This window comes from Rhodoglobus sp. GW821-FHT12B09, assembly GCF_058809925.1.
On record NZ_JBXATB010000002.1, the window covers coordinates 280754 to 338298 of the forward strand.

Below are 57545 nucleotides of genomic sequence, written 5' to 3' on the forward strand. Positions count from 1 at the left end.
GGTAGTCGGCGTCGAGCAGCCGGTCGAACTGCTGCTCGAGGCCGAGGCCGTCGCGGTAGAACTCCAGCGACCTGTCCATGTCGCGCACGGTGATGCCCGCGTGGAAGAAGCCGGTGACCTGCGCCATGGCGGGCTCCATTCGTCGTCGAAGGGATTGGAATCGTTTCCAACAATATCGTCGACCACGCGCGGCCGTCAAGCGCGCGCGGCTAGAGAACGCGCGCGAACGCCTCGCCGATGCCCTCCGCCCGGCCCCGCGCGAGAGCCGCGAAACGGGCGGCGATGAGCGCGTAGCCCTCGGCGGCGGGGTGCAGGCCGTCCCAGAGCAGCCCCTCGTCCCCCGGCCCGAACAGCCGCAGGCCGTCACCCAGGTACAGGTCGGGGTCGCGCCGGTTCGCCACCGCGGCGGCGACCAGCTCCCTGGTGCGGGAGAGAGTCAGCGTGCCGTCCCCCGGCGCCGTCTCGCGCGGCGTGCCGTAGTACTTGCCGTCGGCGCGCTTGACGGTGGGCCCGGGGATCGTCTCGATGGCGGGCGAGGCGATCGACGTGATGACCACGATCGGTGCCCCGGGATGCCCCTCCCGCACGAGATCGAGGAATCCGTGCAGCGCCGGCGTGAACGCGCGGTCCCGCATCGAGTCCCGGTTGATGACGTTCACCCCGAGCTTCAGCGTGACGATGTCCGCCGGGACGGCGGCGATCGTGCGCGCCACGAAGGGGTCGAGCTGCGCGTTGCCGGCGATCGCGAGGTTCGTGAGCTCGAGGCCGAGCTCGGCGGCCGCGAGCTGCGGCCAGGTCTCCAGGGGCGTCGGCGCCTCGAGACTGTGGCTGATCGAGCTGCCGTGGTGCACCCAGCGCCTGAGTGGCGACGGCGGCGCCGCCAGCAGGTCCGCGTCGGCCTCCACCTCGTGGATCACCACGGCGGCGCTGTGCGGGAACCACACGACGACCTCGCGCGGGCCGGCGGCGGCGCCCAGATCGAGGTCCACCGAGACCGCCGGGCCCGGTTCATCCCGTCGCGACCTGTCGGCGAGGGTGAGGATGCGCGGCCCCTCCGTGACCACCGCGGTATCGACAGGCCGCCCGCCGACCGCCGCCACGAAGGCCGCTACGAAGAGCGGCTCCTCCCCCGGCGACGGGGCCATCCGCGTCACGGTCGCGGTGATCCGCAGCCGGGAGGCCGAGGTCAGGGCGACGAGCCGCACCCCGAGGGTGTGCGCCGCCCACAGGTCGATCCACTCGTCGGCCTGCTGCGCGCGCGTCCACGCGGGCAGCCGCAGAGGGGCGATGCCGCCCGGCACGGACTCGACCTCGGTGGTGCCCCGCAGCAGCGGCGCGACCCGGTCGAGCGGGATCGCGATCATTCCGCGGGAGGGAGGGAGGTCTCCCGCACCTCGTACGAGGTCGGGAGGGTCACGGAGCGGGGCTCGGCGCCCTTGATCATCTCGAGAGCGAGCCCCGCGGCCTGCCGGCCCATCTCCTCGGCATCGCGGGTGACGACGCTGATCCGCGGCCGCATCACGCGCAGCCACGGGAGGTCGTCGCAGACGACGAGCGAGAGGTCGGACCCCAGGCGCATCCCGAGCTCGGAGAGCGCCTCGAGCACACCGATCGTGGTCACCACGCCGCCGGCGATGATCGCGGTCGGGCGCTCGCCCTTCGGCAGCGCGAGCAGCCGCTCGGTGGTCTCGCGGGCGAAGGTCGACGAGAACGCGCCGGACGCCAGGAGGTTCTCGTCGACGGGGACCCCCGCCGCGTCGAGGGCCTCGGTGTAGCCGCGCATGCGCTCTCGGGTGGGCCGGATCGCGGAGCTTCCGGTGATCATCGCGATACGCCGGTGGCCCAGGCGGATGAGGTCGTCCGTCGCCGCGCGCACCCCCACCGCGTGGTCGAGGAGGATGCTCGCGACCTTCATCTTCCGCGGGTCGCGGTCGATGAGCACGATCGGCCGGTTGAACGACGACACCGCCTTGCTCGTGCGCGTCGAGGCCTCGCTGATGGACGACACGAGCAGGGCATCCACCCGGCGTTGTCGCAGCAGGGAGAGCCTGTCGACCTCGCGAACCGGGTCGCCGCTCGAGTTGGTCACCAGCAGGGTGTACCCGGCATCGTTGAGCGCCTCCTCGACGCCGTGGATGATCTCCCCGAAGAAAGGGTTGGCGAAGTCGCGCACCACGAAGCCGACAGTGCGGGTGAACCCGCTGCGCAGGCTCTGCGCGCCGGGGTCCGGCGAGTAGCCGAGCTCGGCCGCCGCGCTCAGGACTTTGGCCTTCATCCCCGGACTCACATCCGGGTGCGAGCTGAGAGCGCGCGAGACCGACGAGACCGCGACCCCGGCGAGGTTCGCGACGTCGTGGATCGTTACCGATCGCGTTTCTTCCGTTGCCATAGCCCTGACTTCTCCTCGGCCGTTCGAACCCGAACGTGGTTCACCCTCAAGAATGGCCTAATCGAGGTGCCATACCTCGGTGAAACTCAGCTGGTCGCCGCGATCGCTCGCCTGATTCACGATGAGGTCCTTGAACCACTCGGACCATTTGCCGTTGTACTCCGACTCCGCGACCTTGGCGAAGGCCGTAGCCGCGTCGGGGTGGGCCTCGACGTAGCCGATGATCTGAGTGCCCCGGCGGAACAGGCTGTAGTTCTTCAGGCCGGAGGCCTCGATGACGCTCACCAGCTCCGGCCAGATCTCGTCGTGGCGCCGCTTGTACTCCTCCGCGGCACCCTCGTAGAGATCGAAAGTAAAGCAGACCCGCTCCATTGCGCACCCTCTCATCCCGGCCCTCGGCCACGTCATTGCAGAACAGTATGCTCCACGGCCCGCTATTTTCGGAATCAATTCCAGTTGGCCGGTGCATATAGCGTTGAAACCCTCGGAGCTTGCTAACGATTGCCGTGATGCTCTTGACAATGCAAACGCCCAGGCGCTTATATTCTTGAATACTGGAAAGGGTTCCAGAATCAGTTCAGAGAGGAACGATTCATGCGCGCTATACGGAATAGTGGGGGACTCGGTGTGCTCGTCGCCGCGGTCGCCATCACCGTGCTGGGATTGACTGGCTGTACTACGGGAAGCACTGGCGGGACCGACGGAGGCGAAGCAGCAGGCGATGGCGCCGGCCTCAAGATCGGGTACATCTCGCTCGGCGACTCCGTGCCGTTCGTCAAGCTGGTGTCGGACAACATCAAGAAGGAGGCTGAGGCGTCTGGCGCCCAGTTCCTCTTCTGCGACTCGCAGCTCGACGCCGCCAAGGCTCTGGCCTGCGCCCAGAACTTCAAGACGCAGGGAGTCGACGGCATCATCAACTTCCAGGTCGACGAGAAGGCGGCGGAGTCCATCTGCGCGGCCGGACCGGACGTGCCGGTGGTGGCAGTCGACATCCACCAGCGCCCCTGCGAGAAGGTGTTCGTCGGCGCCGACAACAAGACCGCCGGCCAGATCGCCGGCGAGGCACTCGGCAACTACTTCAAGGACAAGTTCAACTGCGAGTACGACGCGTTCGTCTCGATGGAGCAGCCCGCAGCAGGCCAGGTGAACCTCGACCGCACGGGCGGGGCCATCGAGGGCTTCGAGTCGGTCTGCGGCGCCATCCCGGCTGACAAGAAGCGCAGTGTGGACGGCGGCGGCACCATTGACGGCGGCCTCACCTCGTTCGGCGACACGCTCACCGCCCTCACCGGTGCATCCCGCATCGCCGTGGTCAGCCTCAACGACGACATGCTGCTCGGCTCGTTCGCCGCGGCTGACGCGCAGGGGCGCACCGAGCAGGTGTTCGGCGTGGCACAGGGCGCTGACCCCAGCGCCTTCGACGACATCCAGAACAACCCGAACTGGATCGGCGACACGGCGTACTTCCCGGAGCGCTACGGCGAGCTGGCAGTGCCGTCCATCATCGCCCTGATCAAGGGCGAGTCCGTACCGGAGAACGTCTTCACGAAGCACGTGTTCATCAACGCGGACAACTTCGCCGAGTACTACGGATAACTCCGGATGTCGCAGCTGACCCTGGCATTGCGCGACATCAGCAAGTCGTTCGGCGGTGTCGAGGTTCTCCACCAGGTGAACCTCGACGCCGTCGGCGGCGAAGTCCTCGCCCTCCTGGGCGAGAACGGCGCCGGTAAATCGACTCTGGTGAAAATACTCGCGGGAGACTACATCCCCGACGGCGGCGACGTCGTCGTGGACGGGGTGCCCGCACCCGGCCTCAACCCCCGCACCGCCCGCAAACTCGGTATCCGGATGATCCACCAGGAGTTCCAGGATGCCGGCGCGCTGACGGTCGCGGAGAACATCAGCCTCGGCCGCTGGCCCACAGCGGGCGGGATGATCTCGTGGCGGCGCCTCCGGCGCCGCGCGGACGACGTCCTCGGGCAGATGGGGGTCGACATCGATCCCGGCGCCCTGGTGAGCTCCCTCAGGGTCGGAGAGCGCCAGGTCGTCGAGATCGCGAGGGCGCTCGCCGACGACGCGAAGCTCCTCATCCTCGACGAGCCGACAGCCGCGCTGTCGCAGCAGGAGGTCGACCGGCTCTTCGAGTGGGTCCGCCGACTGCGCGAGCGCGGCGTCTGCATCGTCTACATCACCCACCGCCTCGACGAGGTGTTCGAGCTCGCCGACCGCGTGCAGGTACTGCGCAACGGCGATGTCGCCCTCACCGCGGCCACCTCCGAGGTCACCCGCCGCCAGCTCGTCGAGGCCATGGTGGGCCGCGACATCGGCGAGGTGTCGCGACCGGTCGGCGCGGGCGCGGGCTCCGACGGCGAGCCCATGATCACCATCGAGGACCTGCACGTGGACGACCAGGTGGACGGCCTATCGCTGACCGTGCGCAAGGGCGAGGTGGTCTGCCTCTACGGCAAGCTCGGCAGCGGTACGACGCAGGTCGCCGAGGTCTGCTTCGGCATCAGGAAGCCCACGGGCGGAACCCTCGACATCGCGGGCACCACGGGCTTCCCCTCTGCACCGACGGCGGCCATCCGGCGCGGGGTGGGGTACCTCCCGCCCGACCGCAAGCGCGAGGGCGCCTTCATGAGCCGGTCGGTGGTCGAGAACCTGGCCGCCGCGTCGTGGGGCAGGCTCGCGATCGGCAAGCTGATCGTCACCGCCGGCATGGAGCGGTCGGCCTACGCGCGCTGGTCGTCGAAGCTCGGCATCAAGTCGGCGGATCCGGCCAACCAGCAGATCTCGCAGCTCTCCGGCGGCAACCAGCAGAAGGTGATGCTCGCGCGCTGGCTCGAGCGCACCTCGAACCCGCTCGTGCTCGTCGAGCCCACTCGCGGCGTCGACGTGGGAGCGCGCCAGGAGATCTACGCGGCGATCCGCGACCTCGCCGCCGAGGGGCAGGCAGTGCTCGTGGTCACGTCCGACTACGAGGAGGCCGTGCAGCTCTCCGACCGGGTAGTCGTGATGCAGCGCGGCCAGCAAGTAGCAGAATTCGACGGTAGCAACGTCACCGCCCAGAACTTGACAATTGCAGCAGGAGGCTGACGTGACAGTTCCACTCAACACCGCAATCGAGCCGGTCCAGGACCGCAAGCCGACACGGAGCCGGCGCCGGATCCCCGACACCGCCGTGCTCGCGGCAGTGCTGCTCGCGCTGGCGATCTTCTTCGCCACGCAGTCGCCGTTCTACCTGACGCCGAACAACCTGCTCAACATCCTGGTGAGCGCGTCGGTGATCGGCATCATCGCGGCGCCCGGCACCCTGCTGCTCGTCGCCGGCCAGTTCGACCTGTCCGTCGGCTCCGGCGCAGCGTTCATCGGCGTCGTGATGGCCTGGGCGACCGCGCAGTGGGGCGTGCCGACCGGCGTGCTGCTCGCGATCGTGGCCGGCCTGCTGATCGGCATCGTCAACGGTTTCGCCGTGACCGTGCTCGGCATCAACGCCCTCATCACCACCCTCGCCATGCTCGCGATCCTGCGCGGCCTGGGGCAGGTGCTCGCGGGCGGCCAGACGCTGCTGCTGCCCGGGTTCAACGACCTCGGCAACGCGAGGCCGTTCCTCAACATCCCCGTGCCCGTGCTGGTGTTCGCGGCCGTGGTCATCGTCACCGCGCTGGTGATGAAGTTCACGGTGTTCGGCCGCTCGATGTACGCGATCGGCGCCAACCCGGTGGCGGCGCGGCTCGCCGGCATCCGCACGCAGACGGCGATCTTCGGCGGGTTCCTGCTCTCGGGCGCGGCCGTGGTGATCGGCGGGCTCATCCTCGTCTCCCAGCTCGGCGCCGCCTCCCCCAACGCTGCGTCCGGCCTGGAGCTCTCGGTGGTCACCGCCGTGATCCTCGGCGGCGCGAGCCTCGCGGGCGGGCGCGGCACGATCGTCGGGACCCTGCTCGGCGTGCTGATCCTCGGCACGCTCAACAACGGCCTGACCCTCATGAACATCAACTCGTTCTGGCAGGACGTCGCGCGCGGCGTGCTGCTGCTGGCGGCTGTCGGATTCGACCAGCTGCGCCTGCGCCTCACCGGCGACAAGTAGGAAGGACCCCACCATGAGCATCCGAGTCGGAGTTATCGGCGCGGGCAGCTGGACCGTCGCATCCCACCTGCCCAACCTGGCCAAGCACGCGGACGTCGAGTTCGTCGGCGTCTCGCGCAAGGGGCCCGAGCTGCTGAAGAAGATCCAGGACGAGTACGGCTTCGCCGTGGCATCCGAGGACTACCGCGACGTGCTCGCCGAGGGAGTCGACGCCGTGGTCGTCGCGAGCCCCTCCGGCCTGCACTTCGAGCACGCCCTCGCCGCGCTCGAATCGGGCGCCCATGTCATGTGCGAGAAGCCCGTCACGATCGACCCGGAGAGCGCCTGGAGGCTCGCCCGGCGGGCCGACGAGCTCGGAAAGGCGTTCGTGGTGTCGTTCGGCTGGAACTACAAGCCGATGGTGCAGAAGGCCAAGGCGATGATGGATGCCGGCGGCATCGGCACCCTCGAGCACATGACCGTGCACATGTCGTCGGCGACGCGCGAACTGCTCTCCAACACCGGCTCGTACCCGGGGGCAGCCCCCGAGGCCGTGCCCGAGCAGCGGACCTGGACCGACCCGCGCCTCTCCGGCGGCGGCTACGGCCAGGCCCAGCTCACCCACGCGCTCGGGCTCGCTTTCTGGCTCACCGGCGCACGGGCATCCGGCGGGTTCGCCACGATGGCGTCGCCCCTGGGTGCCCCCGTCGAACTCCACGACGCGATCGTCTTCAACTACGACGGCGGCGGGGTCGGCGTGCTCTCGGGCGGGTCCGCGCACCTGGGAGTCAACGGCAACAAGCACGCGCTCGAGGTGCGCGCGATCGGCAGCGAGGGGCAGCTCCTCGTTGATGTCGAGCGCGAGGCCGTGTGGCTGTTCCGCGACGGGTCGGAGACCAAGGTCGAGCTGGCCGACGGCGACGGCGCCTACGACTGCATCGGGCCGATCGACACCGTGCTCCAGGCCGCCCGAGGCGAGGCGTACGTCAACCAGTCCCCCGCCGAGCTCGGCGCCCGCGTGGTCGAGGCGCTGGACATCGCCTACCGCAGCGCGGCTTCCGGGCAGTTCGAGCGCCGCGCAGGATAGGACTATGACCGCGCGACAGCTCCGCTCGCACCTCTACGTTCCCGCCGACCGGCCCGAGATGCTCGCGAGGGCCGAGGGTCGCGGAGCAGACGCGATCATCATCGACCTCGAGGACGCCGTGGCGCCCTCCAGGAAGGACGCGGCCCTCGAGGGGGCCGTCGCCTTCACGGCAACCGAGCCGGGAGCGGGCGAGCGCTGGGTACGGGTCAACGGCGGCGCCCGTGGGCTCGACGAGATCGCGGCGCTCGTGCCGCACGGCATCGACGGCGTCTGGCTGCCCAAGGCCGAGCCCGGGGAGTGGTTCGACGCGGCAGTCGCGGCCTGTCGTGCGGGAGGCGCCCGGGTCGGCGTCCTCGTCGAGAGCGCGCGCGGTCTGGTCGGGATGCCGCAGCTCTCGCCCGTGCCCGCCGACTCCCTCGCCCAGCTCGGCGAGGTCGACCTCCGCGCCGACCTGCGCATCCGGGACTCCTCCGAAGAGGCGATGGTGCCCTATCGGGCACGGATCGTGATGGAGACCGCGATCCGCGGGCTCGCGCCCGCCGTGGGACCGGTGGACGCCGACTACTCGGACCTCGCGGCGTTCCGCGCCTCGACGGTGCTGCTGCGCGACCGCGGGTTCGGCTCCCGGGCGTGCATCCACCCCGCCCAGGTCGCGGTGGTCAACGAGGTGTTCACGCCGGGCGAGGCGGAGCTCGACGAGGCCCGTCGCGTTCTGGCCGCACTCGAGGAGAGCACCGCGGCGGGACACGGCGCCTTCACTGTCGACGGGACAATGGGCGACGCCGCCACGGTGCGGTGGGCCCGGCTGCTGCTGGAGACGCACGGATGACCGCCGCACCGCCCTACGCCGAAGACCTCCTGCCCGGCATCGCGCTCGACCCGGCCCCCGACATCACCGTCGACGAGGGGATCGCCGCGCAGTACCTTGCGATCAGCGGCGACCAGTTGAGGCCGGCCCTCAGCGCCCCCCTGTCGCGCGGGCTCACCGGCCGGGCCGAGCGACTCGCCAACCCCTGCCTGGTGATCGCGCTCTCGATCGGGCAGTCGACAGTCGCCACCGGCCGGGTCATCGCGAACCTGCGGTACGACAACCTGACTCTCGACCGCCAGGTGCACGTGGGCGAGACCCTGCGCACCGTGGTCACCCCGCTCGTGGCCGCCTGGACCAGCTCCGGCACCGCCCGGGCGAAAGTCCTGCTCGACATGCGCGTGACCACATCCGACGACGAGCCGGTGGCGCGCTACCAGCGCCTCGCCCTGCTGCCCGTCGGCGATCCCGGCCGGATGACCGCCGGCACCCTCCCGGCGACGGCTGCGCCACGGCCGCTGGGCGACTACTGGCAGTACGTGCCGCGCGAGTGGGCGAATCCGGCAGGCCACGCCTCCCGGGCGCTCGCGGTCGGCGAGCCGTGGGCCGACCCGCTCGCCGACACCGCGTCGTCGGCGCGCGAGCTCGTGCGGCTCACCCAGAACCGCGCCGCGGCGCACCGGGACGCCAGGGCCGGCAGTGGCGGGGCGCGGCTCGTGTTCGGCGGCCACACCGTCGCTCTCGCCCAGGCCTCGCTGTCGCGGCTGACCCCCGACCTGCTCACAGTGCTCGCCTGGCGCAGCTGCGACCACCTGGCACCGGTCTACGAGGACGACCTGCTGACGTTCGAGACCACGGTGGTCGCTGTGGAGGCCGACGAGCGGTTCCGCATCGCCGACGCCACGGTGCGCGCCACGGCGCACCGGCCAGGGGCCGACCCGGTGGTCGTGCTCGAGTGGCGCCCCGTCCTGCTGCTGACCGGGGGCGCCCTGTGACGAATCCCGTGACCCTGCTCGCCGGCATCCGGGTCGTCTCGCTGGAGCAGTACATCGGCGCGCCGTACTGCACGTCGATCCTCGCCGACGCGGGTGCCGAGGTCATCAAGATCGAGCTTCCGGGTGTCGGCGACCCCCGTCGCTCGTACGACCCGCGGCGCACCGACGCCAACGGCACCCTGAGCGGCGGGTTCGCGTCCTACAACAGGGGCAAGAAGTCGGTGGAGCTCGACCTCACCACCCCGGAGGGGCGCACGCGCCTCGACGAGCTGCTCGGCGGCGCGGACGTGCTGGTGTCCAACCTGCGGCCCGGGTCGCTCGCGAAGTACGGGCTGGGGCGGGAGGAGGCATCCGCGCGCTTCCCCGCTCTCGTGGTCTGCGAGATCTCCGGCTTCGGCCAGACCGGGCCGTACGCGGCGTGGCCCGCATTCGACTCGGTCATCCAGGCCATGAGCGGCCTCAGCAGCCTTCTGGGCGCCACGGCCGACTCGCCCCCCGGCCTCGCCCCGATGGCGACCATGGACATCCTGGGCGGCGTCTACGCGGCAGTGGGCATCCTGGCAGCGCTCGTCGCCCGCCAGAGCACCGGCCGCGGCACGCACGTCGACGCCTCGATGTACGACATCGGCGCCGCATTCCTGGAGCGGCCGCTCACGCTGCACGAGTTCACCGGCGAGGTGCCGACCCGCGGGGCGGACCGGTTCAGCCCGGTCGGCAGCTTCCGCGCCGGGGACGGCGGCTGGGTCTCGATGGTCATCCCCACCGACGAGATGTGGCGCAGGTGCTGTGCGGCGATCGGGCGGGAGGACCTCGTCGCCTCCCCCGAGCTCGACTCGGTGCTCAAGCGCGCCGAGCGGATGCACGATCTCGTGATCCCGGCGCTCGAGGCCTGGGCGGCCCCCCTCAGCAGGTCGGAGGCCGCGCGGCTGCTGCGCGAGGCCGGGCAGCCCGCGGGCGTGGTGCAGACCATCGCGGACGTGCGGCAGGACCCGCACCTCGAGGAGCGCGGGCTCTTCCAGCCCGTCGACGACCCGCGCGCGCTCCACGAGGACGGCACCCGGTTCCGCCTCCCCCGCCTCCCGCTGCTCTTCGACGGCGTGGGCGCCGTGCCCGGGCCCATCCCGGCGCTGGGCGAGAACACCGCAGACGACTTCGAACGACAGGACAAGCCATGACCGCGCGCCGCGTCGGGATCATCCACCCGTACTGGGACTTCTGGGAGTCCGCCGTCGAGGGCGACTTCGCCGCCGACCGGCGCACCCTCGGCGAGGTCGGGGCCGCGACCATCGAGGCGGGCGGGGCCAGCATCGCCTGGCAGGCGACTGTGCAGCCGGGCGACGACATCGCCGCCCTCGTGGCCTCGCTCGACCGGGAGGTCGACGCGCTCGTGGTGGTCTCGACCATGGCGGCCTCCCCGGGCGCGGTGCTGGAGCTGCTCGCCGCTCTCGATAGGACGCCGCTCGTGATCTGGGCCGCCCATCTGGGGCTCGCGGTCGACGAGAACCTGAGCCACACCGGTATCACCCTGCGCGGCGGCACCGTCGGCAGCCCCATGATCGGCGCCGCCCTGACACGGCAGGGCCGCCCCTTCGACCTGGTCGCCGGCGAGATCACGGATTCCGCGGCGATCGGCGACGCCGTGCGCCGAGCCTGCGCCGCCGGGGCGGTGCGCCGCGCCCGGCTGGGCGTCGTCGGGTCCACGATCCCCGGCTACGAGTGGGCCCGCGTGCCCGACGAGCGCCTCGCGCGCATCGGCATCGAGGTCGTGGCGAGCACTCCCGACGAGCTCGCCGGGCGCATCCGCGCGGTGACGCCGGAGGAGGTGGGTGCTGCCCGGGCCCGCCTCGAGGGATTCAGCGTCGACGCCGACGTGGAGCCCGCCGCCCTCGACACCGCGCTGCGCTACTCGGTGGCCCTCGACTCGCTCGTCGACGACGGCAGGCTCTCCGCCGGCACGCTCAACTGCCATGTCGCGCAACTGCGGCTCGACCCGCAGCTCGGCTCGGCCCCGTGCTTCGCCCTGGGCCGCTCGACCTCGTCGGGCGTGCCCTGGACCTGCACGGGCGACGTCGCCACCTCCCTCGCGATGCTGCTCGTGGCCTCACTCGGGGCTCCGACGCTCTACCACGAGATCGAGGCGCTCGACGAGGTCTCCCACGAGGCGATCCTCGCCAACTCGGGCGAGCACGACGCGCGCTTCACCGCCTCGACCGAGCGGCGCATCATCAACAACCCGTGGTTCCCGCGCGAGCGTGCCACGGCATCAGCGCTGTTCTCCCTCGCCGCCGGCCCCGCGAGCCTCGTCGGAGTCGCCTCCGGGCCGGACGGCGCGCTCACCGTCGTGGTGGCGGAGGGACGGTTCACGGAGCGCACAGCCCCCGACTCCGGCACGGTCAACGCGGCGTTCGAGTTCGGGTCGGGGCCGATCGCGGAGGCGTGGCAGCGCTGGGGCTCCGCGGGCGTCGGACACCACTCCTGCGCCACCGACCGCCACGTCGCCGACGATCTCCGGGCGGTCTGCAACCACCTCGGGATCGGGTTCGCGCAGGTCTAGGCGGCACTCCCGGCGGCGCCCTGGATCGCGTCGATGTACTCCTTGATCGCGGGCATCGCGACGAGCTTCTCCCGGTAGAACGTGTTGATGAGGTTGACGACCTGGCCCTGCGCGGCCTCGACCTCGGCGGTGCGCTGCTCCCCCGTGGACTGCCCCTCCAGGGTCTGGCGCAGCTGGATGAGCGCCTTCACGATCGCGGACTCCTCCACGCCGTCGAGCGCGTCGACCACCTCCAGGATGAGCGCGTCGGCCTGGGCCTGCACGGCCTCGATCGGGATCGCCGACCCCGGCTCGGTCGCGTTCTCGAGCGTGACGATGAGCGACCACACCTGGTACAGGATCGTGGTCGGCTCGTCGAACAGCTCCCGCACGAACGCGGCGTCCAGGTGCCGCCCGCTCAGCCGGAACACGTTGTACATCCGCTTGGCGGCCTTGCCGTAGTTCAGGTGGTCGGTGAGGTACTTGCGCACCTCGTCCTCGAGCCGGTCGACATACTCGTCGAGCGCGTCATCCGACACGTACTTGGCGACCTTGGCGAACACCGGCACCGCGCCCGCGTCGAGGTAGACCTCCTGGAAGAACGCGTCGAGGTAGCCGTCCAGCGAGACGATGTCGCCGCCCGGCGCCTCCCACGTCACGTCGATGACATTGCTCGCGTTCGACAGCTGCCTGCGCCCCTCGTCGGTGACCACCCAGTCGAGCTTGCACCAGCCGGGATCGAGTGCCACCTCGTCCCAGCGGAGGACGATCGGCCCGTCGGCGGCCTCGGCGCGGATCTCCCCCGCCTCGATGTCGGCGATCTTCCACGTGATGGGGCTGCCCTTGCGCCGCTCCACGCCGCCCTGCGAGCAGTCGGCCGGCCACGACCCGAGCTTGGCCTCCAGGAACTGGTATGTCGCACCGCGGGCGGTCGCCAGTACGTGGTCGCGGAGCAGGGTGGCAAGGATGCCGCAGGCCTGCTCCCGCGTCGGCGCGACGATGTTCAGCCGCTGGAAGAAGTCGCAGTCGCCCGGGAAGCTCTGGATCTTCGACTGTGCCGCCGACCCGGAGAGGGCCAGCGCGCTCTCCGCGACGCCCGCGGGCCCGGTCACCCCCACGATCCTCCCGATCCGGCGGAACCGCTCGAGGTCACGCGGGCTGAAGTCGAGCATCGAGATGCGGTGGCCGAAGGTGCCGCTCGAGGTGTCCACGACGACGTCGCCGCCCCCGTCGCCGGAGGCCGCGATCGCCGCGAGCCACTGGACGGTGCTCTCCTCGTCGAGCTCGATCCCGAGCCGGCGGGCCGACTCGACTATGGACTGGACATCGGCGGTGGCGTCGGGCATCGGGGGCGTCCTCTCAGTCTGCGGAGGGCCTTCGCGAGTGAGCCTCGGCCCGAAGAGCGCGGAACAGCTCGGCCTGGTCGCGGGCGTCGCTGAGAGCATTGTGCTCCAAGTGGCGCCCGCCCAGATAGAGGGGCGAGAGGAATCGCATGCTCGTCTCCGCCCACGTCGAGTCGGCCAGGCCCATGTAGTACGCCTTGATGTCGAGCGCGGCGTGCCCGAACGGGTTCCGGCCGAGGAAGCGGCTGAAGTAGTCGTCGATGAACATCCAGTCGAACGCGGCGTTGAACGCCGTGAAGACGGGCGGCCCGGAGAGCTCCCCGAGCCACTCCTCGAACTGGCGGAGCGCTGTCTCGGGGTCGATGCCGGTGCGCGCGAGCTCGTCCAGGGAGAGCCCGCTCACGGCGAGCGCCTCCGGCACAGCGGTGCGCGTGGTCGGGACGAGCTCGACGTAGAAGCTCCGCTCGGGCTGGTCGACCAGGCACGCGCCGATCGAGAGCATCGCGTGCTCCCGCGGGTGCGGACCCGACGTCTCGACATCGACGGAGACGAAGATCTCTTTGGACACGCAGCGAGACTACGGCACCGACGACACCGGGATCTCGACGCGCGTCGGCTGGCCGTCGAAGCCGATCTCGACAGTCGTCTCGAGGGCGGTCGCCGCGTCGACGAGGAGCGACGGATCGAGGTCGACCCGGATCGAGTAGACCCCCGGGAAGAGCAGGAACCCCGGCCTGCCGTTCTCCGCCACGCCCACCGTCCTGCCCGCGATCTCGAAGGTCGCGGGCACGGGGTCGCCCTGCGCCGGCACGAGCTCGACGACGAGGGCCCCCTTGCCGTCCGCCGAGCCCACCACCCAGTCGGAGCCGTCGAGCTGCATCATGAGCCGGCCGCTTCTCGCCTCGCCGGCGAGCGAGTACGTCACGTCGAACGTGGCGGTCGAGCCAGCCCCGTCGGACTCCGCCGTGATCTCGGGGTTCTCGATGCGGGATTCCGCGGCCGCGAGCACGTCGTCCGCGAGCAGCTCGACGCCCGCGTAGACCTTGTCAGGGCTGTCCGTCAACGAGGGGACCATGGCGAGCGCCGAGGCCGCGTCCCCGTCCGCGAGGTAGCCGAGGTACCGCTCGGCGGCGTGCTGGGCGGTCTCGCCCGGAGCCCCGTCCCCGCCCCCCGTGGTGCAGGCCGCGAGCGCGAGCACGAGGAGGGCCGACGCGATCCCGGCGGTGTGCCGCAGCCCGGCCCGCTCAGCCACCGGGAGGGCCGTCGCCGACGAGGGGCTTGAGCCACGTGCCGGGAAGGCTCGGGCCGAGTTTGACCAGCTGGTCCTCATTGTCGTGCTGGGTGTTGAGGAAGGTCGTCCCGACGGCCAGCAGCGCCGCGGCGATGTCGAGGATGGCGGCGACGATGCCCAGTGCGGCGACCGCGATTCCGATGCCGGTGCCGGCGGCGACGGCCCCCAGGATCGCCACCACGAGGTCGATCACGACCTTGGAGAGCGAGATCGCGGCACCGGCGAGGGCGACGTAGAAGTCCTCGATCCCCTGCGCGACCGAGTGCAGCACGTCGGACATCGTGTTGATCGGCGCGAGCACCGCCTCGACAGCGCCGGGCTGGTCGCCGACGTAGAGGCGGTACGAGTCGGCGGCGCGCCCCTCCCAGCTCAGCCGGGTGGGCATGTAGTTCGGGTTGAGGCTGTCCCTCAGCGCGGTCATCCGGCCGCGCGCGCTGTTCTGGTCGGCGCCGCTCAGGGCGGTCGCGACGCGCCTCAGCTCATCGGGGTCGCCCATGTACTTGACCGCCGTGCGGTCGAGCTCGATGATGCGGCGCAGCAGCGGCAGCACGAACCTGATCTGCGCGACATTGCCCTGGATGAGCTGCGGCCTGACCACGATGAGCGGCGGCCACTGGTGGATCGTGTTGTCGGCGCCGAGGGTCGCGAGGGCGACGGCGTTCTTGTCCAGGAAGTCGACGGCGTCCTCGGCCCGGTCGCACGCCGCGGTCGCCATCTGGCGCAGGACGTTCACGTAACTGGTCATGAGCGCAGCTGCTCCCTGATCTCGGCGATGTCGTCCTGCACGGAGGCCTCCGTGCCGATGATGTCGAGCGCGGCCCAGAGCACGGCGTCGCGGAGCGCCGTCAGCGCCACCTCGCCCTGGAGGAGGTAGGTCTCCACGCTCTCGGAGGCTGCCTTCATCTCCTGCCAGACCTCCCGCGCGCCGGGGATGAACGAGTAGACGTAGTCGGGCAGGTCCGTCGGCAGCATCTCCCGCACAGCCGCGAGCGTCTCGCGGGCCGGATCCCAGATCGTGTCGGCGTCTTTCCGCAGATCGTCGACGTTGCCCGTGATGGTGGGCTCGTAGCTCATCGTGCACCCCCTCCTGTCGTGTGCCAGCCGAGACTGTCGGTCGCGAGCATGGCTGTGCGCGAGATCCGCGCGATCTCCTCGCCGACGAGCTTCAGCGGCGACGAGGCCACCCAGCGGTCGAGCGCGTCGATCGACGTGACCGACCCGAGGTGGGCCGAGACGCCGAAGTTGCCGAAGTCGTCGGCGAAGCGCTGGGGCTCGCCGAGCTCGAGGCCGCGCAGCCGGTCGAGGAGGCCCGCTCCCGCGTCGGGGTCGCCCTCGGCAGCGGCCCGGAGGTCGATCGGGGCGATCACGGGCACCGGCCGCGCCGTGGCGGTCATGATGGCCGCCGTGATCTGCTGCAGGAGCTGGCTGGGGGCGAGCTCGCGCGCGGCCTCGTCGAACTCGATGGCCTCCACCAGGTAGCGGTCGTCGACGGTCACGCGAACGGTGCTGGGCGCCGCCGGGGCATCCCCCAGAACACTGGCGATGAGCGCTGCCCGCTCGTCATCGAGCTCGCGCTGGCGTGCGAGTGCCTCGTGGCCGTCTTCGACGATCCCCTCGAGACTGGCCCGGAAGTCATAGTCGGTCATTCTTGAAACCTATCGGGCGGCACGGCTGCCGCGCGAGTTAACCTCGGATTATTCCCCGCGATCAGGCGTACAACGACACGACGGCCTCGCGGAACGCGACGGTGTGCCGCTCCACGTCGGCGGCGGTCGTCTGCGGGCACATGAGCGCCATGTTGTGGAACGGCGTCATCAGGATGCCGCGGTTGAGGGCGTGCAGGTGCAGGTACTGCTGGAGCTCGAAGTCGTCCGCCGCCGCAGCCTCCGCGCCGTTGACCGGCGCGTCCGGCCGGAAGCTGTACTCGGCGCGCGCACCGAGCTGGGTGACCTGCCACGGCACCTCGAACTCGTCGAGCGCGGCCTGCACCCCCGCCGTCCACTCCGTGCACCGGTCGATCATGTGCTCGAACGCCGCGGGCGTGAGCACCTCGCCGAGAGTGGCCCGGATGCCCGCGAGCGAGACCGCGTTGCCGGCCAGTGTTCCGCCCACTCCCCCGACGTCGATGTCCTCGAGCTCCAGTGACTCCCGCACGGCGAGGGCGAACTCCCGCGTCATCCCGTACGCACCGGCCGGGATGCCCCCGCCGATGCTCTTGCCGAGGACCACGGCGTCGGGGTGCAGGTCGAGGGTCTCCGTCATGCCGCCGGGGCCCGCGCTGAAGGTGTGGGTCTCGTCGATGATCAGCAGGGCGCCGTACCGCGTGCACAGCTCGCGCACGGCCTCGTGGTAGCCGGGCTCGGGCAGCACGATGCCGATGTTGGTGAGGGCCGGCTCGATGAGCACCGCGGCGATGTCTCCGGCAGAGAGCGCGAACTCGAGGGCCGGGATGTCGTTGAACTGCACGACCGCGGTGGTCTGCTCCAGCGGGACGGGCGCGCCGATGTTGCCGCGGCGGCTCACGACGTCGCCGTTGTCGTCCAGGGTCGCGTAGGCCTCGTCGACGGTGCCGTGGTAGCTGTGGTCGTGCACGAGGACGCGCGGTCGCCCGGTCACCTGGCGCGCGTAGCGGATGAGGCTCCGGTTCGCGTCGGTGGCCGAGAGGGAGAACTGCCACACCGGCACGCGGAACCGGCCCGCGAGCGCCTCGGCGGCGGCCGCCGCCTCCTCGGTCGGGAGCATGAACGTCGAGCCCTTGGCCAGCTGCGCCGTGATCGCCCGCACCGAGGCCTGCGGCGCGTGGCCGCACATCGCGCCCGTGTCGCCCAGGCAGAGGTCCACGTGGTCGATCCCGTCGACGCACTCGAAATGGGCGCCGGATGCCGCACTCACGTACACCGGCCACGGCCCCGGCCACTTGGCCATCCAGAGCATGGGGACGCCGTCCGGCATGTGCTGGATCGCGCGCTCCCACTGCTCCTCGGAGCGCGGCCGCGCGGCCCGGAACACCTCGAGCTCCGACTCCCAGAGCCCGGCCAGCCGGGCTCTGTCCTGGTATGTCACTGGGTCTTGGCCAGGCGCTTGCGCCGCGCGGCCGAGGTGGTCTGCGCGACGATGACGATCACGAGCGCGAGCAGGAAGACCGCGGAGGCGATGACGTTGGCCTCGGCGGGCACGCCGCGGGCAGCAGCCGTGTAGATCCAGATCGGGAAGGTCTCGACGGGGCCGTTGTTGAAGCGCGTGATGATGAAGTCGTCGAAGCTCAGCGCGAACGACAGCAGCGCCGCGGCGATGATGCCGGGCAGCAGGAGCGGGAAGGTGATCTTCCAGAACACCTGGCCGGGCGAGCCGTAGAGGTCGCGGCCCGCCTCCTCGAGCGCGGGGTCGAGGCTCGCGACGCGCGCCTTGACCGTGACGACCACGAAGCTCAGGCAGAAGAGCGCGTGGGCGATGATGATGGTGAGGAAGCCCTTCTGCACGCCCGCGGTGAGGAACTGCGCGGCGAGGCCGGCGCCGAGCACGACCTCGGGCGTCGCCATCGGGAGGAACAGCAGCAGGCTGACCGCCGAGCGCGCGCGGAACTTGTAGCGGGCGAGAGCGATGGCCATGAGCGTGCCGAGGGCCGTGGCGATGAGGGTTGCGACGAGGCCCACCACGATGCTCGTGCCGAACGCCGCGCACAGTCCCTGCGCGTCGCAGACGTTGAGCCACTTGTCGAAGGTGAACCCCACCCACTGGACGTTCGACTTCGTCGAGTCGTTGAACGAGAACACGAACGTGTACCCGATGGGGATGAGCAGGAAGACCAGCGCGAGGGCGCTGTACACCGGGAGCAGCCACTTGCCGAGCCTCACAGCAGGTCCTCCGTTCCCGAGCGCCGCACGTAGATCCCCACCACGAGCAGGATGACCGCCATGAGGATGACCGACAGCGCCGCCGCGGCGGGGTAGTTCAGCAGCCCGAGGAAGTTGGTCTCGATCACGTTCCCGACCATCTGCGTCTGCGCGGAGCCGAGGAAGCTCGCGCTGGCGTTGATGTAGTCGCCCGAGGCCGGGATGAACGTGAGGAGGGTACCCGACACGATGCCGGGCATCGAGAGCGGCACGGTGACCTTCCAGAACGTGGTCGCCGGGCCCGCGTACAGGTCGGAGCCCGCCTCGAGGTACCGCGTGTCGAGCCGCTCGAGGGTCGTGTAGAGCGGCAGCGTCATGAACGGGATGAAGTTGTAGGTGAGGCCGAAGATCACCGAGAACGCTGTGCCGGTGAGGTGGCCGTCGTTCGGGATGATCGACAGCGCTTTGAGCGCCTGCACGAGAGGCGTCTCGTCCGACATGAGGGCCTTCCACGCGAGCGTGCGCAGGAGGAAGGAGATGAAGAACGGCGCGATCACGAGGGTGAGCATGAGCGCCTGGATGAGCGGCCAGCGCCGCGCCTTCACCCCGATGAAGTAGGCGAGCGGATAGCTGATCACGAGCGCGAAGAAGGTCGCGGCGAGCGCGTACCCGAAGGCGCGCAGGAAGTGCGGCCAGTACTGCTCGACGACGATGGCGTAGTTCTCGATCTTGAACGCCTGCTGGAACTGGCCGACGTCGCCGAACTCCACCGGCGTCTGCAGCGACGTCAGGATGAGCGAGACGAACGGGGTGAGGAAGAACAGCGCGAGGTAGGCGAGACCCGGCAGGAGCAGGACCAGCGCCACCCAGCTGCGGCGGCGGGGAGCCTGCTCGACGGGGGCGGCGGAGCTGCCGAAGGCTGCGAACGCCATCAGCCCTCCTCGATCTCCGCGAGCAGCTCGTGCCGGGTCTGCAGGGCGATCGTGGCGGTATCGGTGTCCGACGCGAACTTGGGCGCGTGCTCCGGCTCGTCCGCGAGACCGAAGCCGTGGTCGACGGTCCACGCCACCCAGGCCTCCGCGCCGAGGTTCACGACCGGGCCGAAGACCATGTTCTGCGCGAACACCGTGATGAGCCCGATGCCCGGCACCGCGATCTGGTACTGGGTGCTCACACCGCTGAACGAGACATCCGTGACCCGGCCGGGGCCGAGCACGTTCGTGCCGGGCGCCGCCTTCGGTGCGGACGTGTGCAGGATGAGCTTCTCCGGGCGGACTCCGATGGTGACCTCGCCGGTGTGGCGCTGGGCGCGCTCCTTGGGCACCTCGACCTTCACGCCCGCGATGTCGACGACCATCGAGTCGCCCTTCGACGAGGTCACCGGGCCGGTGAACAGGTTCGACTGACCCAGGAAGTTCGCGACGAACGCGGTGCGCGGCAGCTCGTAGAGCTCCTCGGGGGCGCCCATCTGCTCGATCTGGCCCTTGTTCATCACCGCGACCGTGTCGGCCATGGTCATGGCCTCCTCCTGGTCGTGGGTCACGTGCAGGAAGGTCAGGCCGACGTCCGTCTGGATCGACTTGAGCTCGAGCTGCATCTGGCGGCGCAGCTTGAGGTCGAGCGCGCCGAGCGGCTCGTCGAGCAGGAGCAGGGCGGGGCGGTTGACGATCGCGCGGGCGAGTGCGACGCGCTGCTGCTGGCCGCCCGAGAGCTGCTGCGGCCGGCGCGCGGAGAGGTGGTCGAGCTCGACGAGGCGCAGGGCCTCGTGGGCCTTGCCCACCGCGTCGGGGATGCCGCGGCGGCGCAGTCCGAACGCGACGTTCTCCAGCACGGTCATGTGCGGGAAGAGCGCGTAGCTCTGGAACACGGTGTTGACGGGCCGCTTGAAGGACTTGACGTCCGTGACGTCCTTGCCGCCGATGAGGATGCGGCCGGAGGTCGGCTGCTCGAGCCCCGCGACGAGGCGCAGCGTCGTCGTCTTGCCGCAGCCCGAGGGGCCGAGGAGGGCGAAGAACGACCCCGCGGGAATCCGGAGGTCGAGGTCCTCGATCGCGGTGAAGCCGGGGAAGCGCTTGTGGATGCCGACGAGCTCGAGATCCGCACCGGACTCCGCGAAGGCCCCACCCGCCATCAGGCGCCCAGCTTCACGCGCTGGAACTCCGCGTTGAACGCCTGGTCGTCCGCCGAGTCGAGCGTGCGGAAGATGTGGGCGTTGCTGAGGGTGTCCGCGTTCGGGAAGATCAGCTGGTTGTCGGCGAGCTCGGGGTACTTGTCCTGCGCCACCTCCTGGGCGCCGACCACGGGGGTGATGTAGTTCACCCACGACGCGACCTCGGCGGCGACCTCGGGCTCGTAGTAGTAGTTCATGAGCGTCTCGGCGTTCTTCTTGCGCGGCGAGCCCATCGGCACCACGAAAGTGTCGCCCCAGAGCGTGCCGCCCGAGGTCGGCAGCGCGAACTTGAACTTCTCGTAGCCTGCCTCGAGGTTGGCCGCGGTGATGTCGCCGGACCAGACGATGCCCGCTATCGCGTTGCCGCTCGCGAAGTCCTCCAGGTACTCGTTGCCCTTGATACCGAGGATCTGGCCGCTCGTGACGTTCTTCTCGAGGAGCTCGATCGCCTTCGCGTACTCGTCCGTGCCCCAGTCGCCGCTCGAGATGTCCACGCCCTGGCTGAGGAGGATGAGTCCCATCGTGTCGCGCATCTCGCTCAGCACGGTGACCTTGCCCTTCAGGGCGGGCTGCCACAGGTCGTCGAGCGTCTCGAGGCCGTCGGGGAGGGCCTCCGTGTCCCAGGCGATACCGGCGAAGCCGTTCTGCCACGGCAGCGACTTCGCGCGGCCCGGGTCGAAGTCCGGGTTGAGGAGGGCCGGCGCGAGGTTCTTCTTGTTCGGGATGTTCGCCTCGTCGAGGTCCTGCACGTAGCCGAACCGGATGAGGCGCGCCACCATCCACTCGGTCAGGCAGAAGGTGTCGGAGCCTGTCGCCTGGCCGAGGGCCAGCTGGTCCTTGATGGTGCCGTAGTAGGTGTTGTTGTCGTCGATCTCGACCTTGTACTCGACCTTGATGCCGGTCTGGTCCTCGAAGGCCAGAAGCGTCGGGTAGTTGCCGTCGTCGTCCTCGTCGATGTAGGCGGGCCAGTTGCCCCAGGTCAGCGTCTTGTCGGTGTCCGAGATGTCCTCGGCGGGCTTGGGGGCGGCCGCGCCGCCCGGTGTGCACGCGGCGAGCGCCAGCGCGCCCGCGCCGATACCCGCGCCCTGCAGGAGGTGGCGGCGGCTGAGCTGCGTCCTCCGCGCCATCGACACCAGCTCCGCGATCATCGGGTCCTGGGGGGTGGGTCTCGTCATTGGGCAACTCCTTCACCTGGCGCGCGCGGTTTCGCTGTGGGTCGATACTGGCACACGACCTTTGCGCGACGCAGCCTAAAAGGGGCAAACGGTTCCGTTCGTAACAAGAATTTCACGAAATCAGTCGCATAGCGCGGGAATCTTGTGCGGAATCCGAGGTGCCTCACAGGTACGCTTGCCGCATGAGAGTGGCCGTTCCGAAAGAGATCAAGAACAACGAGTTCCGCGTCGCGATCACCCCGGCGGGGGTGCATGACCTTGTAGCCCACGGGCACGAGGTCCTCATCGAGACAGGGGCGGGCCTCGGCTCCTCCATTCCGGATGAGGCCTACGTCGCCGCCGGCGCCTCGATCGCCCCGGATGCCGCGGCCGTCTGGTCGGCGGCAGACCTGCTGCTCAAGGTCAAGGAGCCGATCGCCTCGGAGTACGGCTACTTCCGGGACGACCTGCTCCTCTTCACCTACCTGCACCTCGCCGCCGAGGCCGAGCTGACCGCCGCGCTCACCGCCGCCTCCGTTACCGCTATCGCGTACGAGACGGTCCAGCTGCCGACCCGCGCGCTCCCCCTCCTCGCCCCGATGAGCGAGGTCGCCGGCCGCCTCGCACCGATCGTAGGCGCCAATGCCATGCTCAAGCCCTACGGCGGCCCCGGGCTCCTCGTCCCCGGCGTCCCCGGGACGCACCCCGCCAGCATCGTCGTGCTCGGCGGCGGCGTCGCGGGAACGAGCGCCGTCTCCGTGGCCGTGGGCCTCGGCGCGGACGTGACCGTGCTCGACACCAACATCCAGCGGCTGCGCGAGCTCGACGCCCTGTACGCGGGCCGGGTGAAGACGATCGCGTCCAACGGCTTCGAGATCGAGCGCGCACTCCTGACCGCGGACCTGGTGATCGGGTCCGTGCTGGTGCCCGGCGCGAAGGCCCCGAAGCTCGTGAGCAACGACCTCGTCTCGCGGATGAAGCCGGGCAGCGTGCTCGTCGACATCGCCGTCGATCAGGGCGGCTGCTTCGCCGACACCCGGCCGACCACCCACGCCGACCCGACCTTCACTGTGCACGGATCGCTGTTCTACTGCGTCGCCAACATGCCGGGCGCGGTGCCGAATACCTCCACGTACGCGCTCACGAACGCGACCATGCCCTACGTGCGCGCGATCGCCAGCCTCGGCTGGCGGGACGCCCTCCGTGCGGATGCCGCGCTCGCGCTCGGCCTCAACACCCACGCGGGCAGTGTCGTCAACAGCCAGGTGGCCGAGGCCCACGGCCTCCCCCACACGGAGCTCGCGGCGGCCCTGGCGTAGCGGGCCTCACGCGGGCCGAACCCAACCCGGACCGAACCGGACGCGGGAGATCCTTCCGTCCGGCTCGAGCCGCCACGCGTGCCCGCCGGCCGCGTCGAGCGGCGGCGGCAGCTCGCGCGACCGGGTGAGCGCACGAACGTCCGCCGTCGAGCACCCGTCGAGCACCACGTCAGCCACCTGCTGCGCCGCTGCGAGCGCGCCCCACCGGGACTGCCACTCCTCGGGATCGCCCACGACCACCTCGCCGTCCCGCAGGAGCGCGGGATCGAGCTCTCCGAGCGAGCGCGCCCGCGGTATCGCCTCCCGCACCACGCGGACCCGCGTCGTCACCACGGCCAGCGCCCGCCCCCGCTCGAGCTCGAGCACCCGCGGGCCGTCGGCCGGCTCGGTCAGCAGCGGGGCGTCCACCACCTGCACCCGGTGGCCGCGCCACACTCCCCCGCCCGGCGGCAGTGCGGCGCTGAACTCCCGCGCCTCCCCGCCGGCCAGCAGCCAGTCCTGCTTCGACGCGTGCCGCAGCAGCAGGCGCGCGGGCACGAGCTGCGCGAGCGGCTGCAGCTCGGCGGTGACGCGCTTCGACGCCAGTGCGAGGTACACGCCGCGGGAGGGGCCGTCGCGGAGCAGCGCCGCGAGCCGCTCGACGACCACGGCCCGGTGCTCCACGGGAAACCGCGCGAGCAGCGAGTCCGCGTCGTCCACGGCAACCACGGTGTCACGAGCCTCGGCGAGGTCGGCCAGCACGTCCCACGCGGCCGGCACGTCCCGCGGCAGCGTCCGGGCACCGGAGGCCAGTGCCGCGAGCGCGGTCGAGGTCCCGCTGCGGGCCGCCCCCAGTACGAGCACATGGCCCTCCCGGTCGGGACGCCAGACCGCCGTGCCGCGCCGCTGCTCGTGGGGCAGGTCGAGCAGGCCGAAGCCGCCGGGCGCCTCCACCGGTGCGACCACCGGCGGCAGCGGCTCGCACCACGGCCGGCGCGGCGGGGGCGACCCCTGCCAGCGGGACGCGATCCTCTCCACGTCGGAGGCCGTCGAGAGCGCGAACTGCACGTCGCGCGGCTCGCCCTCCGGCGGGGCCAGGATGCCGCGGCCCCGGGCCCGCGCCGGAAGCTGCGCCGCGGCATCCGTGCCGATCAGAGCGCTGCTGTCCGCGCGGTTGTTGACCCGCAGGGAGATGCGCAAGTCCACGTTGGCGAGCACGGCGTCGCGCACGACCCCCGCCGGCCGCTGGGTGCACAGGACGAGGTGCACGCCGAGGGACCTGCCGCGCGAGGCGATGTCCACGAACAGCGCGTGCAGGTCCGGGTGGTCGGCGAGCATCGCGGCGAACTCGTCCACCACGATGACCAGCCGGGGGATGTCGACATCCTCGATGCTCCTGCCGCGCGCGGCGGCGATCGCTCGCTCCCGGTGCCGCAGCTCGGCCCGCAGGCTCTCGAGCGCCCGGGTGGCGCGGGACTCGTCGAGGTCCGTCACGATCCCGACCGTGTGGGGCAGCGCCTCCAGCGCGGCGAAGGCGGAGCCGCCCTTGAAGTCGACCAGCAGCACCGTGAGGCGCTCGGGTGCAGCGACAGCCGCCATCGCGAGCACCCACGAGACGAGCAGCTCGCTCTTGCCGCTGCCGGTCGTGCCCCCGACCACCGCGTGCGGCCCCTGTGCGACGAGGTCGACCGTGACCGGCCCGGTCGCGTCGGCCCCGATGGCGCAGGCGAGCCCCGCCGTCTCAGGCTGCCGGAGGCTCGCGAAGGAAACCTCGTCCGGCAGTGATCCCGCAGCAGCCACGAGCCCCTGCCGCTCGGCATCCCGGGCCGCCGTGACCGCCCACGCCCTGGCGCTCTCGGCGGAGAGCGGGGCGGGGCGCAGCGGGCGGCGCTGCTCCCGGTCCGGGTGCTGCGTGATCGCCGCCCCCTCGGGCGTGAGGGTGACCACCACGCGGCACTCCCCGGGCAGTGCCGCCTCGTGGGAGGCGACAGCGACCAGCGCCGTCGTCGCGGTCTCGCCGCGGCGGGCGAACTCCGCGTAGCTGCCCGCCCGCACCTCGCGCTCCACCGCGTGCGGGAGGCTCGCCGCCCACTCCTCCGCCGCGGTGCAGCTGTGAGTGGCGGGCGAGAGCGCCCACGCGAGCTGCACGACTACCGACCGCGCCACCGCCGTCGCGAGGGCCGGCGGCCCGCACACGCCGATACCGAGGGACGCGTCGACAACCACCGGCGCGTCCGCGAGCGCGCGGGCAAGGCGCGCGAGCTCGTCATCGCCGCCGTCGACCCGCACCGTGCTCTCGACGCACCCGCGGCCGAGCGCCACAGGCACTCCCGGCCCGCTCGACGTCCAGCGCCACGGGTCGGCGCCCACGCGGTCCAGCAGCGACAGTGCTGCGGGGGTTCGCTCGGCGAGGGCCGCCCGCTCCTCGGCGTGGGCGGCGTCGACCGCCTCTCGTGCGGCTCGGGCATCCTCGAAGAACCGCTCGTTCTCCCGGCGGCGCGATCGGCGCGCACCGAACCGCGCGTCCGCGAGGCTCGCGAGGGCGGTCACCGGGCCGAGCAGCGCGAACAGCAGCGCGTACGGCGACTGCGTCACGAGCCACAGCACCACCGCGACGACGAGCGGCGCGACGCTCGCGAGAACGGGGAAGCGGAAGGGCGGGGGCGGTTCTACCGGGCGGGGCGCGGCGATGGTGGCGGGCACCCCTCCATCAGAGCGGCCGCGGGATGCCCCCGGCCGCCGTTACGCAGAATCTGTGGAGAGGGGCCGGCTCAGCTGACGATGAAGAACTGCTCGCCGATCTCCACCCGGGCGCCGCGGGCGACCCGGTAGCGCTTGCCGGCCTCGCAGCGCCGGGGCTCGCGGTCCGGCTCCCGCACCACGGTGCCGTTGCCGGAGTAGCGGTCGCTCACCCAGAACGAGGTGTCGTCCTGGCCGAACTCGAGGTGCGTCTTCGAGACCGAGCGCCCCGGGTCGACCACGGCGACGAGGGTGTCGAAGTACTCGCCGGGCTCGGCGACCGGGTTGCGCCCGATGAGCCCGGTGCCGGAGACGCTCACGCTCTCCCCCGTGCTGAACTGGAGGACGAAGCGCTCGCCCCGCGGGCCGCGCGGCACGAGCCGCGTCTCGGAGACGTCGGCGATCTCCGCGAACGGCTTCGCCGCGGTGTCCGTGGCGACGGGGGCCTGGAGGTGGGTGGTCACGTGCTCGGTCGAGCGTGGAAGCCCCCACGGGAACGGGTCGAGGATGTTCGTGTCGCTCGGCCGCGAGGGCGTGCTCTCCCGCTGGCGAACGAATCCGCACTCGGGGCAGAAGATGTCGGCCGCCGCGAGCGGGGCGCCGCACTGCGCGCAGCGGTCGGCGACCGCGGCGACATCCAGGTAGGCCTCGGGGTCCGCAGCGGGCGGGAGGTCGGGCTCGATCTCGGGCAGCGGCTCGGGCTCTGGCTCTGGCTCGGGCTCGGGCTCTGGGGCCACTGCGGCGACGGCCTCCTCAACAGGCGCCGGTTCGGCACGGGGCGCGGGCGCGGAAACAGGCGCCGCCTCAGCGATGGGCGCGGCCTCAAGCTCCGGCTCGGCGGGCGGCGCTTCGGCCACGGGCACGGCAGCGGCGGGCGCGGCGGCTGGCACGGCCGCGGCGGGCACATCCTCAACCGCAGGCTCCCGCGCAGCCACGTCCACAGACTCAGCGGCCGCCTTCGCGGTCGCTTTCGCGCTGCGGCCGCCCTTCGTGTTGACCGGTCGCCCGCACTCCCCGCAGAACATGGCCCCCGAGGGCAGTTCAGTACCGCAATAGAAACAGGTCACGGTCCGGTCTTTCTCTCTCTGAAGAGCCTGCTGACACTATAGCCACCGAGCGAGCGCAGCGAGATCCGCGCGCGGAGGCGCTGCCACCGGGTGAGTCCGGCGTCGAGCGCGGTCTGCAGCTCGTCGACCGCGCGCCACACGCTGTCCGCGTCGGCCTCGGCGGGCTCGTCCGGCGCGAAGATCGCCCGGTCCGCGACCGCGGCGAGCACCTGCGACTGCACACCGCCCGCGATCGAGGCGACCTCGCTGCGGGTCGCGGACGCCGCGGGGCTCAGGCCGTGGTCCACCACCGAGTCCTCGAACTCCTGCCAGCCTCCGCTGATCCGCTGGAGCACGTCGGGCGCACGGCGGCGCAGTCGGCGGCGGCGCAGCTTGGCGGCTACCACGAGCGCGAAGGGCGCGAGGATGATGGCGAGCACGAGCAGGGCGATCCCGACGCCCTTCGCGATCGCAAGGAGCACGAGAAGCACCGGGTTGATGTCGGCCGGGAGCTCCTGCTGGCTGTCGGGCGTGGACTGGCGGTCGATACGGGGGTTGTCCACGACCGGCGGTGGAACTATCGTCTGCGGCCGTGCGACCTGCGCGTTGTCCTGCGGGTCCTCCTCCGGGATCTCGCGCGCCTCAGGGGTGGGGTCGATCGTCACCCAGCCGTACTGCGCCGTATTCACCTCGATCCAGGCGGAGACGTCGCTGCCCGTCACGCTGCCGCTGCTCGGCGCGAACCCGACTACCACGCGCGACGGGAAGCCGAGGTCGTCGGCCATGAGCGCGGCGGCGACGGCGTACTGCTCGGCGTCGCCGATCATGCGCGGGGACGAGACGAGCTCGGCGATGCGGTCGGCCGCGTGCCCCGAGCGGCTGGGCGGCTCGTCCTGCCCGACGCCGTGGCTGATGTAGCCGTCGGTGGCGAGGCCGGCGAGCATCGCGACGAGGCGCTTGCCGTCGCCCTCGACACCGGAGGTGTACTCGTCCAGCTTGGCCGTGAGCTCTTCCGGCACGTTCTGCGGGGCCGGCACCGTCGCGGAGCCCGGCTCGAGCGAGGCGAGTTGGGCCTGAGTGGGCTGGTCGGGGAGGACGGCCTCGAGCGTGTAGCTGTCGCCGGGGGCGATGCCGCTCACGACCGCCGCGGTGCCGGACACGTCGTTGTAGTAGAACGCGTCGCGCAGGGCTGTGGCGTCCGGGCCGGAGAAGGCCACGGACTCGAGCTTGCCGACGGTGGGCAGCCACACGCCCGTGTAGTCGCGGACAGTGACGCCGACGGTCACGTCCTGGCCGGCGACGCGCGACTGGTCGACTGTCGACGGCACCCGAGTGAACGAGCCGGAAAGGCTCGAGACCGCGGCACTGCCGACCGCGAACACGACTCCGTCGTACGTGTCGAGAGTCGCGAGGCGGATGCGCCCGCCGTCGGGAAGGCCCTCCACGGTGAACAGCACGTCGTCGAGCAGCCGCGGCTGCCAGTAGCTGCGGAATCCGGAGAGCGGGCTCACGTAGTCCCGAGGGTCGAAGGGCTGCTCTATCGACGTGCGCAGCACGGTGCGGTCGGCGGCGGGCGGCACGGCGCCGACCGCGGCGACAGCGGCCGTCGAGGCGATCGCCAGGATGACCGCGGCCGCGACCACGGTGCGCAACCCCGAGAACCCGCTCTCGGCGGTGGGGCCCTCCGACTGCGCGGCGAGACGGCGGATCGAGGCGCGACGGCGGTACCAGCGGAACCACACCAGCCAGAACAGCACAGCCACGAGCAGCGCGATCGGTGCCGTGAGCGGGCGGTCGGGGAACCGCGGGCCGAACGCGGTGGCGACGATGAAGAGCACGATGGGCAGCAGCACCGCGAGCTCGCCGTACTTCGCGCGCAGGGCGACCGTGAGCCCGACGACACCCGTGCCGAAGACGAGGACGAGAGCGGGCACGAGGAGCGCCTGGTAGTCGCCCACGGGCAGCGAGATGGTGAGCAGCTGCTTCCAGCCGAGGGCGACGCCCGTCACGAGGTCGATGAGCCCCCCGGGTGTCGGGAGCACGCCGAACTGCGCCTTGGCCGGCACGGCCAGAGGCACGCCGATCGCGAGGAACGCGGCGACCGACACGAGGAGCACAGTGGTCGACCGCCAGCGGAACTCGGCCGAGACGATGACGATCAGGGAGGCTACGGCGAGCGCGACGACGACGAGCACCACGAGCGCGGTGCTGCGGTAGATCGGCCACAGCGCGGTCGCAGCGATCCCCGTCGTGAGCCAGAGCAGCAGTGTGTTGACGAGTGTGAAGGCCGGGCTCGTGCGCCGGCGGGCGCGGCGCCGGGCAGTGCTGGTGGCGGTAGCGGTAGTGGCGGTCATGCCGCCGCCGATCGGGCCAGGGACTTCTGCAGGTCCTCCAGGAAGCCGATGGAGAGCACGCTGAGGCCCGAGACGCGCCGGAGCCCGGGCGGGCGGTCGGGGTTGCACACCACCGCCACGACCTCGACGTCGGCCGGGAACTTGGTCGAGGCCGCGCGCAGCTCCTGCGGCGTGGCCCCCGACCCGCACACCAGGAAGGCCACGGAGACGCCGCTCGCCTGCTCGCCGGTGACCCTCGCCACGTCGGTGATCGCGAGGGCTGTCTCCTCCCGCTCGACGACGGCGAGGTCATCCAGGAGCCTCGCGCGCGTCAGTGTCGAGAGCAGCTTGACGGCGAAGACCTTGCGCTTGGCGAACTGCGGCGTGATCTCGCTCGCCACCACTGTGACATTCCGAGCATCCCGGATCGCCCGTGCCCCGAGGGAGCCCGCGACGCTCACCGCCATCTCGAACTCCTCGTCGCTGGCGTAGTCGGAGGTGGCGAGGCTGAGTGCGATGACGAGGTGGCTGCGGCGGGTCTCCTCGAACTGGCGGACCATGTAGGTGCCGGTACGGGCTGTGGACTTCCAGTGGATGTAGCGGCGCTCGTCGCCCGGGAGGTACTCCCGCAGGGCGTGGAACGACACGTCGTTGTTCGAGAGGTCGCGCGTCGGGTTGCCCTCGAGGTCCCGGATGAAACCGGTGCTCGTGCTGGGAATGCTGATGGTGCGGGGATGCACGAACACCTGGTCCAGCTCGGTCCACACGAGCTCGCGGCGCACGATGCCGATGGGGTCTGCGCGCACGGTCCGCACCGGCCCGACCGGCACGACGCCGCGCCGCAGGGTGGGGATCACGAACTCGTGCGTGAACGTCGCACCGCGGGCGAGCCCGGGCAGTGCCGCCTCCGCGAGACCGGTGCCGACGGGCACCTCGACGGTGACGCCGAAGGTGCGCCGGCGGCCGGGGTTGCTCACCACCACATCGCCCACGGCGCGCTCCCCCGCGACCACCCGGCTGTGCGGCACGCGCAGCTCGATGGTGATCGCACTGCGCCCCACGAGGTAGACGAAGGCGATGACGATGAGCGCGATGAGGGCGAAGCCGACGACGACGAGCTCGACCCAGCCGAGGGCGTAGCCGAAGCCGAGGGTGACGGGCACGGCCGCCAGGATCGACCAGCCGAGCGGCGTGATGACCCCCGCGAGCCTGCCGAACACGCGGGCGACGAGCTCGCGGGCTGCGGTGAAGAAGCGCACCGTCGCGATGACGGCGTCCGCGAGGAAGCCCGTGCGGTCGCCCACGATGCGCGTGCGCGCGTTCGTGAGCCCCTGCGTGCCCGTGGTCGTGAAGTGCGAGTCGATGCGCGCCCCCGTCACGGCCTGGGCGGCGGGCGCCTTCTTCGCGGATACTGCCGCCATTACACGGCTTGGCGTTCGCTGGGCGGCGGCGTCTCGATGAGGATCTGGCTCATGATGCTGGGCGCGGTGACGCCGTCGAACTCGGCCTCCGCGTCGATGACGAGGCGGTGCGCGAGCACGGGCTCGGCGAGGGCCTTGACGTCGTCCGGGATGACGTAGTGCCGGCCGCTCGCGGCGGCGAGGGTCTTGGCGGTGCGCACGAGGGCGAGGGCGCCGCGCACGCTCGCACCGAGGCGGACCTCGGTGGCGGTGCGGGTGGACTCCACAATGCGGCTCACGTAGTCGTTGATGGTCGGGTCCACGTGCACGGTGCGGGCGAGCTGCGCCATCTCCGAGACGACGTCGGCCGTGACGATCGGCGGCACGATGGTCTCGTGCGCCTTCGTGCCGGCACCCTCGAGGATCCGCACTGTCGACGAGTGGTCCGGGTATCCGATCGACGCCTTCATCAGGAAGCGGTCGAGCTGGGCTTCCGGCAGGCGGTACGTGCCGGCCTGCTCGATGGGGTTCTGGGTGGCGATGACCATGAACGGCGCGCCCACGGGGTGGCTCACGCCGTCGACGGTGACGGTCGCCTCCTCCATCACCTCGAGGAGGGCGGACTGGGTCTTGGGGCTGGCGCGGTTGATCTCGTCCGCGAGGACGATGTTCGCGAAGATCGGCCCCGGGTGGAACTCGAACTCGCCGCCGCCCTGGTTGTAGATGCTGACGCCCGTGATGTCGCCCGGCAGCAGGTCGGGCGTGAACTGGATGCGGCTGCTCGTGCCCGCGACGCTCTGCGCCATGGCGCGCGCGAACGAGGTCTTGCCCGTTCCCGGGAAGTCCTCGAGCAGCAGGTGCCCGTCGCTCAGCAGGGCCGTGAACCCCAGCCGGATCACGAACGTCTTGCCCAGGAGCACCTGGTCGACGTTGGCGACGAGCCGGTTGAAGATATCCGAGAACCAGGTGGCCTGCTCGGGTGTCATGGTCATGGTTGCTCTTTCGTCGAGGTGGTCACAGTTGGCTTCCGCGGTAGGTCACAGGGTAGGTCGTGCCGTTCGCCCCGACGCGGATTGTCAGGTACGAGTCGCCGAGCAGCCCCGCGTCGACGTGGCAGGAGGTGACGCCGTCGACCGGGCTGGTGGGGCCGTTGGGGTCGGTGCCGCAGGAGTACTCCACCGAGGTGTAGCCGGGCCCGGAGGGAACGCCGAGCCAGGTGAAGGTGCCGCTGTACGGGGAGAGCGGGTTGGCGTCGGACGTGAACGTGAGACCCGTGAGGCGCGGGTCGACCGGCGTGCCGAGGAACTGCGGCGCCGAGGCGGCGGTCTGGCACACGGCGACGCCGTCGTAGGTGCGGCAGGCGCGCGCCGTGATCGAGACCGGCTGGCCGAACTGCCCCGACTCGGCGGCCAGGAATCCGTTGATGCTCACGGGGCCGTACTCGGTGCCGCCGTTGAGGCGGTAGTAGACCGTGTCCGAGCTGCCGAGCGTGGTGCCGCCCGCGGTCCCGCCGGTGAGCACGAAGTCGTACGCGGAGCCGTTGAGGGAGGGGCCGGAGACCTGCAGGTTGGTGATCACGGGCGGGGGCGTGTGCGCGACGACAGCGGAGCTGATCGTGCATCCCTGGCCGTTGTAGGCGAAGACGACGAGCGTGTATGTCGCGTTGGCGGAGAGCCCGCTGAACACGGTCGACGTGCTCGTGCCCGCCGAGGCGATCGCGGCGCCGTTCGCGCTGATCGAGCCGTTCGGGGCGCACGTGGGCGCGGACCCGGTGTACGCCGCGGCGGTGTACGCGGAGATGGCGCGCCCGTTGTCGCTGAAGGCGCCAGCCCAGCTCAGCGCGATCGACGTGTCGCTCTGCACGGTCGCGCTGAGCGACCCGACCGCGATGGGCGGGCCCGCGGGCACTCCGGATGCCGGCTCGCTCGTGTTCCACACCGAGAGCGCGGTCAGGGCGGCATTCCGCGCGCTCACGGTGTACGTCACGGCCACGCCGTTGTCGAAGCTCCAGCCGAGGGAGCCCGTGTTGACGGAGCAGGTGCCGCCGGAGCACTGCGCGGGGCTGACGTCGCCCGAGTAGCCGCCGACCGCGAGGCGGTACCGGTCGACCGCGGAGCCGCCGGAGGGCGTCGAGACCTCGTTCCAGGTGATCACGAGGCCGTGGTCGACCGGACTCGAGCTCAGCACAGTGGGAGCGGGCGGGATGATGTCCGACCACACCTGGTCGCCGAGGGTGACCGGGTCGGAGTCACCGATCGAGTTCGTGGCGACGACCGTGACGGTCACGGCGTTCGACGGGCCGTTGCCCGGGGTGGGGATGGTGCAGGTCGTGCCGGTGCAGTTCGTCACGTTCACCGTGGACGACCCCTGGGTGCTCGTCACCCGGTAGTTGGTGATGGGCGAGTTGTTGAACGAGCCCGCGTTCCAGCGCATCGTGATCTGGCCGTCGGAGAACCCGCTCGGCGCGAGGTTCGCCACCGGGTCGGGGCGGTCCTGCACAGAGACCGTGATCGTGCCCCACACGTAGCGGCTCGGGTCGTTGGTAGCGTCGGCCACCTGGTACTGCAGGGTGACGTCGACGGGCGCGGCGCTGCTCGCGACCGAGATCGCGAGCTTTCTGTTGTCCGCGCTCGGGACGATGTCGATGCCCGGCGGCACCGCCGCGCCCTCGAGTCCGCGGATAGCGAGCACCTGCAGCGGTTTGCCCGGGAACGGGTTGGTCGCCTCGTCGTTCTGCAGCACGTCGACGCTGGTGGTGCCGCCGCGCGGGGCAACTGCCGTGTCGGCCGCCGGGATGAGCAGCGGTCTCGTCGAAGGGACGACGTGCAGCTCGATCCGGCCCGCGCCGCCCTCGCTCACGTCGTCGCGGACGCCGAGCGTGATGTTCGTGACCGAGCCGTTCACGGCCTTCTCCGTCGCGCGCAGCGTGAGCATATTGCCGTTGAGCGCGTACTCGAAGGCCTCGGGGTTCGGCGCGAGCACCGAGTACACGAGCTCGTCCAGGTCGTCCGGGTACGGGTACGTGGTGAGCTTGAGGAGGTCGATCTCCTTCTCCTGGCCCGGCTCGAAGTCGATCACGGCGCCGCCGAAGTCCGGCGGCTGGTTGTCGCGCGGCTGCACGGTGATGGGCAGCACGATGATCGCGGTGCGCCCGGCGGGGTCGCTCGCCGAGGAGCCGTCGGTGACCTCGAAGGAGATGGACGCCGGGCCGAAGTACTTGTCCGCCGAGGTGTAGACGAGCGTGTCCTGGTCGACCACCAGGTCGTCGCCGTTCGCGTGGGTCGCCTGCACGGTGCTGGAGTCCGTCAGCTTCACCTGCTTGCCGCCGACCGCGATGACGAAGTCGTTGATGTCGATCGTCAGCTGGTCCTCGCTGTTGACGCGCAGCGCCGGCGCCCTGCGGTCGAGCTGGGGCAGCGCGTCGTCGAAGCCGGGCACGCGGATGAACGCGTAGCTGAAGACCGTCGGGTCCTCCGGGTGCGTGACCTTGAAGGGGATGATCTGGCTGCGGTCGCCGATGGTCACCTCGATCTTCTTGTCATTCGTGACGCGCGCGACGCTCCCGTACCCCGTGTACACGGAGAGGCCGAGCGAGCGGGAGTCGCCGTCCGCGAAGAACACGTTCGCCAGCACGTCCACGGTCACCCGGTCGCGGTCGAGCACGTCGGAGAGCGTGAGCACGCTGTCGGTGGCCACCGGGTACGAGAGCGGGGCATCCGGGTCCACTGTCACTCGGATGAAGTTCTGGCTCGTGCCGCCGCGCGCGTTCTCGATCTGGTAGATCACGGCGTAGGTGCCCTCGGCGCGCGGCGGCGTGATGTCCACGACGTCGGTGCCGACGATCTTGGCCGTGAGAGCGGTGCTGGGATCCGCCGGGACCGCGGAGATGATCGTCAGGGGGCTGCCGTCCGGGTCGGAGTCGTTCGCGAGCGCCTGGACCGAGACGGTGAAACCGGGGCGAACGGTCACCTCGTCGACGACCGCAACCGGGTTGCGCGCGCCGTCGAGGCGGGGGCTGATGCCCACGCGCACCGTGCCGGTCGCACGCGCGCCGAGCGAGTCGATGACGGTGTACGTGAAGGTGTCGGTGCCCGCCGAGTAGTCGCCGGCCTGGTAGACGATCGTGTCGGACTCGACGTCGACGACGGCGCCCTTCTCCGGGTTCGTGGCCTGGCCGAGCAGCTGCACTGAGTCGCCGTCCGGGTCGATGCCGCTGAGCGGGATGCGCACGCGCACCGTCTCGCCCGCGATCACCCGGGCGGTGACCGTGTCGGGCACGGGCGGATTGTTGGTCGCCGGGTCGGCCTCGCGGACCGCGATGCGCACGAGCGCGGTCGCGGCCTGCCCGTCCGGGCCGGTCACCTGGTACGCGGCCGTGAAGTTGCCCGTCTTATTCGGGGCGAGGTAGCGCAGCACGCGGTCCGAGGCGAAGAGCAGGCCCGAGCCCTCGGGCAGGTCCTGGTCCAGCTTCGGCTGGAGCGTGAGGGCGAGCCCGTCCGGGTGCTCGTCGTTGTCCAGCACCGGGATGTCGATGGCCTCTCCCACGCGCACCGTCACCGAGTCGTCGTTGGCGATCGGCGCCTGCACGCGGGCCGGGGTCGGGATCTCTACGACCGTGATCACGCCCTCCGCCTCGGCGAGGCCGTTCGTGATGCGGTAGTTGAAGGTCACCGGGCCGTCGTCGAGCGGGCCGGTGAGGCTGACCCGCACGAGGCGCTGGTCGAGGATCTCCGCGCGCACGCCGGAGTCCGACGGCAGGTTCATGATCCCGGTCACGAGCAGCACGCCGCCCGCGGGGTCGAAGTCCGTGCCCGCGACATCGACGCGCTCGTTGCGCAGGGTCTTGACGAACACCGTCTTGGGAACGGTGACGGGCTTCGTGTTCGGGTCCGGCGGTGCTGTGACATCCACGCGCACGAGCCCGGTAACCGTCTGGGTGCCGTCGGTGACGACGTACTCCAGGTAGTGGCTGCGCACCTGGTCGCTCTGGAACTTGAACGTGCCCGTCTCATAGCTCGGGGTGATGGTGACGTCGGCCTTCGCCGGCACGCTGTTGAGGCGGATGATCCCCGATCCGCCGCGCACGTGGTCGAGCGGGGAGATCGTCTCCTCCTCCCCGGCCGACACGAGCACGACGAAGGGGTCGGCGATGATCTCGACCTCGCCCGCGGGCTTGACCGCGACCGAGAGGCTGCCGGAGCTCTCAGCGGTGCCGTCGGACACCACGAGGCTCACGAGCTTGAGGTCCGCGCCGGTGCCGGCGTCGGAGTAGACGACATCGCCGCCGGGCTTCCACGAGACCGAGTCCGGCTCCGCGACGGAGGCGCTCGTCAGGTAGAACGCGTCCCCGTCGGGGTCGACCCAGTCGCCGAGCACCTGGCTCGTGACCCTTGCCCCTACCGCCACGACGGCCTTCGTCGAGCGCACCTGCACCGGCGGCGAGTTCTGCGCGGGCGTGCGCACCGTGACGGTCACCGTCGCGCTGGCGCTGCCGCCGCGCCCGTCGGTGATGGTGTAGGTGAACGAGACCGTGCCCGACGCGTTGTCCGCGAGCGTCAGCTGCACCTGCTGCTGCTCGTTGATGAGGTCGAGATGGCCGACGTTCTCGTCGATCGGGCTGAGCGTGCTCACGACGAGCACGTCCCCGTTCGGGTCGAAGTCGTTGAGGAGCACGGGCAGGACCGTCGCGCGGCCGGGGCGCGCGCCGAAGGCGTCGTTGATCGCGACGGGCGGCTCCTGCACCTTCTCGACCTCGGGCGGCACATCCTCGTCGTTCTGCTGCTCCTGCGGCGGCTGGTCGTCCTTGACGATCAGGTCGTCCCAGTTGTCGATGGGCTCGCCCTCGCGCTGCACGGCCCAGGTGCGGCCGGAGCGGCGGTCGTTGAGAACCGCGCGGTCGCCGTTGCTGACGAACGCGAGGCGGGCGGTGCCGGGCATGCCCTCGAGCGCGAGCGTGGTGCCCGAGCCGCCGTCGGCCTGGCAGCGGCGCCAGTTGTCGCCGTCGGTCCAGGCGGCGAACTCGCAGCCGTCGATCACGAGAGGGCGCGCGGGAGTCCCCGACTTCCCGTCCACGAGCGCGACGGCCGCCGCACCGCTCAGGGGGATGCTGATCAGCCCCGCACTGTAGGCGACGAGCACGCGGTCGCCGTCGGTCGACGCCCACTGCAGCACGGCGGACGTGCCGCCGCCGATGAGCGGGGCGAGCGCGACGGTGCGGCCGGCGAGGTACACGGTGTCGTCGTCAGCATCGAGGACGGCCCAGCGTCCCGCCGCCGACGTGATGGAGAGGTCGCCTCCCGCGGGAATGGTCACCGACTCTGTGCCGGTGACATCGTCGGAGACCGCGGCGTCGACCCGCAGCACCTGGCCGGTGGAGGGCGAGTAGGCGAACAGGAGGCCGGAGGGGTCGACGCTCACGACGGCGCCGGTGCCGAGGCTCAGGGTCGAGTCCGCCTCGGCGTCGAAGCGGGAGAAGTCGTTCCACGGCACGATCCACAGCTCGCCCGTGCCCGCCTCGAAGACGACGACGTTGGTGCCGGCGAGGTACACCTCGGGGCGTGAGGGCGGCAACGGCACGGTGTCCGTGACCTCGGAGGTCGCCGCATCCACGATGTCCACCTTGTTGCCGCTGCGGTCGAACAGCAGCACGACCTCGCCGGACTGCAGCACGTCGACGTCGTCGCTCGTGGTCGCCACCACCGAGTTGAGCTCCAGCACCTCGGTGTTGGCACGGCCGATCGCCTGCTGCTGGCTGTTCGCCACCCACACCGCGCCGTCGCCGAGGTCGACGCGCTGCGCCGTGTAGCCGGTCGACACGATCGCGACAGCCGCCACGAGCGCAGCGATGACCACCCCGCTCGTCGCGCTGGCCACGAGGGAGAGATGGCTCCTGAGCCACGTCTTCACTGGGGCACGTCCACGCACTTCTCGCTGCTGGGGGTGCCGGTCTTGCCGTCCCGGTTGACGGTCACCGTGAGGCACACCCGGTCGCCCGGCTCCGCGTCCACGGTGAAACCGGGGCTGCGCTGGATGCTCGACTCCCCCGTGTTGGTACTGATCTGGTACGAGTCCTCGCCCTTGATGCCGGGGTCTGCCCACGAGAACACGACGGTGCCGTTCTCTGTGGTGCCCTGCACGTCTACGACGGTCGGGATGTCGGTGCTCGTGGCGCGAACGAGCACGAGCGTGGCGATGGTCCCGAGCGCGAGGACGAGCACGGCCGCCGCGACCAGCACCCAGGCGAAGGCGCGGATGCCCCTGCTCGCGGTCGCGCTGGTGGCGTTGGTCTTGCTGCCCGTCTCCCGCACGACGGTGCCCACCGCGCTGTAGGGCCCCGTTTCCTCGCCCCGTCGGCGCCGGCGGCGCTCGGCGACGGACGACACCGCGTCGTGGCCGCCCTTGATGCGCGTTCGGTCCTCGAGGTTCGAGGTGGTCGCGAGCGCCCAGTCGTCCATGACGACCTCGATCGGGGTCTGGGGCACGCCCAGCTCCGTCTCGACGGCCTGCAGCTCGCGGACAAGCTCGAGCACGCTCTCATGGCGGTTCTCCGGCTTGCGCGACATCGCCCTAGCGAGGGCGCGCTCGAGGGACGGCGGCACGTCGCTGCGGCCGATCGGCCCGGGCTTTGCGCGGTTGATGCGGGCGATGAGGTCGCTCGACTTGTTCGACTCCCCCGGCTGCTCGAACGGCGAGCGCCCCGCCAGTAGCGAGTAGACCGTGGCGGCGAACGACCAGATCTCCGACTCGATGGTGCCAGCCGTCTCGTCCATGAGGACCTCGGGGGCCGACCACGGGATCGACATGCCGACGGCCTCGAGGTTCTCCGACTCGCCGAGCGTGGCCGCGATACCGAAGTCGGAGAGCACGGGGTGGCCGTACGCGGTGAGCAGGATGTTGGAGGGCTTGATGTCGCGGTGCAGCACGCCCGCGCGGTGGGCGGTCTCGATGGCGCTGCCGATCTTGACCGCGACCCGCAGCACCTCGGGCACCGGGATCCGCTCGGTGCGGTAGCGCTGGCTGAGCGCGGAGGAGCACAGCTCCATCACGAGGTAGGGGCGGCCGTCGGCCGAGATGCTCGCCTGGTACACCGTGAGGATGGCGGGGTGCGCGCTCAGCTGGGCCATCAGGTTCGCCTCGGCCTGGAACATCTGGCGCACCTGGTCGTTGACGACCTCGCTCAGCATGACCTTCACCGCCACCTGGCGCCGCGGCATGTTCTGCTCGTAGAGGAAGACGTCGGCGAAGCCGCCGGAGCCGAGCACGTGGACGTGCGAGAATCCGGGCAGGTTCGGAGGCGCGGATGGCAAGCGACGCGCCACGATTACCCCTTTGCCCAGTCGACGGATTCCCTATTGTAGGCAGCCGCCTGCGCGCGACCGCCCTGTTGTCCCCCCAACGGGGGCCACGTCGCGAACCCCCATTCACAGGGGTACAGAAACGTGCTAGCGACCCTTCGGGCGCGGTGCGGTGTCCTCGAGATCGAGGATGCCGGAGGAGTCGACGGCCACGATCTCCGGAGCGTCGAGCACGTCGACGATGATCGCCGTGACGTTGTCGCGCCCGCCGGAGGCGAGAGCGGCGTCGATGAGGGCGCCCGCGGTCTCCACGGGCGAGAGGCCTGCGGCGAGGTGGAGGCGGATCCGGTCATCGGAGACCTCCTTCGTCAGTCCGTCGGAGCACAGCAGCAGCCGCAGCCCCGACCGCGCGGGGAGCATCCAGAAGTCCGCGTAGGGCTTCGCGTTGAAGCCGACCGCGCGCGTGATGATGTTGCTGTCGGGGTGGTGCTCGGCCTCGTCGCGGGTGAGGGCGCCGGACTCGACCAGCTCCTGCACCACGGAGTGGTCGACGGTCACCTGCACGAGCTCGTTGGCCTCGAAGGCGTACACGCGGCTGTCGCCGATGTTGAACACGGCGAAGTACGCGTCGTTCTCCTGGAGGGTCAGGGCGGCGCCGGTGACGGTCGTGCCGACGCCGAGCTCGCTGTCCCCCGCGATCGTGGTGATGTCCGCGGTCGCCCGCTCGAGGGCGCGCTCGATGGTGCGCGGCGCGAGGAAGTCGGAGGCGACGATCTCGGCGAGGCGCTCCACCACCGCGGCGCTCGCGAGGTCGCCCGCCGAGTGGCCGCCCATGCCGTCTGCGACGGCGAACAGGGGCGACTTGGCGACGAAGCTGTCCTCGTTGGCGGAGCGGCGCTTGCCGGTGTCGGTGGCTGCGGCCCAGGCGATCGTGACGACCGCGTCGGGCCGCCCCGGAATCGGGATGGCGAGGCCGGCATTGCTGCCGCCGATTTCGGTCACGATGGCCTTCGGTCTAGAGGGAGGATCTGCAGGACGTTCTCGTCACCAATATCCACCAGCGTGCCCGGTGAGACGACGACCGACTCGCCCTGCCGCAGTTTCCGCGGGGTGGAGCCGGGTACGAGCACCGTCGTGCCGTTGGTGCTGCGGAGGTCGGTGACGACCACGGTCGAGCCCGTCTGGCGCAGTTCGAGGTGCGTTGCCGAGACCTCGCGCTGCGGCGATTCGACCCGGACCAGACGGGGCGCGGGGCCCACGACGATGCGGGGGGCGCTCGGCCGGCGGCCGACCCGGGCCGGCCGGTCGAGTCCGATCGGCAGCTTGAGACCGCCGATCAGGAAGCTGTAGACGGGTGTCGTGCTGACCGGGCGCGGCGCCTTCGTCCGCGCCTCGGTGCGGCGCGTCTCCGGCGCCTTCGGCTCGGCGGCCGGAAGCACCGTGTCGGCGTTCGGGTCGACGGGGGCGTGCGGAAGCCGGGGCGCTCGCCCGACGACCGTGTCCCCCGTGTCGTTTGTCACAACAGCGACTGTACCCCGACTCCCCGCCGGAGAAGGGTTGCCCCGGCCGACACGGAGCGTCTCAGCCGATGTAGCTCATGACGTGCTTGATCCGCGTGTAGTCCTCGAACCCGTAGCTGGAGAGGTCCTTGCCGTAGCCGGAGTGCTTGAAGCCGCCGTGCGGCATCTCGGCGACGAGCGGGATGTGGGTGTTGATCCAGACGCACCCGAAGTCGAGGTGCTTCGCGAACCGCATGGCGCGCGAGTGGTCCTTGGTCCACACGCTCGACGAGAGGCCGTACTGCACTCCGTTCGCCCACTCGAGGGCCTGCTTCTCGTCGGTGAAGCTCTGCACGGTGATGACGGGCCCGAAGATCTCGTTCTGGATCGCGTCATCCGTCTGCTTGAGGCCTGTCACGATCGTGGCGGGGTAGAAGTAGCCCTTCGTGCCCTGGCGCGCGCCGCCGAGCTCGACGTGCGCGTTCGACGGGAGCGACTCGATGATGCCCGTGACCCGCTCGAGCTGGTTGGCGTTGTTGACGGGGCCGAAGTACGAGCCGCTGTCGGGCGCGCCGGTCGCCGCATTGGCCTTCGCCCAGGCGGTGAGCGCGGCGACGAACTCGTCGTGGATGCTCGCGTGCACGAGGACGCGGGTCGCGGCTGTGCAGTCCTGCCCGGCGTTGAAGTAGCCCGCGCCGCCGATGCCCTCGGCGGCGGCCTCGATGTCGGCGTCGTCGAACACGATCACGGGCGCCTTGCCGCCGAGCTCGAGGTGCACGCGCTTGAGGTCGTTGGCCGCAGCCTTCGCAACCTCCATGCCCGCGCGCACCGAGCCGGTGATGGAGACCATCTGCGGCGTCCGATGGTCGATCATGAGCCCGCCCGTCGTGCGGTCGCCCGTGATGACGTTGAGCACGCCCTTGGGCAGGAACTCCGCGGCGACCTCCGCGAGGAGGAGGGTGCTGGAGGGCGTCGTGTCCGACGGCTTGAGCACGGTCGTGTTGCCGGCCGCGATGGCGGGCGCGATCTTCCAGACCGCCATGTTGAGCGGGTAGTTCCAGGGGGTGACCTGGCCGATGACGCCGATCGGCTCGCGGCGGATGGACGAGGTGTGGTCCTTCAGGTACTCGCCGGTCGCCATGCCGCTGAGGTGGCGCGCCTCGCCCGCGAAGAAGCGGATCTGGTCGACCGAGAGCATAATCTCATCGTCGACGAGGGATGCCCGGGGCTTGCCCGTGTCCTTCGACTCGAGGTCGGCGAACTCCTCGGCGCGCGCCTCCATCGCGTCGGCGATGCGGAACAGCGCCAGCTGCCGCTCGGCGGGAGTGGTCTCGCCCCACTCCTCGAAGGCCGCGGCTGCGGCGCCGAAGGCCGCGTCCACGTCCGCTGCTCCCGAGACGGGAGAGGTTGCGTAGGCCTCCTCGGTGGAGGGATCGATCACGTCGAAGCCAGACTCGGCCTTCGCCGCCACGTACTCGCCGTTGATGAAGTTGCGGATCTCGTTGGTCGCCATGGTCCTAACCTAATCCACTACCGATTCCGTCGCCAAGATGCCGCCACGGTACGGATTCGCTTGTGACAGTGCGCCGAGACTGCCACAATCGACCCATGAGCCCTTCCTCACGGCCTCCGGGCTCCAAGCCGATCCAGCTCGACGACGTCTCCAAGAAGATCATCGAGCAGCTGCAGGGCGACGGCCGCCGCTCCTACGCCGAGATCGGCAAGGCCGTCGGCCTGAGTGAGGCCGCCGTGCGGCAGCGCGTGCAGAAGCTCACGGACTCCGGGGTCATGCAGGTCGTGGCCGTGACCGACCCGATGCAGCTCGGCTTCTACCGCCAGGCCATGATCGGCATCCGGGTCACGGGCGACACCACGGTCGTGGCCGAGAAGCTCGGGCGCCTGCCCGCCGTGGACTACGTCGTCCTCACGGCCGGCAGCTTCGACATCCTCGCCGAGGTCGTGTGCGAGAACGACGAGGACCTCATCAGCCTCCTCAACAAGCAGATCCGCGGCATCGACGGCGTGCAGTCCACCGAGACATTCGTCTATCTCAAGCTCCACAAGCAGTTCTACAACTGGGGAACACGGTAAAGAAAATGACTGAGTACAACGAGGCAGACCTCCAGCAGAAGGCCAAAGACCATCTCTGGATGCACTTCGCCCGCCAGTCGGTGATGGAGGACGGCCACGGCGTCCCCATCATCGTCAAGGGGCAGGGCCACCACATCTGGGACAGCAAGGGCAAGCAGTACTTCGACGGCCTGAGCGGCCTGTTCGTCGTGAACGCCGGCCACGGCCGCAAGCGCCTCGCGGAAGTCGCCGCCAAGCAGGCCGAGGAGCTCGCGTTCTTCCCGATCTGGTCGTACGCGCATCCGAACGCCATCGAGCTCGCCGACCGCCTCGCCGGCTACGCGCCCGGCGACCTCAACCGCGTGTTCTTCTCCACCGGCGGTGGCGAGGCCGTCGAGACCGCCTTCAAGCTCGCCAAGTACTACTGGAAGCTGCAGGGCCGGCCCACCAAGCACAAGGTGATCTCGCGCGCTGTCGCCTACCACGGCACCCCGCAGGGCGCGCTCGCGATCACGGGCATCCCGGCTATGAAGGAGATGTTCGAGCCCGTCACGCCCGGCGGGTTCCGCGTGCCGAACACCAACTACTACCGCGCCCAGGAGATGGGGTTCGAGGGCAGCATCGAGCAGTTCGGGCAGTGGGCGGCGAACCGCATCGAGGAGATGATCCTGTTCGAGGGCCCCGAGACCGTCGCGGCCGTGTTCCTCGAGCCCGTGCAGAACTCGGGCGGGTGCTTCCCGCCTCCGCCCGGCTACTTCCAGCGGGTGCGGGAGATCTGCGACCAGTACGACGTGCTGCTCGTCGCGGACGAGGTCATCACCGGCTTCGGGCGCATTGGCAACATGTTCGCCTCCACGACCTACGGCTTCGAGCCGGACATGATCACGTGCGCGAAGGGCATGACCTCGGGGTACTCCCCGATCGGCGCGACCATCGTCTCCGAGCGGGTGTACGAGCCCTTCAAGCACGGTACGACGGCGTTCTACCACGGCTACACCTTCGGCGGGCATCCCGTGTCGTCGGCCGTGGCCCTGGCGAACCTCGACATCTTCGAGGAGGAGAAGCTGAACGAGAACGTCCGCGAGAACTCGCCGCTGTTCCGCTCGACCCTTGAGAAGCTCAAGGACCTCCCGATCGTCGGCGACGTGCGCGGCGACGGCTACTTCTTCGGCATCGAGCTCGTGAAGGACAAGGCGACCCGCGAGACCTTCACCGACGACGAGAGCGAGCGCCTGCTGCGCGGCTTCCTGTCGAAGGCGCTGTACGACGCGGGCCTGTACTGCCGCGCCGACGACCGCGGCGACCCCGTCATCCAGCTCGCGCCGCCGCTGACCATCGGCCCGGCCGAGTTCGACGAGATCGAGGGCATACTCCGCGGCGTCCTCACCGAGGCCTGGACGAAGCTCTGAGCTCTCCGATCCCGGCCCGCGACTCATGAGCTACCGCGACCTGAGCTTCTGGCACGACACGGTGCCCGACGAGCTGGCCCCGCGCGCGGCACTGCCGGGCGATCGGGATGCCGACGTGGCGATCGTGGGCGGCGGGCTCACCGGGCTCTGGACCGCGTGGTACCTGCTCGAACGCGACCCGGGCCTGCGGATCGTGGTGCTCGAGAAGGAGATCGCGGGCTTCGGCGCCTCCGGCCGCAACGGCGGCTGGTGCAGTGCGCTGTTCCCCCGGTCGACGGCGTCGCTCGAGCGCGCCCACGGCCGGGATGCCGCACTCGCCATGCGGCGGGCGATGATCGGCACCGTGGACGAGGTCGGGCGGGCCGCGGCATCCCTCGGGCTGGACATCGACTACGCGAAGGGCGGCACGGTGGCGTTCGCGCGCTCGGCAGTCCACCGGCGCGCGGCCGAGGCCGAGGTGGCGGAGGCCGCGGAGTACGGCGTCGACCCCCTCGTGATGCGCGGCGACGCGAGCTTCGACCCGAACTGCGCGCGCGTGCATCCCGCCAAGCTGGTCCGCGGCCTCGCCCGCGCGGTGGAGGCCAAGGGCGCGACGGTCTACGAGGGCACCGAGGTGCTCGACTACCGCCCGCACGCGGTGCAGACGGCGCACGGCACGGTGCGCGCGAACCACGTCGTCGTCGCGACGGAGGGCTACGGAGCCGCCCTGCGCGCCACCCACCGCCGCGTGCTGCCGCTGTACTCCCTGATGATCGCGACCGAGCCGCTGCCGGATGCCACGTGGCAGGAGCTCGGCATCGAGCACGGGCAGACCTTCACCGACTACCGGCACCTCCTGGTCTACGGCCAGCGCACCGCCGACAACCGTGTCGCGTTCGGCGGACGCGGTGCCCGCTACCACTGGGGCAGCGCGATCCGGCCCGGGTACGACCGCGTACCGGCCGTCTTCGAGCACCTGCGCTGCACGCTCGGCGAGCTGTTCCCCGCGATCCGCGACGTCGCGATCACCCACCGCTGGGGCGGGCCGCTGGGCGTGCCGCGCGACTGGCACGCCACCGCGAGCTTCGACCCCGCGACCGGGATGGCGTGGGCCGGCGGGTACGTGGGCGACGGGCTCAGCACCACGAACCTCGCGGGACGGACGCTGGCCGACCTCCTGACGGGCACGGACACCGAGCTCGTGCGCCTGCCCTGGGTGAACCACTCCTCGCCGGACTGGGAGCCGGAGCCCCTGCGGTTCCTCGGCGCGAACGCGGGGCTCGCGGCGATGACGGTCGCCGATGCCGAGGAGCGGCTGACCGGCCGGCCGTCTCTCGCGGCGCGGGTGATGGGGCCGCTCACGGGACACTGAAAGTTTTCGTGACACGTCAACATAAAAGAGTGACGCGTCAACTAGTATCGACGCATGACCAATGCAACAGACATCCACCCCGACTACATCGTCGGCACCTGGACCCTCGACCCCACCCACTCCGAGATCGCGTTCTCGGTCAAGCACCTCATGATCACGAAGGTGCGCGGCACGTTCGAGACGTTCGACGTGACCATCGTCACCGCCGAGGACCCGAAGGACTCGACAGTCACCGCGACCATCGACGTGGCCTCCGTCAACACCAAGGTCGAGGCGCGCGACAACCACCTGCGCTCGAGCGACTTCTTCCTGGTGGAGCAGCACCCGACGATGACGTTCACCTCGACGGGCATCGGCGGGGACATCGCGTCGGGCGACTTCACGCTGACGGGCGACCTGACCCTCCGCGGCGTGACCCAGCCCGTGACCCTCAAGGGCGAGTTCGGCGGTGTCATCACCGACTCCTACGGAAACACCCGCGCGGGCGCCACGGCGACCACCAAGATCAACCGCACGGACTTCGGCGTGAACTGGAACGCCGCGCTCGAGGCCGGCGGAATGACGCTCGGCGACGAGGTCACCATCTCCGTCGACCTCGAGGTCATCCTCCAGAAGTAGCCCAGCACCGCCCGGTAGAGTTCTCGCCGTGGCGATACCCGAACTCGACGAGCCCGCCCTGCTGCGACCGCGGCGGGAGCGGGCTCGCCTCGGACCGGGGCGCATTGCCGGCCTCGTGGTGGGCGCTCTCGCGGTCATCGCGCTCGGCGCCGCCGGCACCTGGGTTCTCACGCACCCCCAGCGGATCACTGACCAGTTCACCGTCTGGAACTTCACGGTCGACTCCACGATCGAGGGCTACGCCGACCGCTCGACCATGACCGACGAGGGCCGGTTCCTCTTCTACGCGAGCCGGCCGGAGGTCTCCCCCGACGACGAGTTCGACGCCCACTGCTCGAGCCAGGTCGAGGACGTCGGCATCCTCGGCTGCTACCTGCACGGCGAGAAGCGCATCTACCTCTACGACGTCACCGACGACCGGCTCGACGGCATCGAGGAGGTCGTCGCCGCGCACGAGATGCTCCACGCCGCGTGGGACCGGATGGGCGACGACGAGCGCGACGCGCTCGCGCCCCTGCTCGAGGCTGCCGCCGAGACGAAGGCCGACGACCCGGACTTCGCGAAGACCCTCGAGTACTACGCCAAGGCCGAGCCGGGAGAGCGCCTCAACGAGCTGCACTCGATCATCGGCACCGAGTTCGGCCCGCTCGACCCCGTGCTCGAGAAGCACTACGCCCAGTACTTCAGCGACCGCGCGGCCCTCGTCGCGCTGCACGTCGCCTCGCACGCCGTGTTCCAGCAGCAGCAGGACGCGATCGACGGCATCGTCGCCCAGCTCGACTCGCTTGAGGCCGGGGTGGATGCCGACTACGCCTCGTACAACGCGGGCTACGACCAGCTCAACCTCGACATCGCGGACTTCAACTCTCGCGCCGAGAGCGGGGACTTCGAGAGCCAGGCGCAGTTCGACGGCGAGCGCAACGACCTCCTCGCCCGCCAGGCCGACCTCGACGCACTCTACGCGACGATCAGCGACCGGAAGAACCAGTACGACGCGCTGCTGGCCCAGCTCGACGACCTCAACGCGCAGGTCGACGAGCTGAACCAGAGCATCAACATCAAGCCCCGGGATCCGGCGGCGACGGGCTAGGCCTCCTCCGCCACCGGTGCCGCGAACTGCGACGTGTAGAGCGCGAAGTACGCACCTCCGGCGGCGAGAAGCTCCGCGTGCGTGCCCTGCTCGACGATCGCGCCGTTCTCCATCACGAGGATGAGGTCGGCGTCGCGGATCGTCGAGAGCCGGTGCGCGATCACGAAGCTGGTGCGGTCCTGTCGCAGCGCCTTCATGGCCTGCTGCACGAGCACCTCGGTGCGGGTGTCGACCGAGCTCGTCGCCTCGTCGAGGATGAGCACGCTCGGCCGCGCGAGGAAGGCGCGCGCGATCGTGAGCAGCTGCTTCTCCCCCGCGCTGACGTTCCCGCCCTCGTCGTCCAGGAGCGTGTCGTACCCGTCGGGGAGGGAGTGCACGAACCTGTCGACGTACGTGGCACGGGCCGCGGCGAGGATCTCCTCCTCCGTGGCATCCGGCCGCCCGTAGGCGATGTTGTCGCGGATGGTGCCCGCGAACAGCCAGGTGTCCTGCAGGACCATGCCCATGCGCGAGCGGAGGCCGTCGCGGGTCATCTCGGCGATGTCGGTGCCGTCGAGCGTGATGCGCCCGCCGTCGATCTCGTAGAACCGCATCATGAGGTTCACGAGGGTGGTCTTGCCCGCGCCGGTCGGCCCGACAATGGCCACGGTCTGGCCGGGCTTCGCCACGAGGGAGAGGTCGGTGATGAGCGGCTTCTCGGGGTCGTAGGCAAACGAGACGTTCTCGAACGCGAGCCGGCCGGTCGAGGTCGCCGGGGTGGCGGCGGGGACCGGGTCGGGCCGCTGCTCCTCGGCGTCCAGCAGCTCGAACACGCGCTCGGCCGACGCCACACCCGACTGCAGCAGGTTGGCCATCGAGCCCAGCTGGCTGAGCGGCTGGGTGAACTGGCGCGAGTACTGGATGAAGGCCTGCACGTCGCCCAGAGTCATCGAGCCGTTCGCGACGAACAGGCCGCCGACGACGGCGATCGCCACGTAGACCAGGTTGCCGACGAACATCATGGCCGGCATGATGATGCCGCTCACGAACTGGGCCCCGAAGCTCGCCGTGTACAGCTCCGCGTTCTTCTCGCGGAAGCGCTGCTCCACCTCGCGGTGGCGCCCGAACACCTTGACGAGCGCGTGGCCCGAGTACGCCTCCTCGACCTGCCCGTTGAGGGCGCCGGTGTGCGCCCACTGCGCCACGAAGAGCTTCTGCGAGCGCTTGGCGATCACCGACGTGATCACGAGCGTCAGCGGTATCGTCACGAGCGCGATGAGGGCCAGGATCGGCGAGATCAGGAACATCATCACGAGCACGCCCACCACCGTGAGCAGGCTGTTCACGAGCTGCGACAGGGTCTGCTGCATGCTCTGGCCGATGTTGTCCACGTCGTTCGTGACGCGGCTGAGCAGTTCGCCGCGCTGCATCTTGTCGAAGTAGCTCAGCGGCAGCGCGTTGACCTTGGTCTCGACATCCTCACGCAGCGTGTAGACGGTGCGCTGGACGACGGCGTTGAGCACGAAGCCCTGCAGCCAGGAGAACACCGATGAGAGCACGTAGATGAGCAGCACGATGCCGAGCACCAGCTGCAGCGCGCTGAAGTCGATGCCGTGCCCCGGGTTGAGCGTCATGCCGCTGATCAGATCGGCCTTCTGGCTGTCTCCGGATGCCCGCAGCTGGTCGATCACCTGCTCCTTGGTGACCCCGGCCGGCAGTGTCTTCGAGATGATCCCCTCGAAGATGATGTTCGTCGCCTGGCCGAGCAGCTTCGGTCCGAGCACCGCGAGGGTGACGCTCACGACCGAGAGCAGGATGACCCCGGCCACGGCTACGCGGTGCGGCCGCAGCCGGCCGAGCAGGCGCTTGGCGGAGGGCCAGAAGTTCATCGACTTCTCGACGGGCATGCCCATGCCGCCCATCGGACCGCCCCCACCGGGACCGCGGCGGACGGGGGGACGCTGTGCTGTTGAGTTGCTCATCAGGCCGCCTCCTCCGCTCGCAGCTGGCTATCCACGATCTCCTTGTAGGTCTCGTTGCCGGCCAGCAGCTCCTCGTGGGTGCCGCGGCCGACGATCTGGCCGTCCTCGAGCACCAGGATCTGGTCGGCGTCCACGATCGTGGAGACGCGCTGCGCGACGATGATCTTCGTGGCGGCCTTCTCGGCCTTCGCGAGTGCGCGGCGCAGCCGGGCGTCCGTCGCCGTGTCGAGCGCCGAGAAGGAGTCGTCGAACACGTAGATCTCGCTCTTCTTCACGAGGGCCCGTGCGATCGCGAGCCGCTGCCGCTGTCCGCCCGAGACGTTCGTGCCGCCCTGCGCGATGGGAGCATCGAGCCCCTCCGGCATCTCGGAGACGAAGTCCTTCGCCTGCGCGGTCTCCAGGGCGGCCCAGAGCTCGTCGTCCGTGGCATCCGGGTTCCCGTAGCGCAGGTTGCTCGCGACCGTGCCCGAGAACAGGTACGCGCGCTGGGGCACCAGGCCGATGCGGCCCCACAGCAGGTCGGGGTCGAGCTCGCGCACGTCCACTCCGTCGACGAGCACGATGCCCCCGGTCGCGTCGAACAGGCGCGGGAGGAGGTTCACGAGCGTCGTCTTGCCTGCCCCCGTGCTGCCGATGATCGCCGTGGTCTGGCCCGGCCGCGCCTCGAAGCTGAGGCCCCGGAGCACAGGCTGCTCCGCGCCGGGGTAGGCGAACTCGACGTCGCGCAGCTCGATCACGCCCGTGCCGTGGAGCTCGGTGACCGGATGCTCGGGGAGCACGACCGACGTCGGGGTGTCGAGCACCTCGGCGATGCGGTCGGACGACACCGCCGCCCGCGGGATCAGGATCGCCATGAACGTCGCCATCATCACCGCCATGAGGATCTGGATGAGGTAGCTCAGGAACGCGGTGAGCGCTCCGATCTGCACAGTGCCCTCGTCGATCGCGTACGCGCCGAACCACAGCACGGCGACGCTGGACACGTTCATGATGAGCATCACGACCGGGAACACGAGCGCGAACAACCGCCCCGCGCTGACCGCCGTGCGTGTGACATCCGCGTTGGCCCGCTCGAAGCGCTCGGTCTCGAGCCCCTCGCGCACGAAGGCGCGGACCACCCGGATGCCCGTCAGCTGCTCGCGCAGCACCCGGTTGACCGTGTCGATGCGCGCCTGCATGAGCCGGAACAGCGGCACCATGCGGCTGACGATGAACCCGATCACGACCAGCATGACGGGGATCGCGACGACCATGATCCAGGAGAGCCCGACGTCCTGGCGCAGCGCCATGATGACGCCGCCCACCGCGAGGATGGGCGCCGAGACGAGCAGCGTGCACGTCATGAGCACGAGCATCTGCACCTGGGTCACGTCGTTCGTGGTGCGCGTGATGAGCGAGGGCGCGCCGAAGCGGGAGACCTCGCGCTCGGAGAACTCCCCCACGTGCACGAAGATCGCCTCGCGGACGTCGCGGCCGAACGCCATGGCGGCCTTTGCCCCGAAGTAGACGGCGGTGATCGCGGCGGCCACCTGGATGAGGGTGATGCCGAGCATCATCCCCCCGATCATGATGATGTAGCCGGTGTCGCCCTTGGCGATGCCGTTGTCGATGATGTCGGCATTGAGGCTCGGCAGGTACAGCGACGCGATGGACTGGATGAGCTGGAAGATCACGACGCCCACGATGAGCTTCGTGTGCGGCCGCAGGTAGCGGCCGATGAGCTTGAGCAGCATGCTCAGCCTTCTTTCGTGGTGGGTTGCACTACTCCGTGTTTGAACAGGTCGAGAAGCTCGTCGGTGGTGAACGGGATGCTGTCGCCGAAGGCGGGGATCGCCGAGGCGAAGGCGAGGACGCGCGCGAACTGGGCGACCTCCTCGGGCGCGATGCGCAGCTCCGCCGCGTGCGGGGCGAGCAGCTCGCCGACGATCGCCGCGAACTCGTGCCGCTCCTCGCGGCGCGGGGGCGGTCCGTGCCTGCCGAGCACCGACATCATCCGGATGACCCCGCTGAACCGGTCCCGCAGCAGGCCCATGACGGCGCCCAGCTTGTCGTCGAGGGAGAGGTCGGGGTCGATCGAGCGGAGGCTGGTGCGCAGCGCGAGCGGGTCGAGGTAGCGCTCCACCGCTGTGGCGATGAGGGTCTCCTTGTCGCCGAACGCCCGGAAGACGGTGCCCTCGGCGATGCCGCACGCCTCCGCGATCTGCTTCGTGGTGAGGTCCTTGCCGTGCTCGAGGATGAGCGGGATGACGACGCCGATGATCATGTCCTGGCGCTGCTCGAGGCCCATGGGGCTCGCGCGGCGTGCGGTCTCGGTGGTCACCGGAGAATGCTAACTGAGTGAGTACTCACTCAGCAAGTGGCCAACCGACGTGTCAGCTGAAGATCGTCGAGATCTCCTGCAGCTCCGCCTCGGTCGGCGTCCAGGCCGTGGCCGCGGCCGCGTTCTGCACGAGCTGCTCGGGCTTGGTGGTGCCGGCGATGACGCTCGTGAGGGCGGGCTGGGCGAGCATCCACCCGAAGGTCGCCTCGAGCATCGTGATGCCCCGGTCCGCGCAGAACGCCCGGTACCTGTCGAGCACGTCCCAGGGCGCGTCCTCGACGAGGTGGGGCCGGCGGCGCATGATGCGCGTGTCAGCCGGGCGCTCGGTGCGCGTGAACTTGCCGGTGAGCAGGCCGTTCTGCAACGGGAAGAACGGCAGGAACCCGAGACCGTGCTCGCGCGCGGCCGGCAGCACCTCGCGCTCCGCGTCGCGCACCAGGAGGTTGTACTCGTTCTGCGCGGAGATGAACCTGCCGCCCGCGGCCGCCGCCTCCTCGATCTGGGCCGCGGAGAAGTTCGAGTTGCCGTAGTGGAGGATCTTTCCCTCGGCCACGAGCTCGTCGAGCGCCGCGATGGTCTCCTCGATGGGGGTCGCCTCGTCGGGCGTGTGCAGCTGGTAGAGGTCGATGTAGTCGGTCTGCAGGCGCGTGAGCGAGCCCTCGATCGCCTCGCGGATGTACGCGCGCGACCCCTTGGCCACGCCGGGCAGGATCCCCATGTCGACGCCGCTGTGGCCGAACTTCGTCGCGAGCACCACCTTGTTGCGCCGACCCTTGAGCGCCACGCCCATGAGCGTCTCGCTCAGGCCGGGCACGCCCCCGTACATGTCTGCGGTATCGAGCAGCGTCACCCCGAGTTCGACTGCCGCGTCGATCACTGCGGTGGTGCCCTCCTGTGTCTCGGTGAGCGTTCCTGAGCGGCCGAAGTTGTTGCAGCCGAGGCCGATCGTGGAGACCATGGGGCCGTCGGTGCCGAGCATGCGGTGTTCGATATTCGCCATGCTCCTATCCTCCCCCGGTTGCCTGTGCGCGAACTTCACCCCATGTCCGAAACGCGCCAGAGGGCCGTCGGATGCCGCGGCTACAGTCGAACCATGCAGACCGCAGAACTCCCCCAGTACCTCGTCCGTATTGACTCTCCCATCGGCCGCATCGAGGTCACGAGCGACGGGGACTCGGTAACCTCCCTCTCCATCGAGCGCGCGGGCGTGCTCCCCCTCGACGGCGTCCCCGAGCGGTCGAACCCCGTGCTCGACCGGGCGGTCTCCCAGCTCGAGGAATACTTCGCAGGCACCCGCACCGACTTCGACCTTCCCCTGTCGCTCGCGGGCACCGAGTTCCAGAAGGCCGTGTGGGGCGAGCTCGTCGGGCTCCCGTTCGGCGGGGTCGCCTCCTACGGCGAGATCGGCAGCGCAACGGGCCGCGCCACCGCGGGCCGGGCCGTGGGCGGTGCCGTCGGGGCGAACCCGATTCCGATCATCGTGCCCTGCCACCGCGTCCTCGCGTCCGACGGGCGCATCACCGGGTACAGCGGCGGCAACGGCATCCCCACCAAGGTCTGGCTCCTCGACCACGAGGGAATCCCCCACAAGTGAGCGACCTGATCGTCGGCGACGACGGCCGCGCGCGCTGCCGGTGGGTCGGGTCGGACGCCGAGTACGCCCGGTACCACGACGAGGAGTGGGGCACTCCCCTGCACGGCGACCGCCCGCTGTTCGAGAAGCTGTCGCTCGAGGGCTTCCAGGCGGGGCTGTCGTGGATCAGCATCCTCCGGCGGCGCCCCGGGTTCCGCACGGTATTCCACGACTTCGATCCGGCCGCGATCGCGGCCTTCGGCGAGGACGACGTCGAGCGCCTCATGCTGGACGACCGGATCATCCGCAACCGCGCGAAGATCCTCGCCACGATCGGCAATGCACGGGCGACCCTCGAGCTCACCGACGGGCGTCCCGGCGCTCTCGACGAGCTCATGTGGAGCTTCCGCCCCGCCGCCCCGCGCCCGCGGCCGCGGAGCTTCGCCGACCTCGCGGCGATCACGCCGGAGTCGACGGCGCTGAGCAAGGCCCTCAAGGCGCGCGGCTACCGCTTCGTCGGCCCGACAACCATGCACGCGCTCATGCAGTCGTCCGGAATGATCGACGACCACCTCGAGGGCTGCTGGAGAGCGACTTAGGCGCCCGCGGCGGGCGCCGGACCCGCGACGGAGCCGTATCCGACGAGCGGGCGCGGGAATCCGGCCTGCACGATCAGCTCCGGCTCATAACGCTCCTCGGCCCGCCCGAGCAGGAACGCCCAGACGAACGGCAGGAAGATCCCGAGCACTACCCACTCGCCGCCCTTCCGGAAGGCGAAGCCGGTCCGGTACATCCCGATGTAGAGGAATACCGACGTGACCAGCCCGCCATACGGGATCAAGGCGAGGAGCGCTATCCAGCCGGCGAAACCGCCGAGTTCGAGCCACTTCCACGTCGAGTAGATCGGCACCCACGCGATCCACGGCTCCACGCCCACCTTCGCGAAGAACTTCATGAGGGCGAGGGCCATCACGACATAGGCGGCGAGGGCGAGGATGACGAAGAACACCGCGAATCCCAGCCAGACGGCGAGCAGGATCGCCCAGGTCGTCGTGTCCGGGTAGAGCGGGTTCGGGTTGGGGTCCATCCCGCTACCCTACGACCAGCTCGAGCTCTCCGCGCAGTCCCGGTTCGAGCCGGATGCCCGCGCTCGGCGCCCACGCGACCAGATCGTCGACCGTCCCGTGGTCGATACCAGCCGTGATCACGGCGCGCGCGAACTCCCCCTTGCCCTTCTTGTTGAAGTGGTTGAGAGCGGTGCGGCGGCCGCTGGCATTCTCCGAAACGACCCGGAGGTACGTCGCCGACGCCGGCGCCGGGCCGAGGTTCGCATACGACTCCGAGCGCAGGTCGAGCACGAGCCCTGGCTGCGCGGCGAGGGTGCCCGCCACCGCGTCGCGCCAGTGCTTTCGCAGCGAGAGGCCCGGGAGGCGCGAGTCGTGGGAGAGCCGGTAGGCGGGGATGCGGTCATCCGCGCGCACGAGCCCGAACAAGGCCGAGTGGATGAGCACGTGGTCGGCGGCGAACTCGCGCTCGGCGGCGGTCAGGGTCGCGGCGTCGAGTCCGTCGTAGAGCACGCCCGTGAAGCGGTCGATCGCCGGCATCGTCGGCGATGTGCGGACAGCGCGGTTGCGGTCCACCTCGTGGCGCAGGGCCGGGCCGAGGGAGAGGGCGTCGAGCGATCCGCTGACCGAGCGCGAGAGGGTGCGCAGGGCCGCGAGGGCTGCTCGTCGCTGCGGGCCCAGCTCGGGGAAGGAGAGGGATGCGAGATCGAGGGGCGCGGCATCCCCGCCGTCCCGCTTGGTCTCCGACGGCGGCAGGAGCAGCAGCACCTACGACTCGAGGAAGGCGAGTGCGCGCTCGACGTTGACGCCGAGCGGCTCGACCGAGTCGAGCGTGATGCGGGCGATCGCGGCGCTGGGGCCCGACCACTCCGCGTAGTCCTCGAGGCTCTGCTCGACGGCGTTCCAGGTGACCTCGAGGTGCGGCAGCGAGCGCTCCCGGCTCTCGATGCGGCCGCGGTGCAGCTCGGGGTCGGAGCAGATGACCTCGATGAACTTGAGCGGCTCCTCCAGCGTCGCGGCGAGGGTGACCCACTGCTCACGCGCGGGGTTCACCGCGTTGACGGCATCGACGAGCACGCTGCGGCCCGACTCGAGCAGGGTCGCGGCCTGCATCCGGGCGACCAGGTACGCGGCGAGCCCGGTGGGCTGGTCGCGGTCGATGCCGGCCCGGAGAATCGCGGACTCGATCGGGTCGACAGAGACCACGGGAACGTTCAGGCGCCCCGAGAGCACCTGACCGATCGTGGACTTGCCCGCTCCGGGTAGCCCGGCCATCGAGATCAGCATTCGAGCGTTTCGGTCACTCTTCGACGCTAGACGAGCTCGGCGTTGCGCGCGACGATCGTGACCGTATCGTGCTCGACCGAGAGGAAACCGTCGTCGGCGTTCGCCGTGATCACGGCACCGTCAACGGGTGTCACGCGCACCTCGCCCTGCGCGAGGATCGCGAGGATCGGCTCGTGCCCGGGCAGGATGCCGATCTCGCCCTCGGTCGTGCGGGCGATGATCTGCTTCGCCTTGCCCGACCAGACCTCGCGGTCGGCCGACACCACACTGACCTTGAGTTCGGCCATGGTTAGCCGTTCTCCTTCTGGATCTTCGCCCACTGCTCTTCGACATCGGAGATGGCGCCGACGTTGAAGAACGCCTGCTCCGCCACGTGGTCGAACTCGCCCTTGGTGATCGCGTCGAACGACTCGATCGTGTCCTTGAGCGGAACAGTCGAACCCTCGACGCCGGTGAACTTCTTCGCCATGTAGGTGTTCTGCGAGAGGAACTGCTGGATGCGGCGCGCACGCGACACCGTGATCTTGTCCTCCTCGGAGAGCTCGTCAACACCGAGGATCGCGATGATCTCCTGGAGTTCCTTGTTCTTCTGGAGGATCGCCTTCACGTTGGTCGCCACGCGGTAGTGGTCGGCGCCCAGGTAGCGCGGGTCGAGGATGCGGCTCGTCGAGGTGAGCGGGTCGACGGCCGGGTAGAGGCCCTTCGACGCGATCTCGCGGCTGAGCTCGGTCGTCGCGTCGAGGTGGGCGAACGTGGTGGCCGGCGCGGGGTCGGTGTAGTCGTCGGCGGGGACGTAGATCGCCTGCAGCGACGTGATCGAGTGACCGCGCGTGGACGTGATGCGCTCCTGGAGGATGCCCATCTCGTCGGCGAGGTTCGGCTGGTAGCCCACCGCGGAGGGCATGCGGCCGAGCAGCGTCGAGACCTCGGAACCGGCCTGCGTGAAGCGGAAGATGTTGTCGATGAAGAGCAGCACGTCCTGCTTCTGCACGTCGCGGAAGTACTCCGCCATCGTGAGCGCGGAGAGGGCGACGCGGAGGCGCGTGCCCGGCGGCTCGTCCATCTGGCCGAAGACAAGCGCGGTCTTGTCGAAGACGCCCGCCTCCTCCATCTCGGCGATCAGGTCGTTGCCCTCACGGGTGCGCTCACCGACACCGGCGAACACGGAGACGCCGCCGTGGTCGGAGGCGACGCGCTGGATCATCTCCTGGATGAGGACGGTCTTGCCGACACCGGCACCGCCGAACAGGCCGATCTTTCCACCCAGGACGTAGGGCGTGAGGAGGTCGATGACCTTGATGCCGGTCTCGAACAGCTCGGTCTTCGACTCGAGCTGGTCGAATGCCGGGGGCTTGCGGTGGATCGGCCAGCGCTCGGTGATCTCGATCGCCTCGCCGCCCTCGTTGTTGAGGACCTCGCCGATGACGTTGAACACCTTGCCCTTGGTGACATCGCCGACGGGGACCGTGATCGGCTCGCCGGTGTCGCGCACCTCCTGGCCGCGGACCAGGCCGTCGGTGGGCTTGAGGGCAATGGCTCGGACGAGGTCGTCCCCGAGGTGCTGCGCGACCTCGAGCGTGATCTCGCTCGACTCCGAGCCGATCGTGATCGTGGTCTTGAGCGCGTTGTAGATGCCCGGGATCGAGTCGTGCGGGAACTCGATGTCGACGACCGGGCCGGTGACGCGGGCGATGCGCCCTACGCCGGCGACGGCGGCCTTGGGAGCCGGGGCCTTCTTGGTAGCGGTAGCCATTGCTATCTCTCTTTCGGTAGTTACTTCGCCGAGCTCAGGGCGTCTGCGCCGCCCACGATCTCGGAAATCTGCTGGGTGATCTCGGACTGGCGGGCGTTGTTCGCCAGTCGCGTGTACGTGGTGATCAGCTTGTCCGCGTTGTCGCTCGCCGACTTCATGGCCTTCTGCGTGGCGGCATGCTTTGCAGCGGCCGACTGGAGCATGGCGTTGAAGATGCGGCTCTCGATGTACACCGGGAGGAGGGCGTCCAGGACGTCCCCGACCTCGGGCTCGAACTCGTACAGCGGGAGGATCTCGTTGTCACCGGGCACGTCCACGCCCTCGACGACCTCGAGGGGAAGCAGCCGGACGACCTCGGGCACCTGCACGAGCATGCTCACGAAGCGGTTGTAGACGATGTGGATCTCGTCCACGCCGCCCTCGCTCGCGGGCTGGAGGAACTTCGCCACGACGGCGTCGCCGATCTCCTTCGCCGTCTCGAACTCGGGCGCGTCCGTGCCGCCCGTCCAGATCTGCTCGGACTCGCGGCGGCGGAAGGCGAAGTAGCCGACCGCCTTGCGGCCCACGAGGTAGTGGACCACCTCTTTGCCCTGGCCCTGCAGGCGAGCGGCGAGCTCCCCCGCCTCGCGCAGTACGTTCGTGTTGAACGCTCCGGCGAGACCGCGGTCGGAGGAGAAGATGACGATCGCGGCGCGCTCGATCTTCTCCGGCTCCGTGGTGAGGATGTGGTCGACGTTCGAGAAGGTGGCCACCGCCGACACGGCGCGC

The 57545-nt window shown here is 70.3% G+C and carries 51 protein-coding genes (2 of these 51 running past the window's edge); 16 read left to right on the plus strand and 35 right to left on the minus strand.

Annotated elements, in window-relative coordinates:
• The 4 genes from AC1RTC_RS05890 to AC1RTC_RS05905 form a co-directional block, all read right to left on the minus strand.
• Positions 1-127, minus strand: partial view of a VOC family protein gene (locus tag AC1RTC_RS05890; protein ID WP_493154543.1) — the 5' portion only. Its footprint begins 326 nt before the window's first position; the window shows 127 of its 453 coding nt (coding positions 1-127); its start codon is at positions 125-127; its stop codon lies beyond the left edge, outside the window.
• Positions 128-209: 82 nt separating this feature from the next.
• Entirely contained in the window at positions 210-1364 is a 1155-nt protein-coding gene (locus tag AC1RTC_RS05895; protein ID WP_493154544.1) for a GDSL-type esterase/lipase family protein, read from the minus strand.
• Positions 1361-2389 (minus strand): LacI family DNA-binding transcriptional regulator, encoded by a 1029-nt coding sequence (locus AC1RTC_RS05900; protein WP_493154545.1) that lies wholly within the window; start codon positions 2387-2389, stop codon positions 1361-1363. Before AC1RTC_RS05900 ends, AC1RTC_RS05895 begins: the two co-directional genes overlap by 4 nt.
• A gap of 57 nt (positions 2390-2446) precedes the next feature.
• A complete protein-coding gene (locus AC1RTC_RS05905) occupies positions 2447-2761 on the minus strand; it encodes an L-rhamnose mutarotase (protein WP_493154546.1) in 315 nt (104 codons plus the stop codon).
• A gap of 222 nt (positions 2762-2983) precedes the next feature.
• On the opposite strand from AC1RTC_RS05905, the gene AC1RTC_RS05910 reads away from it, so the two are divergent.
• Genes AC1RTC_RS05910 through AC1RTC_RS05945 form a run of 8 tightly spaced genes read left to right on the plus strand, consistent with a single transcriptional unit; the run spans position 2984 to position 11902 of the window.
• A complete protein-coding gene (locus AC1RTC_RS05910; protein ID WP_493154547.1) occupies positions 2984-3985 on the plus strand; it encodes a sugar ABC transporter substrate-binding protein in 1002 nt (333 codons plus the stop codon).
• 6 nt (positions 3986-3991) lie between these two features.
• Positions 3992-5488, plus strand: a complete 1497-nt coding sequence (locus tag AC1RTC_RS05915; protein WP_493154548.1) for a sugar ABC transporter ATP-binding protein — start codon at positions 3992-3994, stop codon at positions 5486-5488.
• Position 5489: 1 nt separating this feature from the next.
• Positions 5490-6479 (plus strand): ABC transporter permease, encoded by a 990-nt coding sequence (locus AC1RTC_RS05920; protein WP_493154549.1) that lies wholly within the window; start codon positions 5490-5492, stop codon positions 6477-6479.
• 13 nt (positions 6480-6492) lie between these two features.
• Complete coding sequence (locus AC1RTC_RS05925) at positions 6493-7545, plus strand: Gfo/Idh/MocA family protein (protein WP_493154550.1); 1053 nt, start codon at positions 6493-6495, stop codon at positions 7543-7545.
• 4 nt (positions 7546-7549) lie between these two features.
• Positions 7550-8374: an HpcH/HpaI aldolase/citrate lyase family protein gene (locus tag AC1RTC_RS05930; protein WP_493154551.1), complete on the plus strand. Its 825-nt coding sequence runs from the start codon at positions 7550-7552 to the stop codon at positions 8372-8374.
• Complete coding sequence (locus tag AC1RTC_RS05935; RefSeq protein WP_493154552.1) at positions 8371-9348, plus strand: hotdog family protein; 978 nt, start codon at positions 8371-8373, stop codon at positions 9346-9348. Before AC1RTC_RS05930 ends, AC1RTC_RS05935 begins: the two co-directional genes overlap by 4 nt.
• Positions 9345-10523 carry a CaiB/BaiF CoA transferase family protein gene (locus AC1RTC_RS05940; RefSeq protein ID WP_493154553.1) on the plus strand — a complete coding sequence of 393 codons (1179 nt, stop codon included), beginning with the start codon at positions 9345-9347 and terminating at the stop codon, positions 10521-10523. The genes AC1RTC_RS05935 and AC1RTC_RS05940 overlap by 4 nt, the downstream gene beginning before the upstream one ends.
• Positions 10520-11902 carry a hypothetical protein gene (locus tag AC1RTC_RS05945; protein WP_493154554.1) on the plus strand — a complete coding sequence of 461 codons (1383 nt, stop codon included), beginning with the start codon at positions 10520-10522 and terminating at the stop codon, positions 11900-11902. Before AC1RTC_RS05940 ends, AC1RTC_RS05945 begins: the two co-directional genes overlap by 4 nt.
• Here the strand turns inward: AC1RTC_RS05945 and AC1RTC_RS05950 are convergent.
• From AC1RTC_RS05950 to AC1RTC_RS06000, 11 genes are all read right to left on the minus strand, one after another.
• A complete protein-coding gene (locus AC1RTC_RS05950) occupies positions 11899-13227 on the minus strand; it encodes a hypothetical protein (RefSeq protein ID WP_493154555.1) in 1329 nt (442 codons plus the stop codon). The genes AC1RTC_RS05945 and AC1RTC_RS05950 overlap by 4 nt on opposite strands.
• A 13-nt stretch (positions 13228-13240) precedes the next feature.
• Complete coding sequence (locus AC1RTC_RS05955) at positions 13241-13792, minus strand: 3'-5' exonuclease (RefSeq protein ID WP_493154556.1); 552 nt, start codon at positions 13790-13792, stop codon at positions 13241-13243.
• Positions 13793-13801: 9 nt separating this feature from the next.
• A complete protein-coding gene (locus tag AC1RTC_RS05960) occupies positions 13802-14476 on the minus strand; it encodes a hypothetical protein (RefSeq protein WP_493154557.1) in 675 nt (224 codons plus the stop codon).
• Positions 14469-15260, minus strand: a complete 792-nt coding sequence (locus AC1RTC_RS05965) for a WXG100 family type VII secretion target (protein WP_493154558.1) — start codon at positions 15258-15260, stop codon at positions 14469-14471. Before AC1RTC_RS05965 ends, AC1RTC_RS05960 begins: the two co-directional genes overlap by 8 nt.
• Positions 15257-15589, minus strand: a complete 333-nt coding sequence (locus AC1RTC_RS05970) for a hypothetical protein (protein WP_493154559.1) — start codon at positions 15587-15589, stop codon at positions 15257-15259. The genes AC1RTC_RS05965 and AC1RTC_RS05970 overlap by 4 nt, the downstream gene beginning before the upstream one ends.
• Positions 15586-16161, minus strand: coding sequence for a hypothetical protein (locus AC1RTC_RS05975; protein ID WP_493154560.1), 576 nt, complete (start codon positions 16159-16161; stop codon positions 15586-15588). Before AC1RTC_RS05975 ends, AC1RTC_RS05970 begins: the two co-directional genes overlap by 4 nt.
• A 61-nt stretch (positions 16162-16222) precedes the next feature.
• Positions 16223-17578: a transaminase gene (locus AC1RTC_RS05980; protein WP_493154561.1), complete on the minus strand. Its 1356-nt coding sequence runs from the start codon at positions 17576-17578 to the stop codon at positions 16223-16225.
• Entirely contained in the window at positions 17575-18369 is a 795-nt protein-coding gene (locus AC1RTC_RS05985) for an ABC transporter permease (protein WP_493154562.1), read from the minus strand. The genes AC1RTC_RS05980 and AC1RTC_RS05985 overlap by 4 nt, the downstream gene beginning before the upstream one ends.
• On the minus strand, positions 18366-19280 hold the full coding sequence (locus tag AC1RTC_RS05990; protein ID WP_493154563.1) for an ABC transporter permease: 915 nt from the start codon (positions 19278-19280) through the stop codon (positions 18366-18368). The genes AC1RTC_RS05985 and AC1RTC_RS05990 overlap by 4 nt, the downstream gene beginning before the upstream one ends.
• On the minus strand, positions 19280-20479 hold the full coding sequence (locus AC1RTC_RS05995; RefSeq protein ID WP_493154564.1) for an ABC transporter ATP-binding protein: 1200 nt from the start codon (positions 20477-20479) through the stop codon (positions 19280-19282). Before AC1RTC_RS05995 ends, AC1RTC_RS05990 begins: the two co-directional genes overlap by 1 nt.
• Positions 20479-21693 (minus strand): ABC transporter substrate-binding protein, encoded by a 1215-nt coding sequence (locus AC1RTC_RS06000; RefSeq protein WP_493154565.1) that lies wholly within the window; start codon positions 21691-21693, stop codon positions 20479-20481. The genes AC1RTC_RS05995 and AC1RTC_RS06000 overlap by 1 nt, the downstream gene beginning before the upstream one ends.
• A 182-nt stretch (positions 21694-21875) precedes the next feature.
• On the opposite strand from AC1RTC_RS06000, the gene ald reads away from it, so the two are divergent.
• The gene (ald, locus tag AC1RTC_RS06005) at positions 21876-22991 is read left to right on the plus strand and encodes an alanine dehydrogenase (RefSeq protein ID WP_493154566.1); all 1116 of its coding nucleotides are present in this window, start codon (positions 21876-21878) and stop codon (positions 22989-22991) included.
• Between the two features lie 6 nt (positions 22992-22997).
• Here the strand turns inward: ald and AC1RTC_RS06010 are convergent, their stop codons facing one another.
• The 10 genes from AC1RTC_RS06010 to AC1RTC_RS06055 all read right to left on the minus strand — a co-directional run bounded on the left by AC1RTC_RS06010 (position 22998) and on the right by AC1RTC_RS06055 (position 41794).
• Positions 22998-25673, minus strand: a complete 2676-nt coding sequence (locus tag AC1RTC_RS06010) for an FtsK/SpoIIIE domain-containing protein (protein ID WP_493154567.1) — start codon at positions 25671-25673, stop codon at positions 22998-23000.
• Positions 25674-25741: 68 nt separating this feature from the next.
• Positions 25742-26644 carry an FHA domain-containing protein gene (locus AC1RTC_RS06015; protein WP_493154568.1) on the minus strand — a complete coding sequence of 301 codons (903 nt, stop codon included), beginning with the start codon at positions 26642-26644 and terminating at the stop codon, positions 25742-25744.
• A 128-nt stretch (positions 26645-26772) separates the two neighbouring features.
• Positions 26773-29109 (minus strand): transglutaminase domain-containing protein, encoded by a 2337-nt coding sequence (locus AC1RTC_RS06020; RefSeq protein WP_493154569.1) that lies wholly within the window; start codon positions 29107-29109, stop codon positions 26773-26775.
• Complete coding sequence (locus AC1RTC_RS06025) at positions 29106-30509, minus strand: DUF58 domain-containing protein (protein ID WP_493154570.1); 1404 nt, start codon at positions 30507-30509, stop codon at positions 29106-29108. Before AC1RTC_RS06025 ends, AC1RTC_RS06020 begins: the two co-directional genes overlap by 4 nt.
• Positions 30509-31480, minus strand: coding sequence for an AAA family ATPase (locus tag AC1RTC_RS06030; protein ID WP_493154571.1), 972 nt, complete (start codon positions 31478-31480; stop codon positions 30509-30511). Before AC1RTC_RS06030 ends, AC1RTC_RS06025 begins: the two co-directional genes overlap by 1 nt.
• A gap of 22 nt (positions 31481-31502) precedes the next feature.
• The gene (locus AC1RTC_RS06035; RefSeq protein WP_493154572.1) at positions 31503-37394 is read right to left on the minus strand and encodes an Ig-like domain-containing protein; all 5892 of its coding nucleotides are present in this window, start codon (positions 37392-37394) and stop codon (positions 31503-31505) included.
• Positions 37391-38794, minus strand: a complete 1404-nt coding sequence (locus AC1RTC_RS06040) for a serine/threonine-protein kinase (RefSeq protein ID WP_493154573.1) — start codon at positions 38792-38794, stop codon at positions 37391-37393. Before AC1RTC_RS06040 ends, AC1RTC_RS06035 begins: the two co-directional genes overlap by 4 nt.
• A 135-nt stretch (positions 38795-38929) precedes the next feature.
• Positions 38930-39784 carry a PP2C family protein-serine/threonine phosphatase gene (locus AC1RTC_RS06045; protein WP_493154574.1) on the minus strand — a complete coding sequence of 285 codons (855 nt, stop codon included), beginning with the start codon at positions 39782-39784 and terminating at the stop codon, positions 38930-38932.
• A complete protein-coding gene (locus tag AC1RTC_RS06050; protein ID WP_493154575.1) occupies positions 39781-40302 on the minus strand; it encodes an FHA domain-containing protein in 522 nt (173 codons plus the stop codon). The genes AC1RTC_RS06045 and AC1RTC_RS06050 overlap by 4 nt, the downstream gene beginning before the upstream one ends.
• A gap of 61 nt (positions 40303-40363) precedes the next feature.
• Positions 40364-41794, minus strand: coding sequence for an aminobutyraldehyde dehydrogenase (locus tag AC1RTC_RS06055; RefSeq protein ID WP_493154576.1), 1431 nt, complete (start codon positions 41792-41794; stop codon positions 40364-40366).
• Positions 41795-41889: 95 nt separating this feature from the next.
• Between AC1RTC_RS06055 and AC1RTC_RS06060 the strand changes: the two genes are divergently transcribed.
• Genes AC1RTC_RS06060 through AC1RTC_RS06080 form a run of 5 tightly spaced genes read left to right on the plus strand, consistent with a single transcriptional unit; the run spans position 41890 to position 46819 of the window.
• Positions 41890-42372 (plus strand): Lrp/AsnC family transcriptional regulator, encoded by a 483-nt coding sequence (locus AC1RTC_RS06060; RefSeq protein ID WP_493154577.1) that lies wholly within the window; start codon positions 41890-41892, stop codon positions 42370-42372.
• Between the two features lie 5 nt (positions 42373-42377).
• Positions 42378-43760: an aspartate aminotransferase family protein gene (locus tag AC1RTC_RS06065; protein WP_493154578.1), complete on the plus strand. Its 1383-nt coding sequence runs from the start codon at positions 42378-42380 to the stop codon at positions 43758-43760.
• Between the two features lie 25 nt (positions 43761-43785).
• Positions 43786-45111, plus strand: a complete 1326-nt coding sequence (locus tag AC1RTC_RS06070) for an NAD(P)/FAD-dependent oxidoreductase (RefSeq protein ID WP_493154579.1) — start codon at positions 43786-43788, stop codon at positions 45109-45111.
• 54 nt (positions 45112-45165) lie between these two features.
• Positions 45166-45729 carry a YceI family protein gene (locus tag AC1RTC_RS06075; protein WP_493154580.1) on the plus strand — a complete coding sequence of 188 codons (564 nt, stop codon included), beginning with the start codon at positions 45166-45168 and terminating at the stop codon, positions 45727-45729.
• 28 nt (positions 45730-45757) lie between these two features.
• Entirely contained in the window at positions 45758-46819 is a 1062-nt protein-coding gene (locus tag AC1RTC_RS06080) for a hypothetical protein (RefSeq protein WP_493154581.1), read from the plus strand.
• On the opposite strand, the gene AC1RTC_RS06085 is transcribed toward AC1RTC_RS06080, so the two are convergent.
• From AC1RTC_RS06085 to AC1RTC_RS06100, 4 genes are read right to left on the minus strand one after another with little or no spacing between them, the layout of a single operon-like run.
• Positions 46816-48780 (minus strand): ABC transporter ATP-binding protein, encoded by a 1965-nt coding sequence (locus AC1RTC_RS06085; protein WP_493154582.1) that lies wholly within the window; start codon positions 48778-48780, stop codon positions 46816-46818. The two genes, AC1RTC_RS06080 and AC1RTC_RS06085, sit on opposite strands and share 4 nt — an antisense overlap.
• Positions 48780-50513 (minus strand): ABC transporter ATP-binding protein, encoded by a 1734-nt coding sequence (locus AC1RTC_RS06090; protein WP_493154583.1) that lies wholly within the window; start codon positions 50511-50513, stop codon positions 48780-48782. Before AC1RTC_RS06090 ends, AC1RTC_RS06085 begins: the two co-directional genes overlap by 1 nt.
• A 2-nt stretch (positions 50514-50515) precedes the next feature.
• Complete coding sequence (locus AC1RTC_RS06095; RefSeq protein WP_493154584.1) at positions 50516-51100, minus strand: TetR/AcrR family transcriptional regulator; 585 nt, start codon at positions 51098-51100, stop codon at positions 50516-50518.
• A gap of 52 nt (positions 51101-51152) precedes the next feature.
• A complete protein-coding gene (locus AC1RTC_RS06100) occupies positions 51153-52100 on the minus strand; it encodes an aldo/keto reductase (RefSeq protein ID WP_493154585.1) in 948 nt (315 codons plus the stop codon).
• Positions 52101-52193: 93 nt separating this feature from the next.
• Here AC1RTC_RS06100 and AC1RTC_RS06105 point away from each other — a divergent pair, with 93 nt between their 5' ends.
• Positions 52194-52694, plus strand: a complete 501-nt coding sequence (locus AC1RTC_RS06105; RefSeq protein WP_493154586.1) for a methylated-DNA--[protein]-cysteine S-methyltransferase — start codon at positions 52194-52196, stop codon at positions 52692-52694.
• Positions 52691-53272: a DNA-3-methyladenine glycosylase I gene (locus AC1RTC_RS06110; protein WP_493154587.1), complete on the plus strand. Its 582-nt coding sequence runs from the start codon at positions 52691-52693 to the stop codon at positions 53270-53272. The genes AC1RTC_RS06105 and AC1RTC_RS06110 overlap by 4 nt, the downstream gene beginning before the upstream one ends.
• Here the strand turns inward: AC1RTC_RS06110 and AC1RTC_RS06115 are convergent.
• The 6 genes in view from AC1RTC_RS06115 to AC1RTC_RS06140 are tightly spaced (at most 38 nt apart) and all read right to left on the minus strand, a layout consistent with a single transcriptional unit that may run on beyond the window.
• Complete coding sequence (locus tag AC1RTC_RS06115) at positions 53269-53760, minus strand: DUF5684 domain-containing protein (protein WP_493154588.1); 492 nt, start codon at positions 53758-53760, stop codon at positions 53269-53271. The genes AC1RTC_RS06110 and AC1RTC_RS06115 overlap by 4 nt on opposite strands.
• Before the next feature lie 4 nt (positions 53761-53764).
• Positions 53765-54505: a YaaA family protein gene (locus AC1RTC_RS06120; protein WP_493154589.1), complete on the minus strand. Its 741-nt coding sequence runs from the start codon at positions 54503-54505 to the stop codon at positions 53765-53767.
• On the minus strand, positions 54506-55012 hold the full coding sequence (locus AC1RTC_RS06125) for a P-loop nucleotide/nucleoside kinase family protein (protein ID WP_493154590.1): 507 nt from the start codon (positions 55010-55012) through the stop codon (positions 54506-54508).
• A gap of 38 nt (positions 55013-55050) precedes the next feature.
• Positions 55051-55311 (minus strand): F0F1 ATP synthase subunit epsilon, encoded by a 261-nt coding sequence (locus AC1RTC_RS06130; RefSeq protein WP_493154591.1) that lies wholly within the window; start codon positions 55309-55311, stop codon positions 55051-55053.
• A 2-nt stretch (positions 55312-55313) separates the two neighbouring features.
• Positions 55314-56777: a F0F1 ATP synthase subunit beta gene (atpD, locus tag AC1RTC_RS06135; RefSeq protein ID WP_493154592.1), complete on the minus strand. Its 1464-nt coding sequence runs from the start codon at positions 56775-56777 to the stop codon at positions 55314-55316.
• A gap of 20 nt (positions 56778-56797) precedes the next feature.
• Positions 56798-57545, minus strand: the 3' portion of a protein-coding gene (locus AC1RTC_RS06140; protein ID WP_493154593.1) for a F0F1 ATP synthase subunit gamma. It continues 152 nt past the right edge of the window; only the last 748 of its 900 coding nucleotides appear in the window; its start codon lies off the right edge, out of view; it ends in the stop codon at positions 56798-56800.

Coding starts and splice junctions, on each gene's coding strand:
- ald (WP_493154566.1), top strand. CDS start 21,876: ATGAGAGTGGCCGTTCCGAAAGAGATCAAGAACAACGAGTTCCGCGTC.
- AC1RTC_RS05895 (WP_493154544.1), bottom strand. CDS start 1,364: ATGATCGCGATCCCGCTCGACCGGGTCGCGCCGCTGCTGCGGGGCACC.
- AC1RTC_RS05975 (WP_493154560.1), bottom strand. CDS start 16,161: ATGACCGACTATGACTTCCGGGCCAGTCTCGAGGGGATCGTCGAAGAC.
- AC1RTC_RS05945 (WP_493154554.1), top strand. CDS start 10,520: ATGACCGCGCGCCGCGTCGGGATCATCCACCCGTACTGGGACTTCTGG.
- AC1RTC_RS05905 (WP_493154546.1), bottom strand. CDS start 2,761: ATGGAGCGGGTCTGCTTTACTTTCGATCTCTACGAGGGTGCCGCGGAG.
- AC1RTC_RS06075 (WP_493154580.1), top strand. CDS start 45,166: ATGACCAATGCAACAGACATCCACCCCGACTACATCGTCGGCACCTGG.
- AC1RTC_RS06070 (WP_493154579.1), top strand. CDS start 43,786: ATGAGCTACCGCGACCTGAGCTTCTGGCACGACACGGTGCCCGACGAG.
- AC1RTC_RS06130 (WP_493154591.1), bottom strand. CDS start 55,311: ATGGCCGAACTCAAGGTCAGTGTGGTGTCGGCCGACCGCGAGGTCTGG.
- AC1RTC_RS05915 (WP_493154548.1), top strand. CDS start 3,992: ATGTCGCAGCTGACCCTGGCATTGCGCGACATCAGCAAGTCGTTCGGC.
- AC1RTC_RS05900 (WP_493154545.1), bottom strand. CDS start 2,389: ATGGCAACGGAAGAAACGCGATCGGTAACGATCCACGACGTCGCGAAC.
- AC1RTC_RS06025 (WP_493154570.1), bottom strand. CDS start 30,509: ATGGCGGCAGTATCCGCGAAGAAGGCGCCCGCCGCCCAGGCCGTGACG.
- AC1RTC_RS06000 (WP_493154565.1), bottom strand. CDS start 21,693: ATGACGAGACCCACCCCCCAGGACCCGATGATCGCGGAGCTGGTGTCG.
- AC1RTC_RS05950 (WP_493154555.1), bottom strand. CDS start 13,227: ATGCCCGACGCCACCGCCGATGTCCAGTCCATAGTCGAGTCGGCCCGC.
- AC1RTC_RS06105 (WP_493154586.1), top strand. CDS start 52,194: ATGCAGACCGCAGAACTCCCCCAGTACCTCGTCCGTATTGACTCTCCC.
- AC1RTC_RS05910 (WP_493154547.1), top strand. CDS start 2,984: ATGCGCGCTATACGGAATAGTGGGGGACTCGGTGTGCTCGTCGCCGCG.
- AC1RTC_RS06030 (WP_493154571.1), bottom strand. CDS start 31,480: ATGACCATGACACCCGAGCAGGCCACCTGGTTCTCGGATATCTTCAAC.
- AC1RTC_RS05990 (WP_493154563.1), bottom strand. CDS start 19,280: ATGGCGTTCGCAGCCTTCGGCAGCTCCGCCGCCCCCGTCGAGCAGGCT.
- AC1RTC_RS06085 (WP_493154582.1), bottom strand. CDS start 48,780: ATGAGCAACTCAACAGCACAGCGTCCCCCCGTCCGCCGCGGTCCCGGT.
- AC1RTC_RS05970 (WP_493154559.1), bottom strand. CDS start 15,589: ATGAGCTACGAGCCCACCATCACGGGCAACGTCGACGATCTGCGGAAA.
- AC1RTC_RS05930 (WP_493154551.1), top strand. CDS start 7,550: ATGACCGCGCGACAGCTCCGCTCGCACCTCTACGTTCCCGCCGACCGG.
- AC1RTC_RS05935 (WP_493154552.1), top strand. CDS start 8,371: ATGACCGCCGCACCGCCCTACGCCGAAGACCTCCTGCCCGGCATCGCG.
- AC1RTC_RS06100 (WP_493154585.1), bottom strand. CDS start 52,100: ATGGCGAATATCGAACACCGCATGCTCGGCACCGACGGCCCCATGGTC.
- AC1RTC_RS06055 (WP_493154576.1), bottom strand. CDS start 41,794: ATGGCGACCAACGAGATCCGCAACTTCATCAACGGCGAGTACGTGGCG.
- AC1RTC_RS05965 (WP_493154558.1), bottom strand. CDS start 15,260: ATGACCAGTTACGTGAACGTCCTGCGCCAGATGGCGACCGCGGCGTGC.
- atpD (WP_493154592.1), bottom strand. CDS start 56,777: ATGGCTACCGCTACCAAGAAGGCCCCGGCTCCCAAGGCCGCCGTCGCC.
- AC1RTC_RS06125 (WP_493154590.1), bottom strand. CDS start 55,012: ATGGCCGGGCTACCCGGAGCGGGCAAGTCCACGATCGGTCAGGTGCTC.
- AC1RTC_RS05995 (WP_493154564.1), bottom strand. CDS start 20,479: ATGGCGGGTGGGGCCTTCGCGGAGTCCGGTGCGGATCTCGAGCTCGTC.
- AC1RTC_RS06060 (WP_493154577.1), top strand. CDS start 41,890: ATGAGCCCTTCCTCACGGCCTCCGGGCTCCAAGCCGATCCAGCTCGAC.
- AC1RTC_RS06090 (WP_493154583.1), bottom strand. CDS start 50,513: ATGCTGCTCAAGCTCATCGGCCGCTACCTGCGGCCGCACACGAAGCTC.
- AC1RTC_RS06065 (WP_493154578.1), top strand. CDS start 42,378: ATGACTGAGTACAACGAGGCAGACCTCCAGCAGAAGGCCAAAGACCAT.
- AC1RTC_RS05925 (WP_493154550.1), top strand. CDS start 6,493: ATGAGCATCCGAGTCGGAGTTATCGGCGCGGGCAGCTGGACCGTCGCA.
- AC1RTC_RS06020 (WP_493154569.1), bottom strand. CDS start 29,109: ATGACCGCCACTACCGCTACCGCCACCAGCACTGCCCGGCGCCGCGCC.
- AC1RTC_RS06115 (WP_493154588.1), bottom strand. CDS start 53,760: ATGGACCCCAACCCGAACCCGCTCTACCCGGACACGACGACCTGGGCG.